General features: G+C 65.1%; 50 protein-coding genes, 1 tRNA gene and 2 riboswitches (1 of these 53 cut by a window edge). Of the genes, 28 read left to right on the top strand and 23 right to left on the bottom strand.

The genetic code is table 11. The annotated features are described in order from the left end of the window. Positions 1-92 precede the first annotated feature (92 nt). Positions 93-163: transfer RNA gene (locus tag QQM37_RS11205), tRNA-Gly, on the bottom strand. Positions 164-291: 128 nt separating this feature from the next. Here QQM37_RS11205 and QQM37_RS11210 point away from each other — a divergent pair. Continuing rightward, positions 292-1,077, top strand: a complete 786-nt coding sequence (locus QQM37_RS11210) for an alpha/beta fold hydrolase (protein ID WP_285727501.1) — start codon at positions 292-294, stop codon at positions 1,075-1,077. Between the two features lie 18 nt (positions 1,078-1,095). Then, entirely contained in the window at positions 1,096-1,671 is a 576-nt protein-coding gene (gene dcd / locus QQM37_RS11215; protein WP_285727650.1) for a dCTP deaminase, read from the top strand. 66 nt (positions 1,672-1,737) lie between these two features. Here dcd and QQM37_RS11220 read toward each other — a convergent pair whose 3' ends face one another. Further along, positions 1,738-3,099, bottom strand: a complete 1,362-nt coding sequence (locus QQM37_RS11220; RefSeq protein ID WP_285727504.1) for an MFS transporter — start codon at positions 3,097-3,099, stop codon at positions 1,738-1,740. 144 nt (positions 3,100-3,243) lie between these two features. Here QQM37_RS11220 and QQM37_RS11225 point away from each other — a divergent pair, with 144 nt between their 5' ends. The 8 genes from QQM37_RS11225 to QQM37_RS11260 all read left to right on the top strand — a co-directional run bounded on the left by QQM37_RS11225 (position 3,244) and on the right by QQM37_RS11260 (position 12,513). After that, a complete protein-coding gene (locus QQM37_RS11225; RefSeq protein ID WP_285727506.1) occupies positions 3,244-6,306 on the top strand; it encodes a Na+/H+ antiporter subunit A in 3,063 nt (1,020 codons plus the stop codon). Continuing rightward, a complete protein-coding gene (locus QQM37_RS11230; RefSeq protein ID WP_285727508.1) occupies positions 6,303-6,800 on the top strand; it encodes a Na(+)/H(+) antiporter subunit C in 498 nt (165 codons plus the stop codon). The genes QQM37_RS11225 and QQM37_RS11230 overlap by 4 nt, the downstream gene beginning before the upstream one ends. Then, positions 6,797-8,437 carry a Na+/H+ antiporter subunit D gene (locus tag QQM37_RS11235; protein ID WP_285727510.1) on the top strand — a complete coding sequence of 547 codons (1,641 nt, stop codon included), beginning with the start codon at positions 6,797-6,799 and terminating at the stop codon, positions 8,435-8,437. The genes QQM37_RS11230 and QQM37_RS11235 overlap by 4 nt, the downstream gene beginning before the upstream one ends. Continuing rightward, positions 8,434-9,018, top strand: a complete 585-nt coding sequence (locus tag QQM37_RS11240; RefSeq protein ID WP_285727512.1) for a Na+/H+ antiporter subunit E — start codon at positions 8,434-8,436, stop codon at positions 9,016-9,018. Before QQM37_RS11235 ends, QQM37_RS11240 begins: the two co-directional genes overlap by 4 nt. Next, positions 9,015-9,302, top strand: coding sequence for an MrpF/PhaF family protein (locus tag QQM37_RS11245; RefSeq protein WP_285727514.1), 288 nt, complete (start codon positions 9,015-9,017; stop codon positions 9,300-9,302). The genes QQM37_RS11240 and QQM37_RS11245 overlap by 4 nt, the downstream gene beginning before the upstream one ends. Next, positions 9,299-9,670, top strand: coding sequence for a monovalent cation/H(+) antiporter subunit G (gene mnhG, locus QQM37_RS11250; RefSeq protein WP_285727516.1), 372 nt, complete (start codon positions 9,299-9,301; stop codon positions 9,668-9,670). Before QQM37_RS11245 ends, mnhG begins: the two co-directional genes overlap by 4 nt. Positions 9,671-9,886: 216 nt before the next feature. Next, a complete protein-coding gene (locus QQM37_RS11255) occupies positions 9,887-12,226 on the top strand; it encodes a DUF7507 domain-containing protein (protein ID WP_285727518.1) in 2,340 nt (779 codons plus the stop codon). A gap of 26 nt (positions 12,227-12,252) precedes the next feature. After that, on the top strand, positions 12,253-12,513 hold the full coding sequence (locus QQM37_RS11260; RefSeq protein ID WP_285727520.1) for a DUF4235 domain-containing protein: 261 nt from the start codon (positions 12,253-12,255) through the stop codon (positions 12,511-12,513). A gap of 31 nt (positions 12,514-12,544) precedes the next feature. Here QQM37_RS11260 and QQM37_RS11265 read toward each other — a convergent pair whose 3' ends face one another. Continuing rightward, a complete protein-coding gene (locus tag QQM37_RS11265; protein ID WP_285727521.1) occupies positions 12,545-13,795 on the bottom strand; it encodes an MFS transporter in 1,251 nt (416 codons plus the stop codon). A gap of 98 nt (positions 13,796-13,893) precedes the next feature. Here QQM37_RS11265 and QQM37_RS11270 point away from each other — a divergent pair, with 98 nt between their 5' ends. From QQM37_RS11270 to QQM37_RS11285, 4 genes are all read left to right on the top strand, one after another. Continuing rightward, positions 13,894-14,220: an ArsR/SmtB family transcription factor gene (locus tag QQM37_RS11270; protein ID WP_285727523.1), complete on the top strand. Its 327-nt coding sequence runs from the start codon at positions 13,894-13,896 to the stop codon at positions 14,218-14,220. Between the two features lie 142 nt (positions 14,221-14,362). Next, a riboswitch (TPP riboswitch) is annotated at positions 14,363-14,480 on the top strand. Positions 14,481-14,529: 49 nt separating this feature from the next. Beyond that, on the top strand, positions 14,530-15,144 hold the full coding sequence (locus QQM37_RS11275) for an ECF transporter S component (protein WP_285727525.1): 615 nt from the start codon (positions 14,530-14,532) through the stop codon (positions 15,142-15,144). A 3-nt stretch (positions 15,145-15,147) separates the two neighbouring features. Then, complete coding sequence (locus tag QQM37_RS11280) at positions 15,148-16,725, top strand: ABC transporter ATP-binding protein (protein ID WP_285727527.1); 1,578 nt, start codon at positions 15,148-15,150, stop codon at positions 16,723-16,725. Further along, entirely contained in the window at positions 16,722-17,519 is a 798-nt protein-coding gene (locus QQM37_RS11285; RefSeq protein WP_285727529.1) for an energy-coupling factor transporter transmembrane component T family protein, read from the top strand. Before QQM37_RS11280 ends, QQM37_RS11285 begins: the two co-directional genes overlap by 4 nt. Positions 17,520-18,081: 562 nt before the next feature. Here the strand turns inward: QQM37_RS11285 and QQM37_RS11290 are convergent. Beyond that, positions 18,082-19,101: a LacI family DNA-binding transcriptional regulator gene (locus tag QQM37_RS11290; RefSeq protein WP_285727532.1), complete on the bottom strand. Its 1,020-nt coding sequence runs from the start codon at positions 19,099-19,101 to the stop codon at positions 18,082-18,084. A gap of 177 nt (positions 19,102-19,278) precedes the next feature. On the opposite strand from QQM37_RS11290, the gene QQM37_RS11295 reads away from it, so the two are divergent. The 7 genes from QQM37_RS11295 to QQM37_RS11325 all read left to right on the top strand — a co-directional run bounded on the left by QQM37_RS11295 (position 19,279) and on the right by QQM37_RS11325 (position 27,467). Next, a complete protein-coding gene (locus tag QQM37_RS11295; RefSeq protein ID WP_285727534.1) occupies positions 19,279-20,697 on the top strand; it encodes an ABC transporter substrate-binding protein in 1,419 nt (472 codons plus the stop codon). After that, complete coding sequence (locus QQM37_RS11300) at positions 20,697-21,668, top strand: carbohydrate ABC transporter permease (protein WP_285727536.1); 972 nt, start codon at positions 20,697-20,699, stop codon at positions 21,666-21,668. The genes QQM37_RS11295 and QQM37_RS11300 overlap by 1 nt, the downstream gene beginning before the upstream one ends. Further along, positions 21,665-22,555 carry a carbohydrate ABC transporter permease gene (locus QQM37_RS11305; protein WP_285727538.1) on the top strand — a complete coding sequence of 297 codons (891 nt, stop codon included), beginning with the start codon at positions 21,665-21,667 and terminating at the stop codon, positions 22,553-22,555. The genes QQM37_RS11300 and QQM37_RS11305 overlap by 4 nt, the downstream gene beginning before the upstream one ends. Beyond that, a complete protein-coding gene (locus QQM37_RS11310; protein ID WP_285727539.1) occupies positions 22,552-23,967 on the top strand; it encodes a glycoside hydrolase family 32 protein in 1,416 nt (471 codons plus the stop codon). The genes QQM37_RS11305 and QQM37_RS11310 overlap by 4 nt, the downstream gene beginning before the upstream one ends. 35 nt (positions 23,968-24,002) lie before the next feature. Next, positions 24,003-25,442, top strand: a complete 1,440-nt coding sequence (locus QQM37_RS11315) for a glycoside hydrolase family 32 protein (RefSeq protein WP_285727542.1) — start codon at positions 24,003-24,005, stop codon at positions 25,440-25,442. Next, on the top strand, positions 25,439-26,713 hold the full coding sequence (locus QQM37_RS11320; RefSeq protein WP_285727544.1) for a glycoside hydrolase family 32 protein: 1,275 nt from the start codon (positions 25,439-25,441) through the stop codon (positions 26,711-26,713). Before QQM37_RS11315 ends, QQM37_RS11320 begins: the two co-directional genes overlap by 4 nt. A gap of 82 nt (positions 26,714-26,795) precedes the next feature. Beyond that, positions 26,796-27,467 (top strand): cation diffusion facilitator family transporter, encoded by a 672-nt coding sequence (locus QQM37_RS11325; RefSeq protein ID WP_285727546.1) that lies wholly within the window; start codon positions 26,796-26,798, stop codon positions 27,465-27,467. A gap of 92 nt (positions 27,468-27,559) precedes the next feature. Here the strand turns inward: QQM37_RS11325 and QQM37_RS11330 are convergent, their stop codons facing one another. After that, positions 27,560-28,648 carry a LacI family DNA-binding transcriptional regulator gene (locus tag QQM37_RS11330; protein WP_285727548.1) on the bottom strand — a complete coding sequence of 363 codons (1,089 nt, stop codon included), beginning with the start codon at positions 28,646-28,648 and terminating at the stop codon, positions 27,560-27,562. Between the two features lie 200 nt (positions 28,649-28,848). Between QQM37_RS11330 and QQM37_RS11335 the strand changes: the two genes are divergently transcribed. After that, a complete protein-coding gene (locus QQM37_RS11335; RefSeq protein ID WP_285727549.1) occupies positions 28,849-30,390 on the top strand; it encodes a UDP-N-acetylglucosamine 1-carboxyvinyltransferase in 1,542 nt (513 codons plus the stop codon). A gap of 64 nt (positions 30,391-30,454) precedes the next feature. Here QQM37_RS11335 and QQM37_RS11340 read toward each other — a convergent pair whose 3' ends face one another. The 10 genes from QQM37_RS11340 to QQM37_RS11385 all read right to left on the bottom strand — a co-directional run bounded on the left by QQM37_RS11340 (position 30,455) and on the right by QQM37_RS11385 (position 41,484). Beyond that, positions 30,455-31,663: an O-succinylhomoserine sulfhydrylase gene (locus QQM37_RS11340; RefSeq protein WP_285727551.1), complete on the bottom strand. Its 1,209-nt coding sequence runs from the start codon at positions 31,661-31,663 to the stop codon at positions 30,455-30,457. After that, positions 31,660-32,124, bottom strand: a complete 465-nt coding sequence (locus QQM37_RS11345; RefSeq protein ID WP_285727553.1) for a rhodanese-like domain-containing protein — start codon at positions 32,122-32,124, stop codon at positions 31,660-31,662. The genes QQM37_RS11340 and QQM37_RS11345 overlap by 4 nt, the downstream gene beginning before the upstream one ends. Then, complete coding sequence (locus tag QQM37_RS11350; protein ID WP_285727555.1) at positions 32,121-32,357, bottom strand: DUF1737 domain-containing protein; 237 nt, start codon at positions 32,355-32,357, stop codon at positions 32,121-32,123. The genes QQM37_RS11345 and QQM37_RS11350 overlap by 4 nt, the downstream gene beginning before the upstream one ends. A 37-nt stretch (positions 32,358-32,394) precedes the next feature. After that, positions 32,395-32,504, bottom strand: a riboswitch (SAM riboswitch). 81 nt (positions 32,505-32,585) lie between these two features. Further along, positions 32,586-33,632 (bottom strand): LacI family DNA-binding transcriptional regulator, encoded by a 1,047-nt coding sequence (locus QQM37_RS11355; protein WP_285727556.1) that lies wholly within the window; start codon positions 33,630-33,632, stop codon positions 32,586-32,588. Between the two features lie 89 nt (positions 33,633-33,721). Continuing rightward, positions 33,722-34,723: a hydroxyacid dehydrogenase gene (locus QQM37_RS11360; protein ID WP_285727558.1), complete on the bottom strand. Its 1,002-nt coding sequence runs from the start codon at positions 34,721-34,723 to the stop codon at positions 33,722-33,724. Further along, a complete protein-coding gene (locus tag QQM37_RS11365) occupies positions 34,704-36,368 on the bottom strand; it encodes an extracellular solute-binding protein (protein WP_285727560.1) in 1,665 nt (554 codons plus the stop codon). Before QQM37_RS11365 ends, QQM37_RS11360 begins: the two co-directional genes overlap by 20 nt. A 55-nt stretch (positions 36,369-36,423) precedes the next feature. After that, a complete protein-coding gene (locus QQM37_RS11370) occupies positions 36,424-37,368 on the bottom strand; it encodes a carbohydrate ABC transporter permease (protein ID WP_285727561.1) in 945 nt (314 codons plus the stop codon). Next, a complete protein-coding gene (locus QQM37_RS11375; protein ID WP_285727563.1) occupies positions 37,365-38,315 on the bottom strand; it encodes an ABC transporter permease in 951 nt (316 codons plus the stop codon). The genes QQM37_RS11370 and QQM37_RS11375 overlap by 4 nt, the downstream gene beginning before the upstream one ends. 290 nt (positions 38,316-38,605) lie before the next feature. Beyond that, positions 38,606-39,490, bottom strand: coding sequence for a PhzF family phenazine biosynthesis protein (locus tag QQM37_RS11380; RefSeq protein ID WP_285727565.1), 885 nt, complete (start codon positions 39,488-39,490; stop codon positions 38,606-38,608). A 92-nt stretch (positions 39,491-39,582) separates the two neighbouring features. Then, positions 39,583-41,484: an ABC transporter ATP-binding protein gene (locus QQM37_RS11385; protein ID WP_420030162.1), complete on the bottom strand. Its 1,902-nt coding sequence runs from the start codon at positions 41,482-41,484 to the stop codon at positions 39,583-39,585. A gap of 187 nt (positions 41,485-41,671) precedes the next feature. Here QQM37_RS11385 and QQM37_RS11390 point away from each other — a divergent pair, with 187 nt between their 5' ends. The 5 genes from QQM37_RS11390 to QQM37_RS11410 are packed head-to-tail and all read left to right on the top strand — an operon-like array spanning position 41,672 to position 46,996. Further along, positions 41,672-42,697 carry a carbohydrate ABC transporter permease gene (locus tag QQM37_RS11390; protein ID WP_285727567.1) on the top strand — a complete coding sequence of 342 codons (1,026 nt, stop codon included), beginning with the start codon at positions 41,672-41,674 and terminating at the stop codon, positions 42,695-42,697. An 8-nt stretch (positions 42,698-42,705) separates the two neighbouring features. Continuing rightward, a complete protein-coding gene (locus QQM37_RS11395) occupies positions 42,706-44,049 on the top strand; it encodes an extracellular solute-binding protein (protein WP_285727569.1) in 1,344 nt (447 codons plus the stop codon). A 1-nt stretch (position 44,050) separates the two neighbouring features. Further along, the gene (locus QQM37_RS11400; protein ID WP_285727571.1) at positions 44,051-45,004 is read left to right on the top strand and encodes a carbohydrate ABC transporter permease; all 954 of its coding nucleotides are present in this window, start codon (positions 44,051-44,053) and stop codon (positions 45,002-45,004) included. Then, entirely contained in the window at positions 45,001-46,365 is a 1,365-nt protein-coding gene (locus QQM37_RS11405; RefSeq protein ID WP_285727573.1) for an MBL fold metallo-hydrolase, read from the top strand. The genes QQM37_RS11400 and QQM37_RS11405 overlap by 4 nt, the downstream gene beginning before the upstream one ends. 4 nt (positions 46,366-46,369) lie before the next feature. Beyond that, positions 46,370-46,996 carry a Pr6Pr family membrane protein gene (locus QQM37_RS11410; RefSeq protein ID WP_285727575.1) on the top strand — a complete coding sequence of 209 codons (627 nt, stop codon included), beginning with the start codon at positions 46,370-46,372 and terminating at the stop codon, positions 46,994-46,996. Positions 46,997-47,071: 75 nt separating this feature from the next. On the opposite strand, the gene QQM37_RS11415 is transcribed toward QQM37_RS11410, so the two are convergent. The 5 genes from QQM37_RS11415 to QQM37_RS11435 are packed head-to-tail and all read right to left on the bottom strand — an operon-like array spanning position 47,072 to position 52,036. Further along, a complete protein-coding gene (locus QQM37_RS11415) occupies positions 47,072-47,542 on the bottom strand; it encodes a ribose-5-phosphate isomerase (protein WP_285727577.1) in 471 nt (156 codons plus the stop codon). A gap of 28 nt (positions 47,543-47,570) precedes the next feature. After that, on the bottom strand, positions 47,571-49,094 hold the full coding sequence (locus QQM37_RS11420) for a xylulokinase (RefSeq protein WP_285727579.1): 1,524 nt from the start codon (positions 49,092-49,094) through the stop codon (positions 47,571-47,573). Positions 49,095-49,127: 33 nt separating this feature from the next. Beyond that, on the bottom strand, positions 49,128-50,177 hold the full coding sequence (locus tag QQM37_RS11425) for an NAD(P)H-dependent glycerol-3-phosphate dehydrogenase (protein WP_285727581.1): 1,050 nt from the start codon (positions 50,175-50,177) through the stop codon (positions 49,128-49,130). Beyond that, positions 50,177-51,211: a zinc-dependent alcohol dehydrogenase gene (locus QQM37_RS11430; protein ID WP_285727583.1), complete on the bottom strand. Its 1,035-nt coding sequence runs from the start codon at positions 51,209-51,211 to the stop codon at positions 50,177-50,179. Before QQM37_RS11430 ends, QQM37_RS11425 begins: the two co-directional genes overlap by 1 nt. Before the next feature lie 33 nt (positions 51,212-51,244). Beyond that, on the bottom strand, positions 51,245-52,036 hold the full coding sequence (locus QQM37_RS11435; protein WP_285727585.1) for a DeoR/GlpR family DNA-binding transcription regulator: 792 nt from the start codon (positions 52,034-52,036) through the stop codon (positions 51,245-51,247). A gap of 283 nt (positions 52,037-52,319) precedes the next feature. On the opposite strand from QQM37_RS11435, the gene QQM37_RS11440 reads away from it, so the two are divergent. Next, on the top strand, positions 52,320-54,326 hold the full coding sequence (locus tag QQM37_RS11440; protein ID WP_285727587.1) for a bifunctional aldolase/short-chain dehydrogenase: 2,007 nt from the start codon (positions 52,320-52,322) through the stop codon (positions 54,324-54,326). A 42-nt stretch (positions 54,327-54,368) separates the two neighbouring features. Here QQM37_RS11440 and QQM37_RS11445 read toward each other — a convergent pair whose 3' ends face one another. From QQM37_RS11445 to QQM37_RS11455, 3 genes are all read right to left on the bottom strand, one after another. Next, the gene (locus tag QQM37_RS11445; RefSeq protein WP_285727589.1) at positions 54,369-55,112 is read right to left on the bottom strand and encodes a GolD/DthD family dehydrogenase; all 744 of its coding nucleotides are present in this window, start codon (positions 55,110-55,112) and stop codon (positions 54,369-54,371) included. A 117-nt stretch (positions 55,113-55,229) separates the two neighbouring features. Further along, entirely contained in the window at positions 55,230-56,261 is a 1,032-nt protein-coding gene (locus tag QQM37_RS11450; protein ID WP_285727591.1) for a zinc-dependent alcohol dehydrogenase, read from the bottom strand. Position 56,262: 1 nt separating this feature from the next. Next, positions 56,263-56,956, bottom strand: the 3' portion of a protein-coding gene (locus tag QQM37_RS11455; RefSeq protein ID WP_285727593.1) for an SDR family NAD(P)-dependent oxidoreductase. 65 nt of this gene lie beyond the right edge of the window; 694 of the gene's 759 nt are visible here — the last part of the coding sequence; its start codon lies off the right edge, out of view; it ends in the stop codon at positions 56,263-56,265.

A 56,956-nucleotide genomic window follows, 5' to 3' on the forward strand; every position in this document is an offset into this window, starting at 1 on the left:
GGTCCAGGACACCTGCACCCAAAACCCCACATCCTGGGGCTGCCCGGCACCTAAGACCGGCACCTGGCGGTGGATATTACAAGGAAAAACGGAGCGGGCGACGGGAATCGAACCCGCGTATCGAGCTTGGGAAGCTAGCGCTCTGCCATTGAGCTACGCCCGCATGGACCACTGGAAACCTCCAATGTCCGGATTTGAGTGTAGCGGATTTTCCCGGCATCGTGCGCTCAGACGGCGCTAACGCCTACGCTTGACCCTGAGAAACAGCAAAGGTTAGCGAGGGGAGCACCGGTGGGCAGGCGACGTCAGGCGCTCCGGGAGAACCTCGGTCGTAACGGTCAGGGCGTGATCAAGGAATTCCGGAACGGCGACGACGTCCTGCGGTCCAGTCTCTGGGGTGGCGAACGTGCCCGGACGGTGGTCCTGGTGCACGGCATCGGCATGGGTCAGCAATACTTCGGCCTGCTCCGCGAGGAGTTGCTCACCTCGTTCAATGTGCTCGCCGTGGATCTGCCGGGCTTTGGCGATTCGCCGGAGCCCGCGCAGGCTCTGACCATGTCCCAGCTTGCCAGCCTGTTGGCACAGTGCCTGAGGGAGCAGTATCAGGGGCCGTTCGTCGTCGTGGGTCATTCCATGGGAACGCAGATTGTGACTGAGCTTGCCGTGGCGCACCCGGAGCTGGTCTCTCACCTGGTGTTGATCGCGCCGACGGTGAACGAGCGCGAACGCACCATGTGGCAGCAGTGTCTGCGGATGCTCCAGGACCTCTGGGGCGAGTCCGCCTGGGTGATGCTGGTGGGACTGATGATGTACGCCAAGGCGGGTCCCCGGTGGTTCCTGAAGAACTTCCGGGCCATGCTGGGCCACCGCATCGAGGCGACGGCTCCGAAGATCACGGTGCCCACTCTGGTGATCCGCGGCTCTGAGGATCGGGTCTGCCCGCGGGGCTGGGTGGAATTTGTCGCCGGGTTGATCCCCGGAGCCGTCATGCTGGAGGCGGAGGGGCGCGGGCACGAGGCCATGATGACGGCAGCGGAGCCGGTATCCGGGATGATCGGTGAATTTGTGCGCGGCTGAATGCGCTACTTTATGACTGTGCTCATCTCCGACCGCGATATCCGAACCCAGATCGATGCCGGGCGAATTGTCCTGGATCCCTTCGAGCCCTCGATGGTGCAGCCGTCCAGCGTGGATGTGCGCATCGATAAGCTGTTCCGGCTCTTCGACAACCACAAATACGCGCATATCGACCCGTCCGAGGAACAGCCTGAGCTGACCCGTCTGGTCGAGGTGGCGGAGGACGAGCCGTTCATCCTGCATCCCGGCGAGTTCGTCCTGGGCTCCACCTATGAGCAGGTCACGCTGCCTGACGACATCGCCGCCCGGCTGGAGGGCAAGTCCTCGCTGGGGCGGCTGGGTCTACTGACCCACTCCACCGCGGGATTTATCGATCCCGGGTTCTCCGGGCATGTGACGCTGGAGCTGTCCAATATGGCCACGCTGCCGATCAAGCTCTGGCCCGGGTCGAAGATCGGCCAGCTCTGCTTCTTCCAGCTGTCCTCGCCCGCGGAGCACCCGTACGGTACCGGCGAATACGGCAACCGTTATCAGGGCCAGCGTGGCCCGACGGCATCGCGCAGCTACCTCAACTTCCATCGCAGCAGGATCTGACCTGCCGAGTGGTGACGTATGGCCCCTAAACACGCAGTTTAGGGCCATACGTCACCACTCGGCAGGTCATCGTGCGGCCGGTGACTTCACCGGGATGAGCAGCGCCAGTCCGGCCAGCAGCACGATCATGATGCCGGCAATGCCCCAGCGCTGCGCCCCGAACCAGGCGATGAACAGGGTGAACAGGCCCGGTGCAATGAACGATGCCGCCCGCCCCGTCGTCGCGTACAGCCCGTACAGCTCACCCTCCGCGCCCGCCGGTGCCAGCCGCCCCACAAAGGTGCGCGCCGAGGACTGCGCCGGCCCCACGAACAGGCACAGCAGCAGTCCGAAAATCCAGAACACCGTGGTGCCGGAGCTGAACAGGAGGATCGTTCCGGAGACCAGCAGCCCGGCCAGCGAGATGATGATGACGGTCTTCGGCCCCAGCTTGTCATCGAAATACCCGGCGGAGAAGGCCCCGATGGCGGCCACCACGTTCCCGGCGATGGCGAAAATCAGTACCTGCCCCTTGCTGAAACCGAAGGTCCCGACGGCGATCACCGCGCCGAAGGTGAAGATGGCGGCCAGCCCGTCGCGGAAGACCGCACTGGAGATCAGGAAGTAGAGCGTATGGCGGCGGGTACGCCAGAGCCGGGCGATGGTGCGGCCCAGCTCCAGGTAGGAGGCCAGGAATCCCACCCTGGCAGACCCGGCACCGGAAGATCTAGCACCTGAGGAACCAGTACGGACCTCGGGAACGGCCCAGAGCACCGGCAGCGAGAATACCGCGATCCACAGTGCGGAGAACAGCGCTACCACCCGGTACTTGAGCGTCTCCTCGGTGATCCCGAAGAAGCCCATCTGGGGCGCGAGCAGGCCGTAGTACAGGATCAACAGGGCCACGATGCCGCCCAGGTACCCGCAGGCCCAGCCGATGCCGGAGATCCGGCCGATGGTTTTGGGTGTGGAGATCTGCAGCAACATAGCGTTGTAGTTGACCGAGGCCAGCTCAGAGAACACGTGACCGGCGGCGAGCAGCCCGCAGCCGAGCAACAGGTAGCCCGGTTCCGGCAGAACGAAGAAACAGCTGCCGGTGAGCAGCACCACGATGCCGGTGTTGATGCCCAGCCAGAGCCTGCGCCGCCCGCTGTGGTCGCTGCGTTGCCCCGCGACCGGGGCGAGGATCGCGATCAGGAAGCCGGCGATGCCCAGGGCCGCACCCAGGACCACGGAGGCGTGGTCCGCGCCGCCGAAAATATCGGAGGTCAGATAGAAGGCCGTGAAAATGAACGTCGTCATCACCGCGTTGAACCCGGCAGACCCCCAGTCCCAGGAAGCCCAGGCCAGCACCTGCCCGCGGCCCACATGGGAGGGGCGGGTGGGCCCATGACCCAGCGCGGAGCCCAGCGGTGGGTTCAGTGCCTCAGGGTGCGGAGGGTTGCTCATGACCGTGATGATACTGGTCCCAGGTGCACTGCAGGTGATCCACCGCACAGAGCCAGCATGGAACCGCAATCCTGAGCGAAGCCTGTGGAGGGCATTGATAGACTGGATAAGCCCCCCGACCGAATCCACCTGACGGAGCCGATCGTGCTGCCAGTTCTTGCCCTGCACTTCGTAGTGGCTTTGGCAGCGCCCGTATTCTTCCGGGGAATCGGCAGGCTGCCCGGCCTGGGCCGCAATGGCTTCTACGTTCTGGCCGCCGTGCCGCTAGGCTCCTTCTTCTGGCTGCTCACGCAGCGCGAGGCCGCCTTCAGCACCAGCCCGCCCAGCCAGGTCGTGGAGTGGATTCCTGATTTCGGCTTGCAACTTGCTGTCCGCATGACACCGCTCTCCTGGGTGATGTCATTGCTGGTGCTCGGCATCGGCGCCCTGGTACTGGCCTATTGTGCCCGCTACTTCAGGCCCGATGACGCCGCCTTCCTCAGCCAGGGAGCCGGCTTCGGTGCCCAGTTGCTGGCGTTCGCCGGGGTGATGTTTGGCCTGGTGGTGGCCGACGACCTGATTCTGCTCTTCATCTTCTGGGAGCTGACCACGGTGCTGTCTTACCTTCTGGTGGGCTACTCGCGCACCAGAATCGCGGCCCGGCGCGCGGCTCTGCAGGCCCTGATCGTGACCACCTTCGGCGGGCTGGTCATGCTCGTCGGGCTGCTTATGCTGGCCCAGCACGGCGGCAGTTACCGGATCTCGGAGCTGATGGCACACCCGCCCACCGGCACCGCCATCGACGTGGCCATGGTGCTGATTCTGATCGGCGCCTTCAGCAAATCCGCGCTGGTGCCGTTCCACTTCTGGCTTCCCGGGGCGATGGCGGCACCCACCCCGGTCAGCGCCTACCTGCACGCTGCGGCGATGGTCAAAGCGGGCATCTACCTGGTCGCCCTGTTTGCCCCGGCCTTCGCGCACACGGCGTTCTGGCTGCCCATGGTCACCACCCTCGGTCTGGTGACCATGCTGGTGGGCGGCTGGCGGGCGCTACGTCAGCACGATCTGAAACTGATTCTGGCCTACGGTACGGTCAGCCAGCTCGGCTTCATGACGCTGGTCCTGGGTCAGGGGACCGAGGCCCTTGCGCTGGCCGGCCTGGCGCTGGTATTGGCCCACGGACTGTTCAAGGCGACCCTGTTCCTGGTGGTCGGCATCATCGATCACCAGGCCGGCACCCGGGATATCCGCATTCTCTCCGGCGTCTTCCGCTCCGCGCCCGCGCTGGCGGTGGTGGCCGCCGTGGGCGTCGCCTCGATGTCCGCCGTGCCGTTCACCGGTGGTTTTGTGGCCAAGGAGTCGGTCTTCGAGGGGCTGATCCAGGCGCAGGAGGCCGCGCACGATGGCGGCACGGGATACCTCTGGCTACTCATCGGCGTGGTGGCCGGCTCGGTGCTCACGGTGGCGTACAGTGCCCGGTTCCTCTGGGGCGGCTTTGCCCGCAAACTCAAGCCGGTTCACGAAGCTCCGGTCAGGAGCCGCGGCGGCAAGCGCAGTGGCATCAAAAAATCCGTGGCCACCGGCAAGCCGCATTTCCTGGCGCCGACGCCTTTCCGCAAAGTGCCTGCCGAGTTTCTGGCCGCCCCCGCGGTGCTTGCGGTGCTGACCGTGCTGTACGGGCTCTGGCCCCTCCCGGTGCAGGACTGGGCCTTGCCCTATGCGCAGCTGTTTGCTGAGGGCCACGGAACGGTCGATGCCGGTCACAGCGCCCCCCATCTGGCGGTCCTCATGCTCGGCCCGGCGCTCGCGCTGAGCGTGCTCACCCTGGGCCTCGGCCTGCTCCTGTTCTGGGGTCGCGTGCTGGTAGCCCGACTGCAGAGCCGTCTCTACCCGCTGATCGATGCGGAAAAGATCTATCGCGCGCTGATCGGCGGCCTGGATAACACCGCCATCTGGATCACCGGTCGCACCCAGCGTGGTTCGCTGTTCTTCTACCTGGCCGTCATTCTCTCCACCGCCATCGTGGTGGATCTGGTGGCCGCACTGGGGCCCGGCCGCCCGATGCCCGGGCTGTACCTGCTGGACCCGAACACGCCCGCGCAGCCGGTGGCCGCCATCGTGATCGTGATCGGCGCCGTCGCCTCCGCCCGTGCCAATAAGCGCTTCCTGGCGGTGCTGATGGTCTCGGTCACCGGGTACGGCATCGCCTTGATTTTCGCTTTCCAGGGAGCCCCGGATCTGGCCCTGACCCAGATGTTCGTCGAATCGATCATCCTGGTCGCCTTCGTGCTGGCCATGCGTGCGCTGCCACCCGAGCTGCGCTCCCGCACCCAGGGATCTCACCGGGCCATCCGGATCGTGTTGGGCGTGGCTTTCGGCCTGACCATGATGGCCGTGGCGCTCGTCGCGCTCGGCAGTCGGGTGGATGCGCCTATTTCGTTGCAGTTCCCTCGGCTGGCCTACGAGATCGGCGGCGGGCTCAACGCGGTAAACGTGACTCTGGTGGACCTGCGCGCCTGGGATACCTTCGGCGAAATCTCGGTGCTCGCCATCGCCGCCACCGGAGTGGCGAGTCTGATCTTCGTCCGCGACCGTGGGGCAGCCCTGCCGCGGGCGGCCAGCCTGGAGGCCGGGAGCGTGGGGCGGCGGCCGGTGCGCGAGGGCGACGACCGGGGAGCGGCTGCGCTCGCCGTGGCGCAACGCTTTGCCCGCGCTGGCCGGGACCCCTGGCTGGTGGCCGGCCGGACCCTGGCGCCGGAGCGTCGCTCGATCATTGTGGAAGTGGTGACCCGGTTGCTGTTCCACTCGATGATTATTTTCTCGCTCTACCTGCTGCTGGCCGGGCACAACTCGGCGGGTGGTGGCTTTGCGGGAGGCCTGATGGCCGGGCTCGCGCTGACGTTGCGCTACCTGGCCGGTGGCCGGGCGGAGCTGGCGGAGGCCACGCCGCTCGGTGCCGGGACGCTGCTGGGCTCCGGCCTCGGGATAGCAGCCCTCTCCGGAGTGGCACCGCTGTTCTTCGGCGGAAGCGTCTTCCAGAGCGCCATGGTGAAGTGGCAGCTGCCCTTGCTGGGGGAGTTCAAATTCGTCACCTCCACGTTCTTCGATGTCGGGGTGTACCTCGTGGTGGTGGGCCTGGTATTGGACGTGTTGCGCAGCCTCGGAGCGGAAATCGATGAGCGCGAAGAGGTCCGCCGGGAGAGCGAGCTGGCAGGTGAGCGCGGATGAGCGTGAATCTGACTCTGCTGCTGGTGATGGGTGTGCTGTACGCCGTGGGCATCTATCTGCTGCTGGAACGTAGCCTGACCCGCGTCCTGATGGGCCTGACCCTGCTGGCGAATGCGACCAATATGCTCCTGCTGCTCACTGGGGGCTATGCCGGCCTGGCACCGCTGTTGGGTGTCAAGGTGCCCGCGGGGAGCTACAACGATCCGCTGCCACAGGCGCTCATTCTGACCTCGATCGTGATTTCTTTCGCGGTGAGCGCCTTCATGCTCGGCATCATTTACCGCAGCTGGATGCTGGCCCGTCAGGATGAGGTCCAGGATGATGCTGAAGACCGGAAGGTCGCGGCCCGGGATCATTTCGACCCGGAAGAGGACACCGAGATTCCTGTGGAGACCACCGAGTTCGAAGAACCTCCACGGAACCGCGCACGAGCGAACAATCCAGGCTCGAGCAGACCACGATCGAACCAGCCACGGGGAGGGAAGCGAGGATGACCATCTTCACTCCAGCCTTCCTGACCTCGCTCATTCCGCTGGCCATTGTGCTGCCGTTCCTCGGTGCTGCCCTGGCCTTCCTGCTGATCCATCACACCCGTGCTCAACGTTTGGTCAGCGTCGGAGTGCTCGCGCTGACCCTGGCCCTGGAGCTGGGCCTGCTCGGACAGGTCTGGGAGGGGGGAACGCTCGCCGTGCACCTGGGTGGCTGGGCTCCACCCTGGGGCATCGTGCTGGTTGCGGACCAGTTCTCCTCACTCATGCTGGTGGTCTCCTCGGTCGTCGGCCTGGCGGTGCTCATTTACGCGACCGGGCAGGGTGCCGCGGATGGCGATGCCGAAGGCCCGGTCTCGATCTTCCACCCCACCTATCTGATCCTGATGGCTGGCGTGTCCAATGCCTTCCTGGCCGGGGATCTGTTCAACCTGTACGTGGGCTTCGAGATTCTGCTGACGGCGTCCTATGTGCTGATGACCCTGGGCGGCACCGGACCCAGAATCCGCGCCGGGGTCACCTATGTGGTGGTGAGCGTGGTCTCCTCGCTGTTGTTCCTGATCGCCATCGCGATGATCTACGGCGCCACCGGGAGCATCAATATGGCGGATCTGGCTGTGAAGCTGGGCCATCTGGACCCGGGAACGCAGACCCTGCTGCATGCCATGCTGCTGCTGGCCTTCGGCATCAAAGCCGCAGTGTTCCCGCTGAGTTTCTGGCTCCCTGACTCCTACCCGACCGCGCCCGCGCCAGTCACCGCGGTGTTCGCCGGCCTGCTGACGAAGGTCGGCGTGTACGCCATGGTGCGCACCGAGACCCTGCTGTTCCCACACAACAACCTTGACGGGCCACTCATGGTGGTGGCGCTGCTGACCATGGTGGTCGGCATCCTGGGTGCGCTGGCGCAGACGGATATCAAGCGTCTGCTTTCCTTCACCCTGATCAGCCACATCGGCTACATGGTGTTCGGTCTGGCGTTGTCCTCGGACCTGGGGATCGGTGCAGCGGTGTTCTACGTGATGCACCACATCACTATCCAGACCAGCCTGTTCCTGGTCACCGGCCTGGTGGAGCGGCGTGGCGGCACGACGTCGATCAGCAAACTGGGCGGTCTGGCCACCCTGTCTCCGCTGCTGGGCGTGCTGTTCTTCATCCCCGCCATGAACCTGGCCGGCATCCCACCGTTCAGCGGTTTCCTGGGCAAACTGGGCCTGCTCCAGGCTGGCATCGCTCAGAATGCACCGATGGCCTGGATTCTGGTGGTCGGCTCGGTGCTGGTGAGTCTGCTGACCCTGCTCGCGATCGCCCGGGTCTGGAACCGTGCCTTCTGGCGCAGTCCCGCCGAGGCGGAGGACCCGGAGCCGCAACTGACCGAAACGCTGGATGCCGCCGGGCGCCGGGCCGCGATGCCGCCGATGATGGTTGGCCCGACGATCGGGCTGGTGGCCTTCGGCCTGCTGCTGACCGTGATCGCCGGACCGCTGGTGCAGGTCTCCGATCATGCCGCGACCGAAATGCTCAACCGGGCCTCCTATGTGCAGGCGGTGCTGGGGCCGGACAGCGCTCAGGCGTTGCAAAACGGCCCGGACCCCATGCCTCACTCCCAGGACAGCTCCCCTTCCCAGGGCGGTGACGGCCGATGACGAAAGCCAAGCACTCGCTCAAGCAGGAGCTGCCGCTGCTCATCTGGCTGGTGGTGGTCTGGGCAGCCCTCTGGCGGGACTTCAGTGTGGGTAATCTTCTGCTCGGTGCTCTGATCGCTGTTGGCGTGACCCGGATGTTCTATCTGCCGCCTGTGCAGCTCAGCGGCAGGTTCAACCTGGTCTACGCGCTCGCCTTCGCCGGGATCTTTCTCTGGAAGGTGGCGGTGGCCAGTGTGGTGGTGGCCTGGACCGCGATCACTCGGGGCCCTCACGTGGTCAATGCCGTGGTGGCCGTGCCGCTACGGAGCCATTCAGACCTGATGATCACCGCGGTGGGTCACGTCACCTCACTGATTCCCGGCTCCCTGGTGGTGGACGTGGACCGGATGAACTCCACGCTCTACCTTCACGCTCTGCAGGTGCGCACGGACGCCGAAGCGGAGGCGGTGCGCAGTGAGGTCCGCGGGGTGGAAGCCTGGTTGATCCGGGTGATGGGTACCCGGGAAGAACTGGCCCAGATCCGGGCCGAGGCCGCTCTGGCGGACCATGGACGGCCGATCTCCGGGGGAGTGAACTCATGACCGTGTTCGGCGTTCCGCTCAACGCCCTGGTGCTGGTGGTGGTAGGCGTCATCCTGAGTCTGGCGGCACTGGGGGCCATCTACCGGATTGCTGTGGGGCCCTCGCTGCTGGATCGGGTGCTGGCCGCTGACGTTCTGCTGATCATCTTCGCCTCGGCGTTGGCCACGGATATGGCGCTGAACCGGCATCTGGATAATCTGGCCCTGCTGGTCGGCCTGACGCTGATGGGGTTCATCGGCTCGGTGACGGTGGCCAGGTACGTGGCGGATCGGCGGAAACCATGAACTGGAACGATGCCGCTGACCTCGCGGCAGCCGGGTGCCTGGTGGCGGGTTCGCTGTTGTCCCTGGCGGCCGCCATCGGCCTTCTCCGCTTCCCGGACCTGCTGAGCCGGATGCACGCTGCCACCAAGCCGCAGGTGCTGGGACTTTTCCTCTTCCTGCTGGGCGTCGCGCTGCAGCTGCGCTCCTGGGCGCTGCTGCCGATCCTGTTGATCGCCTGGCTTTTCCAGCTGCTGACGGCACCGGTCTCTGCCCATATGGTGGGCCGCGCCGGCTACCGGACCCGGCATCTGCACAAGGAGACGCTCAGCCGGGACGACCTCGATGCCGTCGTGGAGGAGGCTGCCCGCTCCGAGGATGCGGCATCCTGACGCCCGTCCTGTTTCTTGTGGTAACGCTGTGTAATGCTACACTCGATTGCTGAAGTTCATTGTGGGGGATGAGTTTCTGGTGGCAGCCTGACCCAGGATTGGCTGGTCGTTACCAGGGGCGATGTCAGAGAGTCGGGGGACACTCTTTTGGTCACGGTATTGATGCGCCACCGGCGTACGCCAGTTGCTGTTCGTTTGCGTTCGGGCGTTGCCTTCTTGGCCGCGTCTCTGACTCTTGGTCTGGCGCTCGTCGTCCCGCCTGCCGCGGCGTCCTCGGCCGCCACACCTGCGGTTGCGCCCATGGCCTCGGTGCCCGCGACGCAGAACCCGGTCTCCTGCCCGCCCGCCATCTCCCTTGCGAATGGCGACTTTGAGCAGCCCGCGCTGACCACCAACTACACCCAAATTTCGCAGAGCCAGGTGCCGGGCTGGAAAACCACCGCCACTGACGGGCTGATTGAACTCTGGAAGAGTGGCTTCCAGGGTGTTTCCTCGAATACCGGCAACCAGTTTGCGGAGCTCAATGCGACCCAGGCTTCGGCGCTGTATCAGGACATCCCGACGGTGCCGGGTCAGACGGTCCAGTGGTCTCTGGCCCACCGCGGGCGGCAGAGCACTACAGTGCCCGATGTGATGGCCGTCAAGATCGGGGCGCCCGGTGGACCTCTGAGCGTGCAGGCCAGCCCCAGCGATACCAAGTCTGCCTGGGGGCTCTACTCCGGTCTGTACACGATTCCGGCCGGACAGACCGTGACTCGGTTCCAGTTCGAGGCGATCTCCTCCGCAGGTGGGGACAAGAGTATCGGCAACTTCCTGGACTCTATCCAGTTCGGCAACCCGGCCTGCGTAGTCGCCTCCAAGACGGTGACCAACCTGAGCGGCCACAGCCCGGCCCAGGTGGGCGACGTGCTGCAGTACTCGGTCAGCGCGAACAATGCCGGTGGGCTGAACGCCCCGCAGACGGTGCTCAGTGACGCGATCCCTGCCGGAACCACCTATCAGCCGGGCTCGCTCAGCATCACCTCCGGCCCCGGAACCGGAGCGCTGACCGATGCGACGGGCGACGACCGTGGTGAGTATCAGGCGGCAGGGAACAAGATCGTGGTGCGGTTGGGCGATGGCGCCACGGCGAGCAAGGGCGGAAGCCTGGCACCCGGAGCGAGCAGCACTGCCACCTTCCGGGTAGTGGTCACCACTGCTGCAGCCAACAATTCCGTGCAGAACGTTGCGACGGTGGACTACCGGGACACCATGAACGGCGTGAACAAAACGGCCACCTCGCAGACCACCGATACCCCGGTGGGCCCCGCGGCAGATGTTCAGGTGGTCAAAACGCTGGTGACTCAGACTCTGGTGGCAGGCAGCCCCGTCCAGTATTCGGTGGTGGTGACCAACAACGGGCCACAGCCTGCCACCGATGTCACGGCCAGCGACAATGTGCCCAGCGCCATCACCGGAGCAAGCGCCCGGATCGACGGTGGGAGCAGCTGCCCGTTGAACGGATCGACGCTGAACTGCGCCATCGGAACGCTGGCCGTCGGGGCGTCGGCCACCATCACCGTGAACGGAACTCTTGCGGCCAGCACCGCTCCGGGGAGCACCGTGACCAATACTGCGACGGTTTCTGCGAATGAATTCGACTTTGTGCCGGCCAACAACACGTCCTCGGTCAGCACGGTGATGTTGAACCCGCAGCTGGGCATCATCAAATCGGCGGGAGCCGTGCAGGATGCCAATGGTTCCGGGCGCGTCGACGCCGGGGATACCCAGCTCTACACCTTCCTGGTGACCAACACCGGCACCACCGTGATGAACTCTGTGACGGTGAACGATCCGAAGATCGGCACCGTCAGCTGCCCCTCAGCCTCACTTACCGTCGGCGCGAGCATGACCTGCACGGGCAGCTACACGCTGACGCAGGCCGATCTGAACACCGGGTCGGTCACGAACACCGCCACCGCCACCGGAACGCCGCCCGGCGGCACTCCGGTCACCTCGCCGCCCAGCCAGATCACCACGCCGCTGCCGCAGACCAGCACCTTTACCTTCGCCAAAGGCGCGGCCGCACCGGTGGACAGCAACGCCAGCGGCCACATCGATGCCGGTGACACCATCGGTTACACCTTCACCTTCACCAATACCGGTAACACGACGCTTTCTGCGCCGGGTGTCACCGATGCCGTGGTGGGGGCAGTGAGCTGCCCGAACGTTCCGCTTGCCCCGGGAGCGACGGTGACCTGCACCGCCGGCTACACGATCACTCAGGCGGATATGGACGCCGGGAAGCGGGACAACTCTGCCACCGGCACCGTGACCGTGCCCGGTGGCGGGACCAGCACCTCCACGCCATCGACCACCAGCACCCCTCTGGCCAGTGCATCCTCAGTGACGGTACAGCCACCGTCGGCCGTGGAGCCGCAGGATGCGCTCGCCTCCACAGGCGTGGCAGATCTGTGGCTCGGCTGGCTGGCCTCCGGGCTGATCGGGGCGGGAGCTTTGCTCCTGGCGGCTGGCTGGCGTCGTCGCATGGCCTTTGCGACGATGAGCAACCGATGACCGGGACCCTGAAGTAGGGTGGAGCCATGAGCCTTATTATCAAACTCCTGGCGGCAGCAATCAGCTTTGGTGCCGGATTTGCGGCCAATAAGCTCGTGGACACGGTGTGGACCAAGACCACCGGTAATGCCCCGCCCAAGGACAGCGAGAACCTGGAGCACAGCCTGCGCTCGGCGATCATCTTTGCCGTGGTTTCCGCCTCGGTGGCGGCGATCATCCAGACGCTGACCTCCCGGGGCACCCAGCGCGCCATCGCCAAATTCAAGAACACCCGCGATCTGACCTGAGCATTCTGTTGGCCGGCTTACGCCGTTTTGGTTAGGCAGCCCGGCGCAGCCGCAGCACGAGCGCGAACAGCGACAGCGTGATGACAACAGCACCGTAGCCCAGGCATACCGTTCCGAGCCCGAGTGGGGTCACCAGAAGACCTGCCACGACTGCCGGAATCCCGAAGGCGAGATAGGCGAGCAGGAAGATCGCCGCGAAGGTATCCGCGCGTGCGGTGGCGGGGATACGTGGAGCGAGGGTTCCGACCACGCCGAAGAACGCGGTGCCGAAGCCCATTCCGGTGACAGCGACCGCAATGAGATAGGCGGGCAGCGACGTCAGGGTGAGGGCGAACAGCGAGAGTGCTGTCCCCAGGGCAAGGGCCGCGGTGCCGAAAATCGTGATCGTCCGCGGCGAGCGGTGACGGATGATCAGCGCGGTGACTGCGCCGGTCCCTGCGAGCAGTGCAACCGACAGCCCCTGCCAGAAGTGAGCGGTACCGCCGAGCTCACCGCGCACGATACTGGCACCGAGGGACAGGAACAGGCCCCCGGTTGCCCAGCCGGCAACAATCGCCGGGGCTGAGCGCCAGAAATCGGTGCGGATGCCTGCTGGTAATGACAGGCGGAAGCTCAGTGAGGCCCAGGCGCCGGGAAGACGGGGCGCGGTCTCCGGGACGCTGAAGAACAGAACAGCAATGGCCAGGTAGGCCACGGTGAGCGGAGCGAACACTGCCACGAGGGCATCAGGTGCCGCGTCGAGCGCGATGCCGGAGAGGAAAGCTCCGAGGGAGAGGCCGATTCCGGGGCACAGCGCGTTCCAGATGGCCGCGATACCCGGCCGTGAGCGTGGAGCGAGATCAAGGACCGCTGCGGACAGGGCGGAGATCAGTAGCCCGCTCGCCAGACCCTGGACGAGGCGTGCGAGGATCAGGACCATCACGGACCCGGCATTCCAGAACAGGATCATGCTGACTGCCAGCAGGAGGAATCCCGCGATGATCACCGGGCGGCGCCCCAGGTGATCCGAGAGCGAACCGGCGGTCAGAAGAGCGAGCATGAGTGCGACGGCGTACACGGCAAACACTGTGGTGATCATTGTTGCGTCGAATCCGAGGCGTTGTGCGAGCGCCGGGTAGAAGGGCGAGGGGGCGCTTGCGCCGATCATCATCATGATCTGCGCCGCAATCGCGAGGATGAACCCGTATCGGGTCGGCGTCGCGGGCCCGGTGAGGCCCTGAGCTCTGGCTTGTGCCTTGACCCGAGACTTGATGGGGGAGAGCGTGGTGGGCTCGGTGCTCATGAGTTCTCCTGATGGTTCGATGCCGGCTTTGGTTCGAAAATCATCGAACAAAACGGAGCCTACTCGCTCACTTCTGATAGTTCAAGTATTATCGAACTATGCATGTGGTTGCCGATCTTCCCCATCCGGAGCGCTCCGACATCGAGCTCACCTCGGTCCTGTTTGCCCTGAGTGATCCGGAACGCCTGGCGATCGCCCGCCAACTCGTCGATGGGCCGATGGACATGGCGGCCTGTCATTCGACCAACCCCAACCTTCCCAAGTCGACCAAATCGCATCTGATGAAGGTTCTGCGTGAGGCTGGCGTGATCCGCAACGAGGCCAACGGCAGGCAGCGTCTGCTGAGTCTGCGTCGCGAGGATCTGGATGTCCGGTTCCCCGGCCTGCTGGACGCAGTGCTGGGTGCGGGCCCGTCAAAGTTTTGAGCACTTACCGGCGTTTCGCCGCCGCTGGACCCCGGAAATTCAGGGTTCTCTGGGCCCCAGAGGGTAGTAAGTGCTTAAAACTTTGACGGCCTCCGCGAGCGGGCATGGTGCCGGTACTCCCGAGGCCCTACAATCATTGAGTTACACACGACAGGGGAGCGTCAGTCCCATCCCGGGGCCGGACGCTGAGAGTGCGGTTTCCGCAGACCCTCGAACCTGCTCCGGTTAGTACCGGCGAAGGGAGTCGAGTTCTCTTCGGTGCCGCATACCTGCGCGGTGCCGCCCCTCCTTATTCAAGGAGGAAACCTCATGGCTGAATCAGCCGCAACACCCACCACTCAGCGGACCTCACGATGGCGCGTGGTCGACATCGTGGTCGCCTCAGTCCTCGCTGTGGCCGTCGGCGTTATCTTCTGGGCCTGGTCCGCAGGCTACGGCATCATCGCAGCGATCACCGCGGTGTTCCCCCCGGTTGGTGGCCTCTACGGTGGTGGTTGGCTCATCGCCGGCGTCATCGGCGGCCTGGTGATCCGCAAACCCGGCGCCGCAATCTACTGTGAACTCGTCGCCGCTCTGGTGGAGGCGCTGCTGGGCAGCAGCTTCGGCCTGGCCGTGCTGCTCTCCGGCCTGGTACAGGGCCTGGGCGCCGAGATCGGGTTTGCCGTCTTCCGCTACCGGAATTTCCGGTTGCCGGTTGCCTTGCTGGCGGGCGCGCTCTCCGGCGTGATGATGGGGCTCAACGACTCGATCGTCTCCTACCCGGAATGGGAGCTGGTCTGGAAGGTCGTCTATGTGATTTTCGGCGCCATCTCCGGAGCCGTGATTGCCGGACTGCTCTCCTGGCTGGCCACTCGCGGCCTGGCCCGGACCGGTGCGCTGAGCACGCTCGCCTCCCGGAACGCCGCCAGGGAACCGGTGATCTGAGCGATGGCGCTCGCAGCCGGGCGCGGTCCGGTTCCCGCACGGATCAGCGCCCGGGGCTGGGGATGGCAACATTCCACCCGGGCCGCTCAGGCCGTCGCGGATCTGGACCTGGACATTGCGCCCGGTGAGCGGGTGCTGCTCCTGGGGCCGTCCGGCGCCGGGAAATCCACGCTGCTGCATGCTCTGGCAGGGGTTCTTGGCACGGACGATGACGCCCAGGAGTCCGGCTCGCTGCTGATCGATGGGCTCCCGGTGGTGCAGGCGCGCGGCCGGGTGGGCCTGATGCAGCAAGACCCGGATTCCCAGGTGGTGCTCTCCCGCATCGGCGATGACGTGGCCTTCGGGGCGGAGAATCTGGCCGTGCCGCGGGAGGAGATCTGGCGGCGGGTTCCGGCGGCGCTGGATGCCGTGGGTCTGCAGCTTCCGCTGGATCATCCCAGCTCCATGCTCTCCGGCGGGCAGAAACAACGTCTGGGCCTGGCCGGCATGCTGGCCATGGAACCCGGACTTCTGCTGCTCGACGAGCCGACGGCGAATCTGGATCCTGCAGGCGTGGTGGAGGTGCGTGATGCCGTCCGGCGCAGTCTTGATGCCACCGGCGCCACCTTGCTGGTGGTGGAACACCGGGTTTCGGTGTGGCTGGAGGTGGTGGACCGGATCGTGGTGCTGGCACCACACGGGTCTATGGCTTCCACCGGGACGCCGGGCGGCGTACTGCTGGACGGGCCGCCGGAGCAGGTGCTGGCCCAGGGGCAGGCGCTGCTGAGCCGGGCTGGCGTCTGGGTTCCGGGATTCATGCCGCCGGTGCGGCAGCGGGTGACGGCCCGCAGTGCGGCTCCCGGGAGCTCGCTGCTGATGGAAGCCACCGAGCTAGCCGTCTCCCGGCAGAAAAGACGCCGCGGGCACCCGGTGGAGCCGGTCGCCATCGTGCCCTCGGTGAAGCTTTTCGCTGGGCAGGCGTTGAGCGTGACCGGGCCTAATGGGGCCGGGAAGTCGACGCTCGCTCTGACGCTGGCCGGGCTGCTGCCCCCGCTCAGTGGGCAGGTGCGGGCCACCGGCGAACTGGCCCGCGGCGCCGGGGCAAACCCGCTGCGCTGGCGTGGCCGGGACCTGGTCAGCAGGATTGGCACGGTGTTCCAGGAACCGGAGCATCAGTTCGTCACCGGCAGCGTCCGGGAAGAACTGGCTTTTGCGCCGCGGCTGCTGGCCCGGCATGGCCTGGTTTGGGCCACCGGAGCCGGGACCGAGCGCGGGGTCGATGAGCTGCTGAGTCGGCTGAGGCTGGACCATCTGGCGGAGGCGAACCCCTTTACGCTCTCCGGGGGCGAGAAACGCAGGCTCTCGGTCGCCACCGTGCTCAGCGCCAGCCCGCAGCTGCTGGTGCTGGATGAGCCGACCTTTGGCCAGGATGCCAACACCTGGGCCGAGCTGGCATCCATGCTGACCGAGTTGCTCGATGCCGGCGTCGCGGTGCTCAGCGTGACTCACGATGAGCAATTTTCCCGGGTGCTGGCAGGGGAGAACCTCAGGCTGGATTCTCAGGCGTCGCCCTCTGCGGACACTCAGGCGGTGCCACGATGATCGGTGAGATGGGGACCGCAGCCCGGAGCCCTGCCTGGTTCTCGCGGGTCAACCCGCTGGCCCAGCTGGCGGCCGGTCTGACCATCACGGTGGCCCTGCTGATCAGCGTTGACTGGGTCTCCGCCACGGCGGCGCTGCTGCTTGAAGCTGCGATGCTGCCGCTGACCGCGTTGAGTGTGGCAACCTTCCTACGGCGCGGCTGGCCTATTCTGGTCGCTGCAGCGGTTGGCGGCTATGGCACGGCGCTGCTCGCTCCTAAAACCGGCGATCTGGTGCTCAGTCTGGGCCCCGTAGTGCTGACCACCGGCTCGCTGACCGCCGGGCTGGCCATCGCCCTGCGCGGGCTGGCCATTGCGCTGCCGGGCGTCATCGTGCTCGCCAGCACCGACCCGACCGATCTGGCGGATGCGCTGGCACAGAAACTGCATCTTCCGTACCGTTTTGTGCTCGGGGCGCTCGCAGCTCTGCGCCTGGTGGGCCTGCTGGTGGCCGAATGGCAGGTGCTGGGTATGGCGCGCCGGGCACGCGGCATGGGTGGGCGGTCCGGGGTGCGGATTGGGCTGAAAGCTTCTGCTGGCCAGGCGATGGCGCTGCTGATTCAGGCCATTCGCAAGGCCACTCGGCTCGCGGTCACCATGGAGGCAAAGGGTTTCGGAGCCGGTCCGCGGACCTGGGCGCGGGAATCGGTGTACACCCCGCGAGACTTCTGGGTGGTGCTGGGCGGGGTGCTCATTGCGGCGGCGGCCGTGACGGCGTCCCTCATTACGGGCCACTGGAACCCGGTCTTCGCCTGAGGCCCCGCCCCTCGTACAACTCCCCGCCCAAACAACCCAACTGAGTGGCAGCACTTGTCGAAAAATGGCCGATTTTGTGCAAGTACTGCCACCCAGTTGGGGCGCTGGGCCTACTGCCTCGAGAGACCCGCACTGAACGTGCGAAGTGCAGGAGAGGCCGGGGAGGGACTTGGGGCACGACGACGTCGACACCGCGGGGGCGTAACGCAGGTTGGGATGGAACGGGCGAGGCGCGCCGGCCTCGGGGCGCGTCTGTAACCCAGCCGGTGGCCGCACCTGACGACGGCACCGTGGAGATCGTGCTTTCCGCCGCATCTGAGGACTTCGACGGCCAGTCGAAGATTGAGTGTGCACTTTTGCAGGGTTAACGCGGCAATCACCCTGCAAAAGTGCACACTCAATGAGCAGCCTCGGTCGCGAAACTGCCCGCGAGCAAGCCTCCCGTCCAACGTACGTTACGCCCAACTGAGTGGCAGCACTTGTCGAAAAATGGCCGATTTTGTGCAAGTACTGCCACTCAGTTGGGAGGAGGGGAGAGAGAAGAGGGGGGAGGGGTGTGGGGCTACCGGGGGAGGGTGCGCACCGACTCTCGATGAATGATCGGCATGGGCAGCAGCTCGTGCGCGAGTTCGCGGTTGCCGAGCAGCATCTCGACGCCCAGCCGCGCCATCTGCTCATAGGGCAGGCGTGCTGTGGTGAGTCCGGGGCGGACGAGCGAGGCGAGCTCCTCGTCATCGAAGGACGCCACTGACACGTCGTCGGGAACCCGCAAGCCGCGTTCCGCCAGGGCCTGGTAAACGCCGAATGCTACGCCGTCGGTACCGGCGAGGATCGCCGTGAGATCAGGATGGGCGTCCATCATGTGGTGTGCCTGTTCGAAGCCGAACGGGGTCCGCCAACCGCTCATCTCCGCCTCATAGGCGCGGACTCCGCGCTCGGCGAAGGCATCGCGGATTCCGGCAAGGCGACGTGCGATCGTCACAGACCGCCGCGGGTCCGCCGCGATATAAGGAACGTCGCCAATAAAGCCGATGCGCGTGTGCCCGGCGTCCAGCAGCAGGGACGCCATGGCGTGCCCCGCTGTGTATTCGTCGGGGAGCACGCTCGGCAGATCTTCCGGTGTGCGCCCATTGACGATGACGACGGGCACACCGCGCGGCGGGCTGGGAACGTCGACCATGCGGGCGGCCATCAGACCGACGATCACGCCGTCGACCCGCCGACCGATCATCTCGTCGAAAGCAGCGGACATCTGGGTCAGGTCGTCACCGGTTTCAGCGATCAGAACGGTATGGCCGAGTTCTTTGGCTGCCCGAAGGGTGCCCCGCACCATGGCCGACGCAAAACGGGTGATCGTGACCTGGTCAGAAATGAATCCGATGGAACGGGTCTTACCGGAACGCAGACTCTGCGCGGCGGGGTTCGGCTTGTAGTCCAGCTGCGCGGCGGCCGTGCGGACGCGCTCCACCGTTTCGGCGGAGAGCCGGGAGGGTCTGTCATTGAGAATCAGGCTGACCGCGGTCTTCGACAGGCCGGACAGGCGGGCGACATCGGCCAGCGTCGGTCTCCGGGTCGCAGGCATCGTCTCAGCCTCCTTTTCTCTCCACTACAGCCTAACGGATGAAGTCACGAAGGTGAATCAATTTATCCAAAGTACTTGCGCGCTCCGAGAGGCGGGTGTTAGTTTGTGTTAAATCGGTTTAACACCTGAACGCGCACACTCCGTGCGGACCGATTCGTTCTCAAGGAGGAGAAAGTAATGGCACCTGATTTCAGGCCTGTCATGGGTCGGCGTGATCTGCTGCGCTTCGGAGGCTACGGCCTCGCGACGGCGGCTTTGCTCGGCACAGGAGCGAGCCTCGCCGGCTGCGCACCGAACAGCGGAGGTGGCGGATCCAACACCGGCACACTGACCATGTTGTACTTCGGCGACCAGAAGGCCGCCACCACGCTGCAGGATGCACTGCAGCCCAATGTTAAGAAGATCGACAAGGACCTCACTCTGAAGGTCACAGCGATCAACGGCACCGACTGGAACGACTTCCTGGCGAAAGTCCTGACACTGATCGCCTCGGGGCAGGCCCCCGACATCGTGAGTGTCGCGACAGAAGGCCTGCAGCTTATGGCGGGCAAAGATCTCATTGTGCCGCTGGACGACTACGTCACCAAGGATATGTCCACCCTGAAGTCCAGCTACTTCAACGACATTCACCCGGCGCTGGTCGAAGCCATGATGGTCAACGGCCACCTGTACAACATGCCGGACAGCTTCAACGCGGGCAGCATGTTCTTCAACAACGACGTGTTGCAGAAGGCTGGCGCGAGTGCACCGGCAGCGGGCTGGACGATGAACGATTTCCACAACACTGCTGAGAAGGTCAAGGCCGTGGGTGGCGACATCCTGCCGTTCGACTGGGTAGTGCGCCTGTGGGGCAGCTGGACCTCGTTCCTCTACGCGAACGGTGGCAATCTGCTCGAAGAAGGCAAGTACGACGGCGGCGACTGGCTGTGGGGCAAGGCCTACGACGCCGGGAACCCGGCCATCGCTGGCCGCAAGGGCGGCTGGAAGTGGGGCGCGCCGACGGCGAACTCCGCGGCCTCCGTCGAAGCCTTGCAGTACGTCATCGACCTGCAGAAGGGCGGCTACTCGCCGTCCCCCGATGTCGGAGGCGGCTCAACCCTGCAGGGCCTGTTTGCCTCAGGCCGTGTCGGCATGACGATCGGTGGCGGTTTCTGGGCCGGCGGTCTGCACAACGCCGGCATGAAGGACGGCAGCTTCGACGTACAGGCCTTCCCGACCTGGAAGACCAAGAAGTCCTTGTTCGGTACGGGCGGTTACTCGATCTTTAAGTCTTCGCAGAAGAAGGACGCGGCCTGGGAGGTCGTCAAGATGATGATCAAGCCGGAGAGCTTCGACATCATGTTCCCGGGCAACGTCACCACCTCGGGGCGCAAATCGCTGATGACCGCGGACCGGTACAAGACCACGGGACCGAAGAACTGGTCGGTCTTCTATGACCAGCTCGACGGATCCGTGCCGATCTCGGCACCGTCGTACTACAACGCCCTCGCCACTTCGCTGAACCAGCGGACCACCGAGGCCATCTCCTCCGGAAACGCCAAGGCGGCTCTCGACTCCATGCAGAGTGACCTGGAGAAAGCCGCGAAAGGCAGCTGATGAGCACCGTAGCCAGCAATGAGCGCGCATCGAAGCGCGCGACATCGCGCGAGGCTAAGCTTCCCCGGCCCGTCCGTCGCCCTGGTGCGCGGCGGACGGCCCGGCGGGAGGCGGTGTTCGGTTTCGCGATGATCAGCCTCGCGATGCTCTTCGTGACGGTCTTCACCTTTGCCCCGATCCTGACCTCGCTCGGCCTCTCGTTCTTCGACTGGGACGTCATCTCGCCGCCCACCTGGGCGGGTCTGGGGAACTACCAGCGCTTCTTCTCTGACGGGCCCGTGCTGCAGTCGTTCGGCGTCACCATCGGCATGGCGATTGCGATCGTCGTGCTCCAGTTGGCACTCGGGCTGTTTCTCGCGGTGCTCGTCAACCAGCGCACCTCGAAATTCGGCCGTACCTTCTTCCGGACAGCGTTCTATCTGCCCCTGCTGGCCTCCACCGCCTCGGTGGCGATCTTCATGGGCTATCTGTTCGACAACAAGTTCGGTGCGATCAACTACTACCTGGGCCTGCTCGGCATCGGCAATGTTCCATGGCTGACCAGCCCGTTCGGAGCCCAGGTGGCGATCGTCCTGATCGTGGTCTGGCAGCAGGTGGGCTTCACCTTCGTGCTGTTCGTCTCGGCGCTGATGGCCGTTCCCACCGACGTCCTCGAGGCCTCCTCGATTGACGGTGCCGGCCCGCTACGGACGCTGTTCCGGATCAAGATCCCGCTGATCAGCCCGACGATCCTCTTCGCAGCGGTCATTGCCATGATCAACGCGATGCAGCTCTTCGACCAGCCCTACGTTATGACGAAGGGCGGCCCGGGGACCGCGACGACGACGGCGACGATCTCGATGTACCAGAACGGCTTCCAGAATCTGCAGTTCGGCTACTCCTCGGCGATCTCCATTGTCCTCCTGCTGCTGATCCTGGCGATCACCGGCTTCCAGTTCATCGCTTCCCGGAAGGTGGTGTTCTATCAATGAGCGCAGCCACAACCATCGATGTGGGCGGCAAGGGTTCAGCGGGGCTCACCTCCCGAAAGCGTCAACGAGTGTTCAGCATCGGCAAGATTGCGGGCCTCGTTACCCTGATCATCGCCGCGGTGTTCGCCCTGGGCCCGCTGCTGTGGGCCTTGACCACCTCGCTGCGCAGCCCTGCCGACGCTTTCACCAACCCACCGCAGTGGATTCCGTTCAATGCGGATTTCAGTAACTACGCGGCGGTGTTCGAACAGATCCCGATCGGCCAGTTCTTCCTCAACAGCGTGGTCGTGACCCTGCTGATCGTCGTCGGTCAAACGGTGACCTGCACGCTCTCCGGTTACGCCTTCGCCATGATCTCCTTCCCTGGTAAGAACTGGATCTTCGGGGCGTTCCTGGCCACCATGATGGTGCCGATGCAGACGATCATCATCCCGGTGTTCCTGATCATCAAAACCTTCGGACTCACCGACAGCCTGGGCGCTCTGGTGATCCCTGCGCTGGGCAGCGCCTTCGGCACCTTCCTGATGCGGCAGTACTTCATGCAGATGCCGCGTGAACTCGGTGAGGCAGCGCGCATCGACGGCGCCAGCCAGTGGGGTGTGTTCTCACACGTGTATGCACGAATGGCGGCACCGGCGATCTCGACCCTCGCGATCCTGAACTTCTCCGGATTCTGGGCTGAGTTCTACCGACCGCTGATCTTCCTGCAGTCGCAGAGCAACTTCACGCTACCGCTGGGACTGGTGGGGCTTCAGGGCAACCTCGGCACCGGATCAATCTCGGTGGTGCTTGCCGGTGTGGTGATCGCGATGATCCCCAGCGTGCTGTTGTTCATCGTCGCACAGCGCTACTTCATCGCCGGTGTTACAGCAGGCTCCTCGCGATGACCGAAGTACCGGTGTTCCATCGGCCCCCTTCGGGCTGGGTGGGCGACGTCATCCCCGCGCAATACGATGGCGTCATCCACCTCTGGTACCTGCATGACGAGCGCACCGTACCCGCACCGGGCATGCCGTGGCGGCTGGTGACGACGGAGGACTTCGTCACCTTCACCGACCACGGCGAGCAGATGCCCTCGGGTGGCGCGGAGGCCGAGGACTTCAATGTCTACACGGGCTCCGTCGTCCAGGGCCCAGACGGCCTGTGGCATCTTTTCTCCACCGCGCAGAACCCTCTGCGCACCGATGCGGATGGCCGCCCGCTCCAGCTGGTTGCTCACGCGACCAGTGCGGAGCCGGGCGGCCCCTGGCAGAAGCACCCCGAGCTCACCTTCGGAGCCACCGAGGGCTACGAGACGGGCGACTGGCGCGATCCCTTCGTGTTCCACGACGGCTCGACCTGGCGGATGGTGCTCGCAGCGCGGCACACTGACGGACCCGAGAGGCGTCGCGGCACGATCGCGCAGTTGGTCTCGGAGGACCTGCTCGCCTGGACTCCGGTGGCACCTCTCTGGGACCCGCGCCGGTTTGTCGCTCACGAGTGCCCGGACGTGTTCCAGTGGGGCGACTGGTGGTACCTGGTGTACTCCGAGTTCACCGACACCTTCTGCACCCGTTACCGGATGGCCAGCTCGCTGGACGAGCCGTGGACCGCACCGGATGACGACGTGATCGACACCCGCGCCTTCTATGCGGCCAAGACCGTGGAGCGGAACGGCCGGCGGTTCTTCGTCGGCTGGATCGCCACCCGGGAGGGTGCCACCGACGACGGCGCCTGGCAGTGGGCGGGCACGATGGCGGCGCTTGAGGCCGTGCAGCGCCCGGACGGGACACTCGCTTTCCGGCTGCCCCGGGAGTTCGTGGCGAGCTTCACCGAGCCGGTGGCGGCTGGTCTCCCTGAGCTGCCGCTGACGCTGGCCGCCCAGGATTCCTACCGTTGCGTCGTCGGCAGCACCGATCTTCCCGAGGCGTTCCACGCCCGGGCGGAGATCGACGTGGCCCCCGGCACCGCCACGGTGGGGCTGCTGCTGCGCGCGACGCCGGATGGTGACCAGGCCGGCATCGTGCAGCTTGAGCCGCGGCGCGATCGGGTGATCTTTGATCGCTGGCCCCGGACCCGCACGGGAACGGAGCAGTGGCAGATCTCCGGCGACGTTCCGTTCGAGTTTGAGCGGCCGGTCCGCCTGGCGGAAGGTCGGCACACCCTCGAGGTCGTCACGGACGGCGAGATCGTCATGGTCATCGTCGACGACGAGGTGGCACTGAGCACCCGCTTCTACGCGCGCGCTGGCCACCGGATCGGCTTCTTCGTCAGCGACGGAGAAGCCTCGCTCGCGTCCCTCATCATCACCCGGCGTTGACCGCCGCATTCCGGACCAAGGAGAGAGCAGATCAGATGATCGAGCGGCCCCTCATTCACTTCACTCCTGAGCGTCACTGGATGAACGACCCGAATGGGCTCGTCTTTCATGACGGCAGGTACCACCTGTTCTTCCAGTACAACCCCTACGGCTCAGATCACGGCCATATGAGCTGGGGCCATGCTTCGAGCGTGGATCTGGTGCATTGGGAGGAGCATCCCGTCGCGATTCTTGTCGATGAACGTGAGCAGATCTTCTCCGGATCTGCAGTCGTCGATACGGACAACACCAGCGGATTCGCCGGCGAGGGGGAGACTGCCCTGGTGGCGATCTACACCTCCGTGGATGCGGAGAGCCATATCCAGAGCCAGGCACTCGCATACAGCGTCGACGACGGCCTGAGCTGGGCCAAATATCCGGGCAATCCGGTGCTGGACCGCGGATCACTGGAATTCCGGGATCCGAAGGTCTTCCGCTACGACGGCGCCGCGGGCACGTACTGGGTCATGGTGGCCGTCGAGGCGGCCAACCGCCAGGTGGTGCTCTATCGCTCGGATGACCTGCGTTCCTGGTCGCTGCTGTCGACCTATGGTCCGGCTGGGGCGGTCGATGGCGTCTGGGAATGCCCGGACCTCTTCCCGCTAGCGCTCGATGGCGACCCCGCCGACCTCCGATGGGTGCTGGTGATCAGCCTCAACCCTGGTGGCATCGCCGGCGGATCGGGAACGCAATACGTCGTAGGAAACTTCGACGGCGTGACCTTTGTCCCGGAGCAGCCGGTGCCCGACGCTCTGGAGGACGTCGACTGGCTCGATTTCGGTAGCGACTGCTACGCGGGCGTGACCTTCAGTGGGCTGCCGGACCAGGAGCGGACCATCCTCGCCTGGATGAATAACTGGGACTACGCCGGGGACGTGCCGAGCTTGCCATGGCGCGGGGCCATGACCCTGGCCCGAAGGCTGAGCCTGGCTACGGTGGAAGGCCGCCCGCAACTGTGCGCCGCGCCGATCCTGCCCTCAGGGGTGCCGGTGGACCCAGAGGGCGTGCTTCCGACTGCGGCACGGATCGAGGCGCGCCTGCGACTCGGAGCAGAGCCCGGTGCCACCGTGCTGCTGGAGATCGCGGGGAGCGAGGGGCGCGTCTCCATCGGTGCTGCCGCCGGCCGGATTGCGGTTGATCGTACGGCGGCCGCGGATTTTGTCCCGGGAGACGGCGTCGAATCTGCCCCGCTGCCTGGCGGGTCTCTGCCTGGCGTGTCGCTACTGGGCGATGCGGAGGTTATCGATCTGACCATCGTGATCGACACCTGTTCGATCGAAGTGTTTGCTGCTGCAGGCTCCCGTTCGATCACCGATCTCGCAGTGCTGGGCGCAGGGCGTCGACTGCGGATTAGCACTGAAGGCGGCGCCACGGTGGAGGACCTTTCGGTGGCAGACATTGGCGTGGGCGGTCCGTCGTCTGGAGTGCGGCCGTGAACGCTCTTGATCCGGCGTTCCCGGCGCTCCACGGACGCCCCGCGCAGGGCTGGCTCAACGACCCCAATGGCTGTGCCTACGTGGATGGGGTGTATCACGTCTTCTTCCAGTACTACCCGGATCAGCCCACGCACCGGGATATCCACTGGGGCCATATGACCTCCACCGATCTGGTGCGCTGGCACCAGCGGCCCATCGCCCTCTTCCCGAGGCCGGGCGGCCCGGATGCCATCGGGGCCTGGTCAGGGGTCGTGGCGCTGGATGGCCGGGTACCTACGGCCTTCTATACCGGCATCGCCGAGCGGGCGGAGGAGTCTCAGGTGGTCACCGCCATCTCGGACCGGGACCTGCTGGTCTGGAAGCAGGCCGAGACCGGCATCGTCGGCATGCCTGATGAGCCAGATCTCTCCCAGGTGCGGGACCCCTTCCTGTTCACCTTCGAGGGGCAGCAGTATGCGATTCAGGGGGCGGGCCGGACGGATGGCACGCCACTGATTCTGCTCTACCGCTGCCGGACGATGACGGACTGGGAGTACCTGGGCCCGCTCGTCGAGGGTGGTTCCGGGCTGGCGGAGGAGTACGCCCCCTGCGATGTCTGGGAGTGCCCGCAGCTGTTCCAGGTGGATGGCCAGTGGGTGCTGATGGTGTCGCTGTGGCTCCAGCGCAACGGTGTTCACCGCCACGCTGGCGTGACGTATCTGAGCGGTGAGCTGCGTCCCGGCGGTGCTGGGTTGGTGTTTGAGCCGGTCGGCGGTGGTCGGGCAGACCTGGGCCCGGACTTCTACGCCCCGCAGGTGATGGCCGCCACGGCGGAGGAACCGCGGACCCTGCTCTGGGCCTGGAGCTGGGATGCTTCCCGGCCCGAGGCCGAGGTGGAGGCGGCGGGCTGGGCCGGTGTGCTGACCTATGCGCGCTCGCTGTCCTTCCGGGATGGTGTGTTGCGCAGTGAGCCGGTGGCTGAGGTGCTCACGCTTCGCGACGGGGTGCTGTTCGGTGGTACGGGGGTCTACGCTCTTCCGGCGGAGGAACGTGCCTTCGAGGTGGTTGCCGAAGGGCCGGTGGAGCTGGTGTTGGTGGACGGCGATGACGTCCGCAGCATGGTCGGCATCACGAGCGGCCGGATTCTGGTGGATGGCTCGCTAGTGGAATGCTTCGGCGCGGAGGTGGGTGTGAAGGATGTGTCGCGCACCGTGCGGACGTATCCGACCGGCACCTCGCACTTCGAGATCCGGGGCGAAGGCCCGTTCGCGGTGTATCGCCTGGGCCTTTGAAGGCTGGTTCCGCGTTTTCGCGAACTGGCCTCGCGGGTGGGCGGCGATGCCGGAATGAAACAAAAACGGAAGAATAGAGGATGTGAATTCTGACATTGCGCCCGGGAAGCTCGCGCCGGTTGAACCCCGATGGAGTCAACGTCGACGCGTGCTCATAGTGCTCTGTCTCAATGCAGCTCTGATCATCGCTCTCGTGGTGGTTGGCATCATGGCGAACTCCGTGAGCGTGCTCGCAGCAGCCGGTGACACGGTGGCAGACTGCCTGGGACTGATCCTCGGACTCATCGCGATCATCCTGCGTGATCGCAATCCGGACCATCCCCGCGCTCATCGACCCATCGCCGTCGCCGCCTTGATCAACGCGATCCTGTTGTTGGGCGTGATCACCACCGTGGTGGTCGAAGCGATCGGGCGGCTGCAGGAGGGCTCGCCCGCCATCGACGGTCTGCCCGTGGTGGTGGTCAGCCTGGCGACCCTCGTGATGATGCTCACGGGGGTCTTTGTCCTGGGACTGGGTTCCGCGGATGAGGATCTTCACATGCGCTCGGTGCTGTTGGATGCTCTGGCCGATGCCGCCATCGCCGCCGCGATCGTCATTGCCGGCATCATCATCCTGGCCACCAACGGCCTGTACTGGCTGGACCCGGTGCTCGCGCTGGTGGTTTCCGCGGTGATCGCTGTGGCCGCCGTGCGGCTGCTGGTCAAGGCCATCGCCGCCTTGCGTGGGGCCGACGTCGACTTCGACGACGACTAACCAGGGGCACACTCCTGCGAAAACGCGAATCGCGCCGCTTAAGGCGCCCGGGATCGCGGGTGCTTTTCCCGATAAAGTTCGCGAATTCAGGTTTAAAACAGCGGGGCGGCAACCGAGCCTCGGGTGACCACCGGGCAGGGCAGCAGAAGGGGTGCCACCTGGCTGGCATCGTCCACCGCAGCAGCGTGCCCGGCATCGGGCGTTTCCGGTGAACCTGCCGAGGCCCTGGCCAGGTCCTCCAGCAGCAGGGCCGCAGCCTGCTCGCCCATTTCGCGGTGCGGCAGTGCCACGGTGGTCAGGCCGGGTACCGTCGTGCGGGCCAGTGGTTCGTCATCGTCGTAACCGACCAGGCTCACGTCCCGAGGGACCCGCAGGCCCAGCTGGCCGCAGGCGAGCATGGCGCCCAACGCCACCCGGTCATTGGCGCAGACGATGCCGCTGGGGCGCTCCGGACGCACCTCGCCGTTGCTGGTCGACAGCAGGCGCAGGGTTGCGGCAAAACCGGCGTTGGTTTCCCATCCGGTGGGCACGATGGCGGTCGGCTCGATCCCAGCATCAGTCATGGCCGCCAGGAAGCCCTGGGTGCGTCGTTCGGTGGCCACCAGTTCATTGGTACCTGCAAGGTAGGCGATGCGCCGGTGGCCGGCATCGATCAGGATCTTCGCTGCTGCGCGGCCTCCGGACACTTCGTCGGGGATGATGGATCGCAGCTTTCCCTGGGGGTCGAAGCTGTTAGCCAGCACGACGGGAATCTCAGAATGCACCGGCGGCTGGGTGTGTTCGCGCAAGCTCATGGTGGCGAACATCAGGGCGTCGACCTGACGGTTGACCAGGGTGGACACCGCGCTGTCCGCGCGGGCGCTGTCCTGCTGGGTGTCGATGACCAGCAGTAGGTAGCCGGCCCGGAAGGCCGTGGTGCTGGCGCCCTGGAGCAGTTTCCCGGCGAAGGGGCCACCAGCGATGGAGTCGGTGACCACGCCAATCGTGTGGGTCCGCTGGCTCTGCAGGGAGCGTGCGACGGCGTTCGGTGTGTAGTTCAGCGCCTTGGCCGCGGCGAGGATGCGCTCCTGCTTGTCCTTGGCGATATTGCCGTCGGCGCGGCCATTCATCACGAAGCTGACGGCGCTGCGTGAGACCCCGGCGTGGCGGGCGACATCGTTCGAGGTGGCTTTGCGGGCCATGCGCGCCTCCCCCCGGATAAATGTGCGCGAAACTGCGTGGAACACTGACCAAAAGCGTGGAATAAGCCTATCCCACCACTCCGTGAGCTGTGGGGCGGGCGATCCACGGAATATCGCATGTGGTGACTATTTGAGACAAGAATTTGGGAGCGACTCGATGCCTTTTGATGAATTATGCATCTCATGATATTTTGGCTCCCATGACGACAGAGGTTCAAGAGACCAACGAGACCATAGCTCAGATCCTGCGTGACGCCCGGCTGGAAAAAGGCTGGACGCAGGGGCAACTTGCCGCAGAACTGGGAACCAGCCAGAGCGCCGTCGCCCGGATGGAACAGGGCAAACAGAACCTCTCGCTGAAGATGATTCAGCGGATGGAGGGAATCCTCGGCCACAGCATCGTCAACGTAGGCGGCTCCGTGAACACCAAAATGACCCATCTGCGCGTCACTGGCGGGCATGAACTCTCCGGCGAAGTGGACGTCAACACCTCCAAGAACGCCGGTGTCGCACTGCTGTGCGCCTCCCTGCTGAACCGGGGCACCACCACCCTGCGCAGCCTGGCCCGCATTGAAGAGGTCAACCGCATCGTCGAGGTGCTCACCAGCATCGGCGTCGAATGCACCTGGCTCGATGCCAATGACCTGCAGATCTGTCGTCCGGAGTCGCTGGATCTGGCCTCCGTCGACGTTGAGGCTGCCCGTCGCACCCGCAGCGTCATCATGCTTCTGGGGCCGCTGCTGGACCAGGCGGAGCGCTACCGCCTGCCGTACGCCGGCGGCTGTGACCTCGGCACGCGTACCGTGGAGCCGCATATGCAGGCGCTGCGTCAGTTTGGACTCTCGGTGGAAGCGCACCAGGGTTTCTACTCGATCGACACCCCGCCCGCGGACAGCCTGGACCGGACTTTCATCCTGACCGAGCGCGGCGACACCGTCACTGAGAATGCCATCATGGCTGCCGCGCATCGCGAGGGCACCACGGTGATCCGCAACGCCAGCCCCAATTACATGGTTCAGGATCTGTGCTTCTACCTGCAGGGGCTCGGCGTGAGCGTGGAAGGTATCGGCTCCACCACGCTGACCATCCGGGGCAAGGCGCATATCGATGTTGACATCGAATACGCGCCCAGCGAGGACCCGATCGAGGCGATGAGCCTGATCACTGCGGGCATTGTGACCAACTCCGAGGTGACGATCCGCCGGGTGCCGATCGAATTTATGGAGATCGAGTTGGCCGTCCTGGAGCACATGGGCTTCCGCTACCGCAAGAGTGACGAGTACTTTGCCCGCAACGGCCGGACGCGCCTGGTGGACATTACGACGCTGCCCTCGGTGCTTGTCGCGGCAGCGGACAAGATCCACCCGATGCCATTCCCCGGGCTGAACATCGACAATCTGCCGTTCTTTGCTGTCATCGCCTCCTGTGCAGAGGGCACCACGCTGATCCACGACTGGGTGTACGAGAACCGTGCGATCTACCTGACCGAGCTGAACAAGCTCGGTGCCCGCGTCCGACTGCTGGATCCGCACCGGATCGATGTCGAGGGCCCCACTCGCTGGCGTGCTGCAGAGATCGGTTGCCCCCCGGCGTTGCGCCCGGCGGCATGCATCCTGCTGGCCATGCTGGCCGCCCGCGGCACCTCGGAACTGCGGAATATCTACGTGATTGAGCGTGGCTACGAAGAACTCGCTGAGCGACTCAACGCACTCGGCGCGGAGATTGAATACTTCCAGGACTAGGTTTCGCCTCACCACCTGGGTCGCAGTAGGCCTACTGCGACCCAGGTGGTTAAACGAGGGCCGCTCAGAGCGCTTTCAGCGCCTGCTCCAGGTCGCCGCGCAGGTCCTCCAGGGACTCCAGCCCGACGGAGAGGCGCACAACGCCGTCCCCGAGCCCGATCGCGGCGCGCCCCTCTTCGCCCATCGCCCGGTGCGTGGTGGTGGCGGGGTGGGTGATGAGCGATTTGGAATCGCCCAGATTGTTCGAGATGTCGATGACCTTGAGCGCGTTGAGCAGCGCGAAGGCCTCCTCCTTACCGGAGGAACCGTGACGGCCGCGCAGCGCGAAGGTCAGCACCGTACCACCGGCGGACATCTGCGAGGCAGCCAGTTCATACTGTGGATGCGATGGCAGCAGTGGGTACTTGACCCATTCCACGGCCTCCTGCTGCTCCAGGAATTCGGCCAGGCTCAGCGCCAGCGCGGAGGAATGCTCTACGCGTAGCCGCATGGTCTCCAGGCCCTTGGTCAGCACCCAGGCATTGAATGAGGACAATGCTGGCCCGGTGTGTCGCATCAGGTTCTTCACCGGACCGTCAATGAACTCGTGGCTGCCCAGAATCGCCCCGCCCATGACGCGGCCCTGACCGTCAATGTGCTTGGTCCCCGAGTAGACCACGACGTCGGCACCCAGCTCGGTGCAGCGCTGCAACAGGGGGGTGGCGAACACGTTGTCCGCCACCACCGTGGCACCGGCGGCATGAGCCAACTCGCAGACCGCGCGGATGTCCACGATCTCCTGCATGGGGTTGGAGGGGGACTCGAAGAACACGGCCGCCGTCGGTACCGCGAGCGCCTCACGCCACTGATCCAGGTCCGGTCCGTCGACAAAAACGGTCTCGACGCCCCAGCGGGGCAGAATCTCGTTGAGGATCACGAAGCAGGAGCCGAAGAGTGAGCGCGAAGCGACCACGCGGTCCCCGGCGGCCAGCAGCGCACCCAGGGCCACGAAGACAGCGGACATGCCCGATGCCGTCGCGAAGCAGGCCTCGGTCCCCTCAAGCAGGCGCAACCGCTCCTGGAAGGTCGCGACCGTGGGGTTGCCATAGCGTGAGTAAACGAATCGCTCGTCCTCGCCAGTGAAGGCCCGTTCGGCGGCTTCCGCCGAGTCGTAGACAAAGCCGGAATTGGTGAAGATCGGTTCCGAGGTCTCGAAGAACCCGGTCCGGTCCAGACCGCCGCGCACCGCCTGGGTGTCGGAGGACCACTCTGAGGCCAGTGGATTGAAGCTCACGCGTTCTTCTCCCCAACCCCGGTGCCGGCCGTGGCTCCGGATGCGCTCCAGGAGGTGTTCCAGGGAAGCGAGCTGTTCTTCCACCCGTTCACGGTGCGGTCCCCGTAGCCGTTGGGCACTCCCTCGAAGCCCTCCAAGACGTTGTAGGAGGTGTAGCCGGCTGCCGTCGCCGCCTCCGCAGCGGCCACCGAGCGTGCGCCCGATCGGCACAGGAACACCAGCTCCGCTTCAGCGGGGACGGTGGCCTGCAGCTCCGCCAGGAACTGCGGGTTCTTCACGTTCCCCGCCAGATTCCACTGCAGAAAAACGGGTTCGACGGGCGCGTTCCCGGCGGAGAGCGAGGAGATGTCCGGCACGCCAATCACCTGCCATTCCGCCTCGGTGCGCACATCGACCAGCACGCCGCCGGCAGCCACTTTGTCCCAGGCCTGCTGAGGGGTCAGATCTCCCGCGTAGCTCATCGAGTACCCCCGGACGAGGCCATGGCCGATGCCGTCGCGGAGCCGAAGCCCACGCTGGAGAGGAAACCGGGCAGAACGACGGCCTGGGCCGCGATCACGGAGGTCCCGTTGAAGGTCACGGAGGGGCTGCCGTGCAGGACGTAGCCCTCCGCAAGTGCTGCGCTGACACGCTCACAGAAGGCGTGGTCGTCGGGTCCGGTCAGCAACCGGTAGGTCAGGGGCGCGTCCGCCATGAGGAACTCCTTGTGCCGGTGGTTGCCAGCAGGAGCTGCCTCGAGCTTGCAACCACACCATTGATTGCCGAGTAGTCACCTGAGGCACCCCGTCGGAAGGAGGGTTGCCGGCCGGTCAGTCAGGGCTTAACACCGGCGCTCGTTACTCACTTCGAACTTAGCACTTCATGCCGTCCTGCGCGCCCTCGCCCTCCCAACTGTGACGCAGTAGTTGGGACGGAGGTGATGTCAGGAGATGGACACTGTGGACTGGCGCACGGTCAGGGTGGGCAGTAACTGCACGTGGCGTGGAGGTGTCGTCAGCCCACTGGCGATCCGGTCGATCAGCAGCTCCGCGGCCATCCGGCCCACATGCTCTTTGGGTGGTGAGACCTCGGTGAGGGGGATGTCCGCCAGTGCCGCGACCTCGCCATCGTAGGCCACGATGCCGAGCTGCCCCGGGACCGCGAACCCCGCCTCCAGAATGCGCTGGGTCAGGATGAGTGCATCGCGATCATTGTGCACAATCAGTCCATCCAGAGACCCCTCGCTGAGTTTCTGGAGGATTGTCTCCACCAGTTCCTCGAACTGTTCCGGCGTGTCATCACTGCCATGCGGAAGCTGAATGGGTTCCAGCAGCTGGGGATCGAGTTCAGAGGCGCGTTGCCAGGCCACACCCAGTGCCGCAGCGGTCGGCGAGTCAGAGCGACCGGCCAGGGCGATTCGGTTTTTGCCAGTGCTTTGCAGATGGCGCAGGGCCAGGAAGAGCCCATCGATGTGCGCCGAGTTCACCCGGTCGAAATCCACCAGCCGGGAGCCCGGCGGCAGGAGCCGCTCGGCCAGCACCACCGGCACTTTGAGACTGTGCAGCCACTGCGCGTAGTCGTCCCGGCCCAGCTCCTCGAAGCTGGGCGTCATGATCAGCCCGTCGACGTCCCGGCTGAGCAGGCGCTCGATCTGCGCCCGGTCCCTGCCCGGGCCCTGGTAGCCGGTGACCGTCACGGTGAGATTCCCGTCCAGCGCAGAGATCGCTGCCCGGGCACCATCGATCACCTTCGGGAAGTAATAGCCCAGATCAGGGACCAGCATTCCGATGCTCAGGCCCGGTCCGGTGACCGATCCCGCAGTATCCAGAACAAAACCGTGTTCCCGCTTGACCAGACCCTTGGCGGCCAGCTCGGCAATATCCCGGCGCACGGTGGCGGGGGAGATACCGATCGCCTCGGCGGCAGCGCTGACCTTGAGCCGGTGTTCTGTGCGCAATAATGCCAGCAGCGCCTCATGACGGGCTTCCATCCGAATCCTTCCTGGAATGGCTCAACGGCGACTGATGAATGAGCGATGGGGAACAACGAGCGGCACTATCGACAGACTACTAGCAGCTACTAGGCGGAAAGTGCCGCCGATGCCGGGGTCACTTCATCCAGCCAGGGCTGCCCGGCGCAGAACCGCAGGAACTCATCTGCGGCAAACGCGCCCATAGCCGCCACCTCACTGCCGATACATCCCGCAATATGCGGACTGAACCGGACGTTGCTCAGCTGTCGGAGCGGATGGTCCAGCGGCAACGGCTCCGGCTCGGTGACGTCGAGCAGCGCCGTGATATCAGGCCGTCGGGTCAGGAAAGCCACTAGATCCGGGGTATCGATTACGCCGCCCCGGGCGGTATTGATCAAGGTGCTGTACGGCTGCATGAGGTCCAGCAGTGCGCCATCGAGCATCCCCCGCGTGCTGGGCAGCAGCGGAAGATGCACGGAGACCACCCGGGAGCGGCTGAACAACTCCGGCAACCCCACCAGGTGCACACCCTCCGGAACCCGACCCTCGCGGTGAGCGATCGGGTCGTAGGCCAGGATCTCCACGCCCAGAGGTTGGAGCAGGGCGGCCAGGCGGCGCGCAATGCGCCCCAGCCCGACCAGCCCCACCACGCCCCGGTCCACACCGAGGGTGTCCAGCCCCGCTGACTGGACACCCCCGGTGACCGGGACGCCGTATCGCCAATAGCCTTTGAGCGCCAGGATCACCTGCGCCAGGGTGAACGTTGCCACTCGGTCCGCATTGATCCCGGCCGCGGTGGACACCCGGATCCCGCGGTCCCAGAGCGCTTCCGAGACCAGCTCGCGCACCGAGCCCGCACCGTGGAAGACCGCCTGCAGTGCAGGGTAGCGACGGAGTTCTTCCGCGTTGAGCTGAGGCGCGCCCCAGCCGGTGAAGAGCACGGTCGCGTTCTCGGTCTGCCCGGGGGCAGCCACATCCGCACCCTGGCGGATCCGCTGGCGCACCCAGTCTGGGTACACCTGCTCGGCAAAGTAGTCGGCCAGGGCAAACTGTGCCACCTGGCCCCCCGAGTGGGAGCCAGGCAACTGCTCAGGCTTTGGCAAGTGCATCCTCGTATTCCTTGCGGATCGTATCGCCGCCCTGACTGCGCCATTTCTTGACGGCATCGGCGAAGTCGGTGAGCGGCTGGCGTCCTACAATGATGCCGGTTTTGGTATCCGTCATCATCTGGTCCAGCGAGGCAGACTTCTGTGCGGTTTCTGAGTACAGGCCCACCGTGGGGTTGGCCAACAGCATGGGGACCAGGGCCTTCTGGACCTCGTACTGGCGCTTGAATCCATCATCCATGGGTGCAGCGCTGAACTGGACCTGGGGCCCGGAGCCGATGCGGTTGACGTTGATTCCGCGTTCCAGAGTGCCCTTGTCGGTGCTGACCGCATTGCCCTTGGCGTCGGTGGTCCAGTCGACGCCCTCCACCCCGAACGTCATATCGAAGTATTCGCTGGAGCCGAAGGGGGCAGAGGCATAGTTGATCACCCGGAGCATCTCGTCGATGCGGTCCGAGGAGGCCTTCTTGAGCGCGACGAAGGAGAAGCAGCCCAACCCCTGATAGTTGCTCGGCTTGCCACCGTTGGCGGAGAAGGGGATGAGCGCGTCGATGGTGATCTTGGGGAACTTCGCCTGGTTGACCCACCAGGCCTGGCCATCCTCACGGAGCACCACATTGCCATTGGTGAAGGCATCCACCGCCTGCTGCTGCTTCATGCTCAGGGTGTCCGGGTGCCAGTACCCGGCATCCCAGAGTTCCTTGAGGTAGGTGATCATTTCGACGTACTGAGGGGTTTCGTAGGCGTGGGTGAGTTTGCCGCCATCGTTCTTCCAGGTGTTCGGCAGGCCGAACATGCAACCGAAGGTATTGTCATTCCACGCCACACCGGAGGCCGAGGAGAAGCCGCCCAGGGCGTAGCGGTTCTTGCTGCGATCGGTGACGGCCTTGCAGAGCGCCGTGAAATCGGCTTTGCTCTGCGGCTGGGAGTTGGCGCCGACGGAGTCGATGATGTCCTTGCGTGAATACATGATGTTGCCGAAGGGCGGCCGCTCGGACGGTACGCCGTAGATTTTGCCGTTGATCCGGGCGGTAACCCAGGCGTGCTCTGGAATGTTGGCAATATTGGGGTACTTCTTGACCGCATCGCCGGAGAGCTTGTCGGTGAGGTCCTGGAAGACCGTGCCCATCAGCTGGGGCAGCCGCGGAAGTCCCATGAAGACCGGAACCTGAACCATGTCCGGGATATCGCCGCCAGCCACGACCGTGGCGAACTTGGTGGGGAATTCGCCAGCCAGGGTGATCTCCGGCTTGAAATCGACGTTCATCTTCTTGTTCATCATCTGCCAGTAGGCATTGGAGCCCACCTCCGGCGGCGGCTGCCCGTAGGTCAGGATGAAGGCGCGTAGCGCACCACCGTTACCCACCTGCCCTTGGACCGAGGTGAAACGCTCCTTGGGGTAGCTGAAGAAGACCGGCTGGACGCCCTCGGCGGTGCCGGCCAGATCAGGCTTGGGGCCCTGGGTGATCGGGACATAGGTGGGGTAGGCAGCCTTCGCCCCGTTGTTCCCGGCGGCTGCTCCGGATCCGCCGGAGCCACAGGCCGCCAGCGCCGGGCCTGCGGCCAGGACGGCTGCGCTGAGCACCAGCCCCTTGAGGGCCGATCGTCGCGACATTCGGGTGGCGGGGTGGGCGAGAGGTGAATCCATGTGTGAACTCCTTTGTTGACGAGGATGCGTGCGGTAGATCTGGGGGATTGGAGCGTCAGCCCTTGACGGCGCCGGTCATCACGCCGGCACTCATATGCCGTTGGACGAAGGGGTAGGCGCAGAGCACAGGGACCATGGCGATCACGATGACGGCCATCTGGATAGCGGCGGTGGGCGTGTCTACGACCGTCCCGGTGTCGGTGAGCAGTGGCGCGCCCTGGAGGACGTAACTGCGCAGGACGAGCTGCAGGGTCCACTTGGAGGAGTCCTGCAAGTAGATGAGCGCGTTGAAGAAGGAATTCCAGTACCCGACGGCGTAGAACAGCCCGACCACGGCCACCACAGCCTTGGACAGCGGGAGCATGATGCTCCACAAGGTGCGCCATTCGCTGGCACCGTCGATCTTCGCGCTGTCGATGAGTTCCTGGGGGATGTTCTGGAAGAACCCGCGGACGATGACGATATTGAAGGCGCTGACCGCACCCGGCAGGATCAGCGACCAGTAGGTGTCCAGCAGGCCGAGCTGCTTGACCATCAGGTACACCGGGATGAGGCCCGGGGTAAAGAGGAAGGTCAGCAGCACCAGGCCGAGCAGAGGCTTCTGGAACAGCGAGCCTTTGCGGCTGAGAGCATAGGCGGCGAGCACAGTGCAGATCAGACTGATGGCCGTACCGACGATGGTCACGAGCAGGCTGATCACCACGGCGCGGGAGACCACGCCACCACTGAGCACCTGCCGGTAAGCCTCGATGCTGAAGGAGGTCGGGATGATCGCGAAGCCGCCGTTCTGCCTCAGTGACTCTGCCGTGGACAGGCTGGTGGAGACCACGATCAACAGGGGAAAGAGAATGACCAGGCACAGCACGATGACGGCGATCGCCTTGGAGACCCGGATCGGGATCGAGGGCGCTTTGGACCAGCTGGGCCGGGTCGAGGCGGCCGTTCTGCTCCTGAGTTTGCGGACTGTGGCGGCTGGCGCCTTCAGCTCTGTGGTGCTCATTTTGAATAGACTCCCTGTTCTCCGAGCAGGTGTGCGGCCTTATTAGCGCCCAGTACCAGCAGCAGACCGATCAGGCCCTTGAGCAGGCCGGCTGCGATGCCGATACCCCAGTCACCGTTGACGATGCCGTTGTAGTAGACGAAGGTGTCCAGCACCTCAGCTGCGGCCGGACCCACGGTGTCCCGTTGCAGGATCACCTGTTCGAAACCGACGGAGAGGGCGTCTCCGAGGCGGAGGATCAGCAGCAGGATGATGATCGGGCGCAGGCCGGGAAGCGTGACGTGCCAGAAACGGCCCCACCAGCCTGCACCGTCAATGGCGGCCGCCTCGTAGAGCGAATCGTCGATCGCCACCAGGGCGGCCAGGAAGATGATGGTGCCCCAGCCGGCGTCTTTCCAGATCACCTGGGAGGTGAGCAGGAGCTTGAAGGTATCCGCATTGGCCAGGATATTGACCGGGTCCAGGTGATTGGACTGGAGGAACTGGTTCAGCACGCCGCTGCCGCCGAGCGTCTGCTGGAAGAGGCCGACCACGATCACCCAGGACAGGAAGTGTGGCAGGTAGAGCACCGACTGGACGAAGGTGCGCAGGAACGGGCTGATCAGCGAATGCAGGAAAACCGCCAGCGCGATCGGCACCGGGAAGTACAGAGCCAGGTTGAGGAAAGTGATCTGGATGGTGTTGAAGAGCGCCTGCCAGAACCCGGTGTTGGAGAACAGCTTGGTGAAGTTATCCAGCCCTACCCAGTCATTGCTCCAGATCGGGATGAACGGAACGTAGTCCATGAAGGCGATGACGTTGCCCAGCAGCGGGATGTACACAAAGGTCAGTAGGAGCGCCACCGCCGGCAGCACCATGAGGAGCAGAGGGTAATCGCGGCGTAGCCGGATCAGGAAGGGCACTTTGCGGGTGCTGCCGCGCTCTGTCACCTTGGTTGCTAATGCCACACGTATCCTCCGGGTCGTCATCGGCCGTTTGTTCCCATGACACTAGAGTGACCGAAGTCACTTGTCAAGATTAAATGATCACATTATGAGTATTTGATCATAATTGGATCAGATGACACTGGCGCGAGGAGGTCGTGACGAGGATGTGGCGGGGTTCAGTGTGCAGTGTTGCAGGGTCGCGGCGACGCACACCCTGCAACACTGCACACTCGATGTATGTTCAGAGCAATGTGCGCTCAGGCCAATGCGCAACCGGCCGATGGCGGAGGGCTGGCGATGAGCGCGAGGACTCAGTCGATGCGGTGAGCGGTCCCAGTGACGGTGATTCCGCCAGCGGGCGGGACGGAGACCCGCAGCAGGCTGGGCCGCCCGATGTGGCGGCCCTGGTGAATGGTCAGCTCCGTCGGAGTGCTCAGAACGCCCAGCGCCCGCAAATACGCTCCGGTGGAGGCTGCGGCAGAGCCGGTGGCCGGGTCTTCCGAGAGGGTGCCGACGGGGAAGAGGTTGCGCGCTTCCCAGACCAGTGGCTGGTTGTCAGGGTCCTGCAGGGAATGCAGAACCGTAATGGTGCCGGTCCATCCGTTGCTGTCCATCAGCTGGCGCACCGCGTCGGGGTCAAAACTGAAACTGTCAAAAGTGTCCTGTCTACCCAGGACGATCATCGGGTGAGGATTGCCCGCGAAGGACACTCTGGAGGGGAATCTTGGGTCCAGCTCACTCTCGTCAAGGCCCAGTAGATCCAGGATGTCTGCCAGTTGAGCTTCAGGCAGAGCACTCACCTGGGGGTCTACAGAGGTGAAAGACGCGGTCACCACACCGTCTCGCTGCTCCGTTGTCAGTTCCACCGAACCGGCGCGGGTCTCGAAAACATAGCGGCCAGATCCGTAGATTTCGGTCAGGGCGACGGCGGTGGCCACGGTGGCATGACCACAGAACGGAACCTCCGCCACGGGCGAGAAATATCGAACCGTGGCCCGGAGAGCTTCTCCGGGAGCGGCGTCGGGCGGAGCCGTCACAAAGGCCGACTCTGCATAGCCGAGCTGAGCGGCGATGCCGAGCATCTGGGCGTCATCGAGCGCGCTGGCGTCAAGCACCACGCCCGCCGGATTGCCGCCCTCCGGGCCGGAACCCGGCGCGGGGAAAGCGCTCCAACGGGACAGGGACGGTTCGTTCATCGTTTGCTCGCCTTCTTCCGCGGGACGTCGGATGGCGTCCGGTTCTGGGAAAAGCAACCGGGCGCCCTGGGTATTCCCGCTCAGCCCTGTCCCTACCCCGGCACCCCGGCCTGTTCCGCGTAGAGCGCGGCGTAACGCCCCTCCGCTGCCAGCAGTTCCCGGTGGGTGCCCCGCTCCACGATCTTTCCGCGCTCGACGACGAAGATCACGTCCGCGCCAACAACAGTCGAGAGCCGGTGAGCGATCGCGACCGTGGTGCGGCCCTGCGATGCCGTTTCCAGTGCCGCCTGGACCACCCGCTCCGAAATGGAGTCGAGGGCACTGGTCGCTTCATCGAGCACCAGTACCACCGGGTCCTTCAGCAGCACCCGGGCAATGGCGATCCGTTGCTTTTCGCCACCGGAGAGCCGGTATCCGCGCTCGCCGACCAGGGTGTCAAAACCGTCCGGAAAACCCATGATCGTGTCGAGAATATTGGCCCGCCGGGCAGCATCCTCCAGCTCCTCCATCGTCGCGCCCGGCTTGGCGTAACGCAGATTGTCCGCGATGGAGGCATGAAAGAGATAGGTCTCCTGACTCACGATGCCGATATGCCCCATCAGGGACTCCTGCCGCAGCTGGCGCACATCGCACCCGGCAAACGTCACCCGGCCTGAACTCGCCTCATAGAGCCGCGGGATCAGGTACGAAATGGTGGTTTTCCCGGCCCCTGAGGAACCGACGAAGGCCGCGAACTGCCCGGGCTCAATGACGAAACTGACGTCATCGAGCGTGGGCCGTTCCTGAGGTTTAGCATCCGGGTAAGCGAAGCTGACCGAGTCGAAACTGATCCGGCCCAACTCCGCGCGGCTCTGCGGGGACTGGCTCAGCACGGATTCCAGATCCTGCGCGCCCGGCGCATCGGCGATGGCCGGGACGAGGTCAAGATATTCGAAGATCCGGGCAAAGAGAGCGCCAGAGGTCTGCAGATCCAGCACCACCCGCATCAGCGCGGTCAGCGGGAAGAGTAACCGCGCCTGGACGGTGGTGAACGCCACGATCGTGCCCGCCGTGATGCTGTGCGCGCCGCCATCGGCCGGGGAGCTGATCATCAGCAGCCCGGCCACCAGATACACGATGGCGGGAATGGAGGACAGGAAGATGGTTACGACAGCGAAGAACCACTGGCCGCTCATGGTCTGGCGAACCTGCAGCCCGATCTGGTGATGGTTCGCCGCATCGTAACGTTCAATTTCGGCCTGCTGCCGGCTGAAGCTCTTGGCCAGCAGGATCCCGGAAACACTGAGCGTCTCCTGCGTGATCGCGGACATCTCCGAGAGCGATTCCTGTGTCTGGGTGGCAATTCTGGCCCGCACCCGGCCCACCCGGCGCTGGGCGATCACCAGAACGGGCATCAGCACGACGGCGACGATGGTCAGCTGCCAGTTCAGCAGCAGCATGGCCACCAGGGCCGCGATGACCGTCACCGAATTCCCCAGCACGGAGGAGACCGTGTTGGTCAGCACCGAGGCGACGCCGCCAACGTCGTTCTGCAGCCGGGACTGGATGATGCCGGTTTTGGTCCGGGTGAAAAAGCTCAGATCCATTGCCTGCAGGTGGCTGAACAGCCGGACCCGCAGCGCTCCCATGACCCGGTTTCCCACCGAGGCGGTGAGATAGGTCTGCCAGACGCCCAGCAGCGCGGAGCCGAGGTAGACCAGGATCATCGCAGCGACGGTCAGCCCGAGCGCCCGCAGGTCCGGCCTTCCGCCGGGTGGGAAGAGTCCGTCATCGAACGCGCGCTGAGTGAGAAGCGGAGGGACTACGGTGAGCGCGGCGCCGAGCAGCACCAGAAGGGCAGTGAGAACCAGCGCCTTGCGATGCGGGGCGAACAATTCGTAGATCCGACGCAGAAGATGCTCGATGACGGGCGCTTTCGCAATGGCGTCCCGCTGCAGATCCTCGTCCCGTGGGCCCATTCCGCCGCGCATCGCCCCGGCGCGCATGGCGCCCATTCCACTCATGCGCCCAGCCTAGTTGTTGTTCTCCGCGTGGGGCCGGGAAAATTTCCCGGTTGTTAACCTCGGCGATACGCACCGGCCCTTGTGCGGCGCTGGCCGATGGCAGAGACTGAAATCTTGGTCGACCGCCAAGAGCCGTGGGTGAATCCCGGCATCCGGCACAACCACTGTGGAGAACTGCGTGGCCACTGCACGCACCAAAAGTGATCTGACCGTCCTCGGCCCCCGGCGCTCACGGGCGTCATCGGGCCTGCGCTCGCCCCTGGCCTATCTGTTTGTTTTCCCTGCGCTGGCCATTTTTACGGTGTTCACCATCGGGCCGACGATCTTCACTTTCGTGGTGAGCACCTTCAAATGGAACTGGCTCAACGCCTCGCAGAACAAGTTCATCGGTCTGCAGAACTACCAGGCCATGCTGGAGGGCTCAGCAGACCCGCCCTTTCTGCAAACCCTGGGTGTGAGTGCCTATTTTGTTCTCGCCATGGTGGTGGGCGGCACCGCGATTTCGCTGGCACTGGCGCTCCTGCTGCAGAGTGCAGCGGGAAGCTGGTCGCGCAGCTGGAGTAACAAGGTGCTTCTCGGAGCTCGCACCGCCATCTTTCTGGCCCATGTGACCCCGCTGGTCGCCACCTCGATCGTCTGGGTGTGGATTTTTAATCCTCGCTACGGCTTGGCGAACCTGGTGCTCAGCTGGTTCTCGCTACCCGGCATCGACTGGCTGGGGAACTCCAGCTACACCATGCCCGCCGTCATCATCTACTCGCTCTGGCATGAGATCGGCTTTGTCACGGTCATCTTTCTGGGCGGTCTGACCACCCTGTCGCCGGAGCTCTCCGAGGCCGCCAAACTCGACGGCTGCAACCGCTGGCAGGAATTCTGGAACATCACCTTCCCGCAGCTGCGACCGTTCATCATCTTCGTGGTGGTGATCACCTCGGTCGCGTCCCTGCAGGCCTTCACTCAGTTCTTTGTGATGACCAAAGGTGGCCCGGATGTGGCCACTCTGGGATTCCAGCTCTACCAGCAGGCCTTCGTGTTCCGGAAGACCGGCTACGCCGCGGCGCTCGCCGTCGTCCTCTTCGCCCTGACCGTCCTCTTGTCCATCCTTCAACTGCGCAGCTCCCGATCCGTTGACTCCCGGTCACTGCGCCGATCCATGCACCGCTCATCACACCGTGGCACCCCCGCTCGGTCCACCACCATCTGAGGAGAGAAATGTTCACCACCCGCAACCCGGGGCAGAAGAGCCCCCGGAACAGGCGTACCATCCGAACCACTGCCGGACTGCTGTCCATCCTGGCCGCCACCACCTTGATGGCCACGGCTTGCGGAGGCGGGGCGGCTGCGCCGTCATCGAACACTCCGCCGGCCGATTCCACCGACCCTGTGACCATCAGCTTCATGGAAGCCATGTCCTCCGGGGCGATCAAGGATTCGCTGGCCAAGATCACTAAGGACTTCACGGCAAAGTACCCAAATATCACGGTTGACCTGCAGGAACAGCCCGATTACAGCACCCTGCAGACCAAGATCAACGCCCAGACCGCAGCCGGGACCCCGCCCACCATTGCCCAGGTCTACGGCAACTGGGCAGACGAGTTTGCGGCGTCGAAGGTGATTGTTCCGTTGGACGATTACGTCTCGCAGAGCAAGGACTACCCGAACTTCTTTGACGGGATCAAGAAGGACCTCAAGCTCTCCGACGGCAAGACCTGGATGTGGCCCTTCAATAAATCCGTGGTGGTGCAGTACTACAACACGACCATGGTCCCTCAGGCGCCCAAGACCTGGAATGACTTCGCGACGGCCGCCAAAACCGCCTCCACCGGCAAAGTCATCGGCCTCTCGATCGACCCGGGCAGCACGAACGGGCCAGCCGGTGGCACAGCGCTGTTTGAGATCCTGGCCCAGGCCAATGGCGACACGGTCTTCGCCGATGACGGCACGCCCCAGTTCACCAAGGATGGGGTGGTCAAGGCCCTGGATTTCCTCAAGAAGATGAAGGCGGACGGATCCCTGGCCCTGGGCAGCAACTACCCCGGGCAGGTGGCTCTGGGCGGGCAGACCGGTGCCTTCGACATCTCCTCAGTAGCCAGCTTCCAGTTCAACAAGAAGGCAGTGGGAGACAAATTTGCGATGGGCGTCGCAGCCCTGCCGTCCGGCCCCTCCGGCACGGCGAACCAGCTGGCGGGCACCAATATCGCGCTCTTCGACAAATCGACCCCGGCACAGAAGGCTGCCGCCTGGAAGTTCATGCAGTTCCTGACCTCGCCGGAGGAGATGGCGTACTGGTCCTCCACCACGGGGTATCTGCCGGTCTCACGGACCGCCATGGATCAGCAGGCGTTCAAGGATTATGTGGCCAAGAACGCCTGGGTGGCGGATGCCACGAAGCAACTGGACTCGGCGACCTCCCTGCCGCCTAAGTCCTGGGTGACCAAGGCCTCCGGTGCGCTCAGCCAGGCGATCCTGGACGCGATCAACAATGGGACCGACTCCAAGACAGCGCTCCAGAAGGCGCAGGACGCCGCGGCCAAGGCACAGAAGGACGCTTCCTGACATGAGCACGCGCACGATGGCGACCGGCAGCGACGGGGGAGGTGAGGTGAGGGCTCGCCGCACGCTTCCTTCGACGGCGCGCAGCCTTCGCCCCGCTGCCCGGGGCCGTTCCGTGGGTCGCCGCCCCCGCCCGGCCGCGGTGCTGGGGCGCGGGGCACGCCTGCTGGTCGCCATCGTGGTCGGGTTGCTGTTCCTGCTGCCGATCGGCTGGATGGTGCTGACCAGCGTCTCCTCCGATGCGGATGTTTTCCAGTTCCCGCCGCGGCTCTGGCCGGCCTGGGATCTCTCGCACTATGTGAGTGCCTGGAAAGCAAGCCCCTGGCTGATGTACTTCGGCAACACGGTCTTCATTGCCGCCTGCGTCATCGTGCTAGTTCTGGTGACCTCACTGCTGGCCGGTTTCGCCTTCGCGGTGATGCGATTCCGGGGGCGCAGCGCATTGTTCCTGGTGGTCATGTCCGTGATGATGGTGCCGCAGACGGTGCTACTGATCCCGAACTTTCTGATCGCTCAGCAGATCGGCTGGTATGACACGTACCTGATTCAGATTGTGCCGTGGGGAGCCTCGGTATTCGGGATTTTTCTGATCCGTCAGTTCTTCAGCACGTTGCCTACGGAATTGTTTGAAGCGGCGGAGATCGACGGCGCAGGGCCGTTCCGGATGCTGTTCTCTGTGGCGGCACCGCTGGCCGCACCATCACTGGTTCTGGTGGGGTTGAACTCCTTCATGGGGACCTGGAACTCCTTCGTCTGGCCCTACATCATGACCAAATCGGATTCCGTGCGGCCCATCGAGGTGGGACTTCAGGCCTTCTACGGGGCGGACGGTACCGACTGGACCAGCCTGTGCGCTGCGGTCTCCTTCACCACGCTGCCGGTGATCGTGGTGTTTTTGTTCCTTCAGAAATACTTTGTCAACGGTGCCTATGGCACCCAGGGGAGTGTGCGCGGATGAATGAGTCCAGTCCGGCGGTCACCGTCGAGTTCTTCGGTGGTCTGCGGGTGATCGGTTCGTCCAAAATCATGGTGTCCACGGATTCCGCGCGGGTGCTGCTGGACATGGGGCTGGACATCCCCGGGGAGCAGGACCTCTTTCGGGATCCGGTGCAGGAACGGCCCGAGTACCGGCTCCGGGATCGGCTGGCGGTAGGCTTCGCCGCGGAACTTCCCGGCATCTACGACCCGGACCAGCTTCCGGAGGACTCGCCGCTGGCGGTGCCCGACCCGCGGCCGAGCGCCATCTTCCTCTCGCACGCCCATCTGGACCACGATGGCGCCCTGAGCTTTGTGCGGGCGGGAATCCCGGTCTATGCCCACCCGGAGACGGTGCGCCTGGAACAGTCCTTGGCCCTGGCCGGGCTGGGCGAGGCGGTGGAGCTGCGCCCGATGGATGGCGTGGTGGAGGTGGGCGATCTGCGCGTCGAGGCGATCCCCGTGGACCACGACATCCCCGGAGCCTGCGGATTTCTGGTGCACACCCCGGAAGGCACGCTGGCCTACACCGGGGACCTCAACTTCCATCGGGATGGTGCGCTGCGCTCGGAGGAATTCATCCGGCGCGCCACCGGCGTCGGGATGCTGGTGACCGAGACCACCATGCTGAGCTTCGACATCGAGCCGGGCCATCAGCCGCGTAGCGAGGACGCAATCCTGGAGTTGCTGGCGCAGACTCTCGCGGAGGCTCCGGGGCTGGCCCTGCTGAGCATGTATGAGCGCGATGCCGAGCGGGCCCAGCGCTTCATCGACCTGGCAGCCTCCCGGGGGCGCACCCTCGTCTGGCCCGGGCAGCAGGCGGCGATGCTGGCGCATTTCGGGGTGCATGGTGCGGTGACCTGGGACGCGTCCCGGCCACAGCGGCCCGTGCATCAGGCGGCGATCGAGCGGTTGCGGGGGGCCACCGGAACCGTGCTGCCGACGGTGAGTCTGCGCGAGGTGCGCGAGCGGCCATCGCGGTATTTGGTGCAGCCCGATGTGCGTGATGTGCCGGCGCTGCTCGATCTGCCCCGACGGTCCGGTGAGTTCCTGCCCTTTCTGCACTCGCAGGGTGAGCCGTTGGGGCCGTTCATGGCGAACTGGGCCACCTGGCTGGAATGGCTGGAGCGGCTGGGGATCAGTTTTGTCGCCGCAGGGTCTTCAGGCCACGCCACGGGGGAGGCTCTGCACAAGATGGTGATGGAGATCCATCCCGGGGTGGTGGTGCCGATCCATGGCTTCCGCCCGGAAGCGCTCGCGGTGGATGTTCCGACCTTACTGCCGACATACGGCGCTCGTTACCGCCTCGACGGAACGGAGATACCCTCATGGGTGCGAGGATGAGCCTATGAATCGGCGAATCGTGCTCTTTGTGGGCCGCCTGGGCTTCGGCTGTCTGTCGCTGGTGGCGATCAGCACGCAGTTGGTGATCCATATCCAGGATGGCTTTAATGTGGTGAATTTCTTCAGCTATTTCACCAATCTGTCCAATATTTTTGGTGCCCTGGTGCTGCTCGTTGCGGCGTTCTACCTCATCACAGGCCGGAAGAGCACGCCAGCCGGTGACATGGTACGGGGCTGTGCCGTGGTGTGTATGGCGCTGGTGGGCATCGTGTTCACGGCTCTGCTGCGGGAGGTTGATCTGGGCTCACTCCTGCCCTGGATCAATACGGTGCTGCACTATGTGATGCCGATCGTGGTGGTGCTCGACTGGCTGATCCAGCCGCCAGCCCGGCCGCTGGATCTGAAGAAGCTCTGGATCTGGACTCTTCCGCCCATCGTCTATCTGGCGTATTCGCTGATCCGCGGCGCCATCCTGAACTGGTACGCCTACCCGTTCCTCAACCCGGCCCTCTCCGGCGGCTACGGCATGGTCGCAGTGACCTGCGTGGGGATCACCGTGGTCTTCCTGGTGGTGAGTCTGCTGCTGGCTGTGGTCACCAACAAGTTGCGCCCCTGGGCCCCCGCTACATAGTCCGTGCCTCCCTCCCAACGGTCGTGACGCTCGCGTGGTGTCGACTCCGTCGGGAGCGGCGGAGAGGGGAGGGTGTCAGCAGCTTCCGGTGGTCTCGAACTGACCGATCAGGTCCACCTTGGCGGCGGAGGCGCTGCTCTCGTCGAAGTGGTACCCGAGCCATTCGCGGACCAGCCGACGTGCCAGCTCGATGCCGACCACCCGCTGACCCATGGTCAGAACCTGTGCGTTGTTGCTGAGCACGCCCCGTTCCACCGAGAAGCTGTCATGTGCGGTCACGGCCCGGATGCCCGGAACCTTGTTGGCGGCGATGGCGACGCCCAGGCCGGTGCCGCAGATCAGCAATGCACGGTCCGCCTCGCCGCGGGCCACGATCTCAGCCGCGGCGATGGCCACCGAGGGGTACGGCGTCTGGGATACGGCGTCCACCCCCACATCCTGCACGGAGGCCACCAGCCCACTGGCCTCCAGATCCGCCTTCAGGATCTCCTTGTAGTCAAAACCTGCATCATCTGAGCCGATGACGATGCTCCATGCTTTAGCCATGATGGCCTCCTTGGTCCTGTTAGTTCTGTTATTTCTGGATACATTCCTGTGTGAAACCGCCCAGCGCGCGTTCCACCTCGAATGACTGATCGAAAACGGGCTTGAGCGCCCCGTAAATGGTCCGATAGACGGAGAATCGTTGGGCGTAGGCCTCCATCTGCGCGTCCCTCGGGACGAAGACCTGCTCCGTGTGCGCCATCGCCGCCGCGGCAGCCTCCACCCCGCCGGGAACCAACCCGCAGTAAGCAGCAGCAAGAATCCCGGCGCCGAGGGCGGTGGCCTCCGTGGTGGTGGATACCCGCAGCGGCCGCCCGGTGACATCGGCAAGGATTTGCAACCACCGTCCGGAGGCGGCCCCACCGCCCATCACCACCACATCCGTGATGGGATCGGAGGCAGATTCCAGTTGCTCCAGCAGCAGCTGGGTTTCGAAGGCCAGCCCCTCCAGCACAGAACGGTAGAAATCCACCCAGTCGTGGCTCTCATTCACGCCCACAAAGGCGCCGCGGGACTTGTCATCCCAGTACGGCGTGGCCGAGCCGCTCAGGTACGGCAGGAAATACAGCCCACTGCCGTGGCAGGTCTCCAGCGCGGTGTCATACACATCGACGTCGCCCTCCACCGCGACCTGAGGGAAGGCTTTGCGGAACCAGGAGACGGACAGCGCCCCGGTGGCGATGAACGCCTCCGTTGTCACGCCGTGCCCGAGCGGGCTGGCCAGCACACGCCATCCCCGGGACACCGCCACGGAATCGGCGTAGCAGCCCAGGGTGATCGAGGTGCCCAGGCTGAGGTAGGCCTTTCCACTGCGCACGACGCCGGCCCCCAGACCTGCGCACTGGCCGTCGCCTCCGCCAGCCACCACCGGCAGCCCGGTGGGAAGGCCGGTCAGGCGGCTGGCGTCATCGTGCACGGTACCGATCAGTTGCCCCGGGGCCACAAGCCGGGGCAACTGATTGCGACTCACGCCCACCAGCGCCAGCAACTCCTCCGACCAGTCGCCGGTGCGGACATCCATCAGCCCCATCGGGTCTGCGGAGGCGGTGCTGGTGGCGAACTCGCCGGTCAGCCGGTAGGACAGGCAGGCGTGGACCTCGGCGATATGCGCCGTGGCGGCCATGACCTCCGGCTCGTACCGTGCCAGCCAGGCCAGCTTGTAAAAGCTGGGAGTGGTGGACGGCGGCTTCCCGGAGAGCTCGTGGACCCGCGGTGTACCCAGGCGACGGACTTCATCGCCAGAACGGGCATCCAGCCAGAGGATGGCCGGCCGTAGCGGCCGGTACTCGGCATCCAGACAGACAAAGCTCTCCCGCTGGTGCGTGATGCCGAGCGCCACCGGGGTGTGGCCCTGAGCCGCCAGCGTCTCGGTGACTTCCCGGATCGCTGCAGCGGTGGAGGCCCACCACTGAAGCGCGTCCTGCTCGTGCCAGGTGGCCTGGGGGGAGTCCCGGTCGATCGTTCTCCTGCCAATGGCCAGAACGTTGCCCTGAGCATCGAAGGCCACCGCCTTACTGCCTGTGGTGGAGGCGTCCACAGCAATGACTGCGTCCACGAAACACTCCTTTGTGTTGTAGTGCGAAAGGGATCAGTAGGTGAGCGCCCCGGTCAGAGCCGTAAGAGGGTCGGCCTCCGCGTAGAGCACCGCCGTGATCGCCGTGAGCAGCGGAAGGGTTTCCGCGCCCAGGCCGAGTTGACGGATCAGGCCCTGGGACAGCCTGCACGCATCCAGACCTTCCACGGTGAGCCCGGCCGCAGCCATGGCCTCCCGTGCTTCCGGGACGCTCTCTCCGGCACCCAGCCGGGAACCGAAGACCTTGTTGCGGCCGGAGAGCCCGGTCACTTCCAGGTCACCGACGCCGGCAAGGCCGTAAGCTGTCGCCTCCCGGCCGCCCATGGCCACCGAGAGGACTGACATCTCGCGGACCGCCTGTGCGAAGAAGGCGGACTTGAGATTGTGCCAGGGCTCGCCGGTGCGCTCGTGGAGTCCATCCGCAAAACCGAGCGCGATGGCGTAGACGTTCTTCAGGGGTGCGGCGATCTCCAGCCCGGTCTCGTCGTCAGAGCGCTGAATCCGATAGTCCGCGGTGGCCAGCAGGGCGGCTGCCTGGTCCAGGGCGGCGGCATCGTCCGAGGCGTACAGCGTCGCGGTGAACCGTCCCGCGGCCACCTCGTTGGCCTTGCAGGGTCCCCCGATGGACACCAGGGTCCGGCCCGGTTCGCCCAGCGCCTCCCGTGCAGCCTCGGGCATGAGCCCGATGCTGCCGTCGGGGCGGGTGTGGAAACCCTTGCTGGTGAGCATGAGCAGCTTCCCACCCCCGGGTGAGGAATCGAGGGACGAGGAAGCGAGGGACGGCGCTGCCAGCCGGGCGACGTCGTACACCCCCACCGAGGCGACCGAGATGATCACCGCATCTGCGCCATCGAGCGCTTCCGCCAGGGCTGCCGAGCGATAAAGCTTCAGGCCTTCGGGGGCGGGGACGTTTGTCCCGGGATGCGGCAGCCCGGCCTCGAGTGCATCGATCCGGAAATCATCCAGATGGGTTCCCCAGAGCCTGGTCTCGTGTCCGTTGGCGCGCAGGGGAGTGGCCAGGGCGGAGCCCATGGCGCCGGCGCCGAGAATGGTGACAGTGCTCATCACGGCACCAACGCATATTTGCTGCCACGGCCGGCGGCCATGTCTTCGAGGCTGTCCACCAGAGCCTCCAGAGGCCGGGTTTCGCTGATCAGGGACATTCCGTCCACCTTTCCGGAGGCCAGCAGATCCACTGCGGTCTTCACGTATTTGGGGGCGTGATGGAACACGCCCTTGAGGGTGTATTCCTGGTAATGCATGGCGGAGGAGTCCACGGAGAAGGGAGCGCCCTTCGGAGTTCCACCGAACAGCACGGCGGTGCCGCCGGGGCGAAGCGCGCGGACGGCCTGCTCCCAGACCACGGGCAGGCCCACGGCTTCGATGCTGACATCGGCACCGCGTCCACCGGGGGTGAGTTCACGGATGGCGGCATCGACCTGCGCGGCGTCCAATCCGCTGATATCCACGCTTTGCTCGGCGCCGGCCAGAAGGGCCTCGCTCAGACGGAAGGCCGACTGATCCACGCTGATCACATGAGCGCCACGGAGGGTGGCGAGGCGGACGAACATGAGGCCGATCGGACCCGCGCCGTGAACGACCACGGTGTCACCGAGTCCGATGCCGCTCTCATCCATCCCGTGCACCACGGTGGCGAGGGGCTCCAGCGGCGCAGCGGCCTCGAAAGCCAGCGTGTCCGGGATGCGGTAGGTGTTCCGCTCCACGAGGGCTCGGGGGATGACGATCTCCTCGGCAAAGGCGCCGTTGAGGAACTGAAGGTTCTCGCAGAGGCTCTCCCGGTTGATGGTGCAGGCCCAGCAGTGGCCACACGGGGCCGTGTTGGCGGCCACGACGCGCATGCCGACCTCGAACTCCGTGACGCCTTCGCCCACCTCTGAGACGATGCCGGCGAACTCGTGCCCGAAGCGGGCCGGGAGCACGGGGAAGAGCTTGGGGTGCCCGCGTCGGTAGGACTTCAGGTCGGTGCCACAGGTGGCGGCAGCCTTGACCGTGACCGCGATTTCACCGGGACCCGGCGCAACGCGGTCGACTTCTTCGATGGCCAAATGGCCCGGCCCGCGGAATATGGCGGCTCTCATGATGCCTCTCTAGGACTCAGCCGCTGCGTGGAGTTACTCTTGCAGCGGCGCGACGATAACGTGTTCCGCAGAATCTTCGAGCTGGGTCAGATGCCGGGCGCTGATCCCGGAGTCCACGATCACCACATCGAATTCGTCCAGTCCGGCCTGCCGGTGCATGGCCCGTCGGGTGAACTTCGAGTGGTCGATCAGGAGCGCCGAGCGTTCAGCCTGTTGCATCATGGCCCGCTTGGTCAGAAGTGGTCCCTGGTTGGGCTGGTAGACCGAGTCGTGCCATACCGATGCCACGGAGACGAAGGCGACGTCCATCCGTACGGATTTGACCGCCTCAATCGCCATGGCGCCGTTGAAGGACTGATATTCCGGTTCGAAGATGCCCCCGATGGCGATCAGCCGGAGCCCGTCGATCGCCACCACATGGTCCACCGCTCGATGGAAGTTTGTCACCACGGTCAGTCCGGAACCAGGCTCCAGGCCGTCCACTACTGCCAGACCGGTGGTGCTGTCATCGATGCCGATGACAGACGCTCCGCCGGTCGATTCAAGCCATTCCAGTGCCGCTGCGGCGATGGCGCGTTTCTCGTCGATCATGTGATGTTCACGGAACGCAACGTTACGTTCGATCTCTTCGAGCGGTGTCGCCTTGGCGCCTGAGCGGACTTTGGAGAGCAATCCTCGGTCATGAAGATCATCAAGGTCACGATGAATGGTCATCGGCGTAACCCCGAAGTGCCCTGCGAGTTCGTCGATCCGGACGAACCCGCGTTCCAGGACAAGATCTGCAATCTCCGACCGGCGTGTGGCGCCGGTAGAGTACTTGGCCACTTCTGCCCCCTTTGGTTCTGAGGTGACTCCACCATAACATCAAGAAATGTTAAAAGTCACCTGTTGACATGTGATTTGCTCTCAAATATCGTGTTTATAACGTTATTGGAGGGCTTTCGGCCCAACTGTGGACGCAGTTGTCGCAGTTGATGTTGATGCAGTCAGCGTTGGTGAGCCCGGCTGCACCTGCGCCCCTCTTAACCATCATCTTCCCTGATCCGGCGTCCGGATCACCGGGTTCAACGCTCGTTATCCCTGCCCCCTGTGAGAAAGGTCCTTCCGGATGAATGCCCACTTCACCACGGATTTTGCATCCCTGAGTCCTCTGGAGCAATGCGTCCAGGTGTCCCGAGCCCTGGGTGCGGACCCATCACTCGTGCTCCACGGCGGCGGCAACACCTCGGTGAAGGACACGGTGACGGATGTGACCGGGCAGCTGGTCGACGTCGTGCACGTCAAGGGCAGCGGCTGGGATCTGGCCACCATCGAGACCGCCGGTTTCGCGCCGCTGCGGCGTGGGCGTCTGCTGGAACTGTCCACGCTGGACAGCTTGGATGACACCACCATGGTCAACGAGCTGCGCCAGGCCTCGCTGAGCGCGGCCGCCCCCACCGCCTCGATCGAGGCCATTCTGCACGCGCTGATCCCCTTCCGTACCGTGCTGCACACCCATGCGGATGCCATTGTGGCGCTGGGCGATCAGCCGGATGCCCACGCTGCCGTGCGGGCCGCGCTGGGGGAGAACCTTCTGGTGATCGACTACGTCAAACCGGGCTTCGACCTGGCGCGGACGGTGGCGCGCAGCTGGGAGTCCGTGGCGGATCCGGGGTCGCTGGCGGGCATCGTCCTGCTCAAGCACGGCCTCTTCACCTTCTCCGATGACGCCCAGGAGGCCTACACCAGGCACCTGGAGCTGGTGGAGAAAGCGCGCGATGCCGTGCAGGCAGCCGCGCCCGAAACGACTGGAGTGCCCGAAACGACCCCGGACACGGCGCCCGACGCCACCCCGGTAGCTGACCCGCTGGCTCATGCCACGCTCCGCGCCGCCGTGAGCCGGGCCGCCGCCCGGCCCATGATCCTTCAGCGCCGCAACAGCGAAGCGGTCCGTGCCCTGCGGAACCACCCCGGATATCCCGGCATCGCGCTCCGTGGCACCATCACACCCGAGCACGTGATCCGGACCAAGCGCCTGCCCAGCGTGGACGGGGACATTGAGGCGTATACGGCAGAGTACCTGGACTATGTGCGCCGTAACGAGGAGGCGCTCGGGGAGACGGTCATCCCACTGGACCCGGCCCCGCGGGTCATTCTGGCCTCTGACGCCGGACTGGCCTCCGATGCTGGACTGGTTACGGCCGGGGAAACGGTGAAAGCGGCCAGCATTGCTGCAGACATCTACGAACACACCGCAGAGGTGATTCTCTGGGCCGAGGCCGGCAGTGGCTACCAGCCGATCGACGAGGCTGAGGCCTTCTCCATCGAATACTGGGAGCTCGAGCAGGCGAAACTCCGCAAGGCCTCCAGCGAACCGCCCTTCACCGGTGAGGTGGCCCTGGTCACCGGCGCTGCCTCCGGCATCGGCAAGGCCTGCGCCCTGCAGCTGATGGAGCTCGGTGCCGCCGTGATCGCGCTGGACCGCTCGCCCGCCGTCCGGGAGGTCTCCAGCGACCCCCGATGGCTCGGAGTGGTCTGTGACGTCACCGACCCGCAGAGCGTGGTCCAGGCGGTGGAGGAAGGTGTGCTCCACTTCGGTGGTCTGGACCTTCTGGTACCCGCGGCCGGCGTGTTTGCGGCGAGCGCGCCGATCACCGGCCTGGACCGGGGCGCCTGGGATGTGAGCATGGCGGTGAACGTGGATGGCCTGTTCACCCTGTTCCAGACCGCTCATCGCTTCCTGGCACTCGCTCCCCGCGGTGGCCGTGTGGTGCTGATCGCTTCGAAAAACGTGCCCGCACCAGGTCCCGGAGCGGCCGCCTACTCGGCCTCCAAGGCAGCGGCGACGCAGCTGGCCCGGGTCGCGGCACTGGAATGGGCACCGGACTCGATCACCGTGAATATGGTCAATCCCGATGCCGTCTTCGACACGGGCCTCTGGACGCCGGAGTTGTTGGCAGAACGTGCCGCGAAGTATGGCCTGAGCATCGACGACTACAAGCGTCGCAACCTGCTGCGCACGGAGGTGACCAGCCGTCAGGTGGCTGCCGTGGTATCCGATCTGTGCCGTGCCCAGTATTCAGCCACTACCGGGGCTCAGATCCCGGTGGATGGCGGCAGCGACCGGATCGTCTGAGCCTCGGTGTGGTCCGCCTCAGCCCGGTGCGGACCACACCGATCAGACGATGGTGAAACCGCCGTCGATCATCACATTTTCGCCGGTGATCATGGCTGCCGCATCGGTGCACAGGAACGCAATGAGCGCGGCCACCTCTTCCGAGGTGGCGAAGCGGCCCACCGGGATGGCGCTCCGGGCCTGCTCGCCCCGCTCTCCGGCCCAGACCTCGCGGCCCAGCGGCGTTTCCACGATGGTGGGTGAGACCGCATTGACCGTCACACCCCGGCGCGCCCACTCCATCGCCAGGACCCGGGTGAAGCCCAGAATCCCGGCCTTGCTGGCGCTGTAGGCCGCGTGCTGTTCCAGACCGACCACGGCGGCCTGGGAGGCGATGCTGACAATCCGCCCGTAGCCGGCCTCCAGCATGGCCCGGCCGGCTGCCTGCGCCATGTAGAAGCTCCCGGACAGGTTGACGTCGAGGGTCAGCTGCCAACGGGAGGCCGGGACGTCCGTCGCCGGGTCGATGAGCCCGATGCCGGCCGAGTTCACCAGGATCTGCGGCGTTCCGACCTCCTCCACCACCCGGGAGACGACCTCGCCGGCAGCCTGGGGATCGGTCAGATCCCTGGCCAGTCCCAGGTGGCCGGTGCCCGGGAGCACCGCCATCCGGGCCGGTACCTCCTGATTCAGGTCCACGCCCACCACGGTGGCTCCGCGCTCCGCGAAGTACTGTGCCACCGAGGCGCCGATTCCGCTGGCGGCGCCGGTGACGATGGCGACCTTCCCGTTCAGGTCAACGTCCATGTTCTTTTCCTTTCTTCTTAAGCCTGTTAAACCTGTGGGCGTCTTAAACCAACAGTCTTAAACCAACGGGGCGGTGGCACTCGTACCACCGCCCCGCGACTTCACCCTGCGCGAGCCTCAGGGCTCCACGGTCACCAGTACTTTGACCTGTTCAGGATCGTCCGATGCCTGGAAGGCCAGGGCGGCATCGGCGAGGCTGAACGTCCCGGTGACCAGTTCCTCGAAGGGGAAGGGCTTGGTGCTCAGTAGCTCGATCGAGGCCAGAACATCGCTGCGCACAAACATGAGGTTCCCCAGGATCTGCAGTTCCCGGTCCTGGACCAGGTCCAGATCGACGACCGTCCGCCCGGCAGGAACACCAATGGTCATCAGGCTGCCGCCTTTGCTGAGCACCTCAATGGCCAGGTGCACGGTCGACTCGCGGGAGACACAGTCGAACACCACATGTGCGTCGCCGCCGAGAGCGGCGCGGGCCTGCTGCGCTGCGTCATCGGCCGTGGGGTCGAAGGCACCGCACGCACCGAGACGTACCGCGCGCTCCCGCTTGGACTCCAACAGATCGGCGACGACGACGCGCTCCGCACCGGCGTGCAGCGCGGCGATCATCGTGAACAGGCCGATCGGTCCGGCCCCGATCACCACGACGCGCCTGCCCCGGAGGTCACCGGCTCGCCGGACGGCGTGCATCGGCGTCGAGAAGGGCTCGATCAGCGCCGCCCACTGGTCCTCCAGATCGTCCGGCAACGGCACCACACGGTCCGCGGCGATCGTGAAGACGTCCGCCATGCCGCCGGGGGTCTGGCAGCCGAAGACTTCCAGGGTGGAACAGATGTTGTATCTGCCCTCCTGACACTGTTCACAGTGGCCGCAGGGGAGATTGGGTTCCACAACGATGCGCTGGCCCAGCAGAGAGGAATCCACCTCCGGTCCCACCGCCTCGATCACGCCCACCACTTCGTGGCCCGGCCGGAACGGCAGGCTCATGAACGGGTGCCGACCATGAGCGGCATGCATATCCGAACCGCAGATGCCCACCACGGTGCTGCGGACCAGCACCTCTCCTTCGCCCGCCACGGGGCGCTCCACCTGCTCGATGACGACGTCGTCGGCCGCATTGACCACCACCCGCCGCACTGTTTCCGTTGACATCTCAGACCGCCGTGTATCCGCCATCGGCTACCAGGACCGAGCCGGTGATGAAGGAGGCACCGTCGCCGGCCAGGAACACAACCGAGGGTGCGATCTCCTCCGGCAGAGCGAAGCGCTGCAACGGGGCGTCCTCGATCCAGTAGCGCTGGAACTCCGGCCGGTCCACGGGCGCCATCTCCGTTTTGACGTAGCCGGGCGCGACGGCGTTGACCCGGATGTTGTACGGTGCCCATTCCACAGCCAGTGACTTGGTGAGGTGGTGCACAGCCGCCTTGGAGGCGTTGTAGGCGGGCTGCCACTGCGGCCGGTTGACGATCAGCGCGGACATGCTGCCGATGTTCACGATGGAACCGGAGCCGTTCTCCCGCATATGAGCGCCGACGGCGATGCTCGCCTTCCAGAGTGCCCGCACGTTGAGGTCAAAGACATTGGCCCATTCGTCATCGGTAACCTCGAAGGAGGGCCGGTGGTAGCAGGTGCCCGCGTTGTTGACCAGGATGTCGATGCGGCCCAGGCCATCGATGGCCTCCAGGGTCATCCGCTCCACCTGGGCGTCATCGGTGATGTCCGCCGTGATCGCCACGAAGTCGTAACCGGCCTCCTGGGCCTCGGCGAGCACACTGGCGTTGCGTTCGGCGCTGCGGCCCGCGATGGCCACACGGGCTCCCGCTTCCGCCAGACCAAAGGCGAAGGCC

The sequence above is a fragment of the Psychromicrobium xiongbiense genome (genome assembly GCF_030271165.1).
GTDB classification, from domain to species: Bacteria; Actinomycetota; Actinomycetes; order Actinomycetales; family Micrococcaceae; genus Renibacterium; species Renibacterium xiongbiense.

What these genes read in the sequence shown, in the direction of transcription:
- QQM37_RS11220 (WP_285727504.1), bottom strand. Translation starts at nt 3,099, where the DNA reads ATGAGCAACCCTCCGCACCCTGAGGCACTGAACCCACCGCTGGGCTCC.
- QQM37_RS11230 (WP_285727508.1), top strand. Translation starts at nt 6,303, where the DNA reads ATGAGCGTGAATCTGACTCTGCTGCTGGTGATGGGTGTGCTGTACGCC.
- QQM37_RS11235 (WP_285727510.1), top strand. Translation starts at nt 6,797, where the DNA reads ATGACCATCTTCACTCCAGCCTTCCTGACCTCGCTCATTCCGCTGGCC.
- QQM37_RS11240 (WP_285727512.1), top strand. Translation starts at nt 8,434, where the DNA reads ATGACGAAAGCCAAGCACTCGCTCAAGCAGGAGCTGCCGCTGCTCATC.
- QQM37_RS11245 (WP_285727514.1), top strand. Translation starts at nt 9,015, where the DNA reads ATGACCGTGTTCGGCGTTCCGCTCAACGCCCTGGTGCTGGTGGTGGTA.
- mnhG (WP_285727516.1), top strand. Translation starts at nt 9,299, where the DNA reads ATGAACTGGAACGATGCCGCTGACCTCGCGGCAGCCGGGTGCCTGGTG.
- QQM37_RS11260 (WP_285727520.1), top strand. Translation starts at nt 12,253, where the DNA reads ATGAGCCTTATTATCAAACTCCTGGCGGCAGCAATCAGCTTTGGTGCC.
- QQM37_RS11265 (WP_285727521.1), bottom strand. Translation starts at nt 13,795, where the DNA reads ATGAGCACCGAGCCCACCACGCTCTCCCCCATCAAGTCTCGGGTCAAG.
- QQM37_RS11270 (WP_285727523.1), top strand. Translation starts at nt 13,894, where the DNA reads ATGCATGTGGTTGCCGATCTTCCCCATCCGGAGCGCTCCGACATCGAG.
- QQM37_RS11275 (WP_285727525.1), top strand. Translation starts at nt 14,530, where the DNA reads ATGGCTGAATCAGCCGCAACACCCACCACTCAGCGGACCTCACGATGG.
- QQM37_RS11280 (WP_285727527.1), top strand. Translation starts at nt 15,148, where the DNA reads ATGGCGCTCGCAGCCGGGCGCGGTCCGGTTCCCGCACGGATCAGCGCC.
- QQM37_RS11285 (WP_285727529.1), top strand. Translation starts at nt 16,722, where the DNA reads ATGATCGGTGAGATGGGGACCGCAGCCCGGAGCCCTGCCTGGTTCTCG.
- QQM37_RS11290 (WP_285727532.1), bottom strand. Translation starts at nt 19,101, where the DNA reads ATGCCTGCGACCCGGAGACCGACGCTGGCCGATGTCGCCCGCCTGTCC.
- QQM37_RS11295 (WP_285727534.1), top strand. Translation starts at nt 19,279, where the DNA reads ATGGCACCTGATTTCAGGCCTGTCATGGGTCGGCGTGATCTGCTGCGC.
- QQM37_RS11300 (WP_285727536.1), top strand. Translation starts at nt 20,697, where the DNA reads ATGAGCACCGTAGCCAGCAATGAGCGCGCATCGAAGCGCGCGACATCG.
- QQM37_RS11305 (WP_285727538.1), top strand. Translation starts at nt 21,665, where the DNA reads ATGAGCGCAGCCACAACCATCGATGTGGGCGGCAAGGGTTCAGCGGGG.
- QQM37_RS11310 (WP_285727539.1), top strand. Translation starts at nt 22,552, where the DNA reads ATGACCGAAGTACCGGTGTTCCATCGGCCCCCTTCGGGCTGGGTGGGC.
- QQM37_RS11315 (WP_285727542.1), top strand. Translation starts at nt 24,003, where the DNA reads ATGATCGAGCGGCCCCTCATTCACTTCACTCCTGAGCGTCACTGGATG.
- QQM37_RS11330 (WP_285727548.1), bottom strand. Translation starts at nt 28,648, where the DNA reads ATGGCCCGCAAAGCCACCTCGAACGATGTCGCCCGCCACGCCGGGGTC.
- QQM37_RS11335 (WP_285727549.1), top strand. Translation starts at nt 28,849, where the DNA reads ATGACGACAGAGGTTCAAGAGACCAACGAGACCATAGCTCAGATCCTG.
- QQM37_RS11345 (WP_285727553.1), bottom strand. Translation starts at nt 32,124, where the DNA reads ATGAGCTACGCGGGAGATCTGACCCCTCAGCAGGCCTGGGACAAAGTG.
- QQM37_RS11350 (WP_285727555.1), bottom strand. Translation starts at nt 32,357, where the DNA reads ATGGCGGACGCGCCCCTGACCTACCGGTTGCTGACCGGACCCGACGAC.
- QQM37_RS11355 (WP_285727556.1), bottom strand. Translation starts at nt 33,632, where the DNA reads ATGGAAGCCCGTCATGAGGCGCTGCTGGCATTATTGCGCACAGAACAC.
- QQM37_RS11360 (WP_285727558.1), bottom strand. Translation starts at nt 34,723, where the DNA reads ATGCACTTGCCAAAGCCTGAGCAGTTGCCTGGCTCCCACTCGGGGGGC.
- QQM37_RS11365 (WP_285727560.1), bottom strand. Translation starts at nt 36,368, where the DNA reads ATGGATTCACCTCTCGCCCACCCCGCCACCCGAATGTCGCGACGATCG.
- QQM37_RS11370 (WP_285727561.1), bottom strand. Translation starts at nt 37,368, where the DNA reads ATGAGCACCACAGAGCTGAAGGCGCCAGCCGCCACAGTCCGCAAACTC.
- QQM37_RS11380 (WP_285727565.1), bottom strand. Translation starts at nt 39,490, where the DNA reads ATGAACGAACCGTCCCTGTCCCGTTGGAGCGCTTTCCCCGCGCCGGGT.
- QQM37_RS11385 (WP_420030162.1), bottom strand. Translation starts at nt 41,484, where the DNA reads ATGGGCGCCATGCGCGCCGGGGCGATGCGCGGCGGAATGGGCCCACGG.
- QQM37_RS11395 (WP_285727569.1), top strand. Translation starts at nt 42,706, where the DNA reads ATGTTCACCACCCGCAACCCGGGGCAGAAGAGCCCCCGGAACAGGCGT.
- QQM37_RS11400 (WP_285727571.1), top strand. Translation starts at nt 44,051, where the DNA reads ATGAGCACGCGCACGATGGCGACCGGCAGCGACGGGGGAGGTGAGGTG.
- QQM37_RS11405 (WP_285727573.1), top strand. Translation starts at nt 45,001, where the DNA reads ATGAATGAGTCCAGTCCGGCGGTCACCGTCGAGTTCTTCGGTGGTCTG.
- QQM37_RS11410 (WP_285727575.1), top strand. Translation starts at nt 46,370, where the DNA reads ATGAATCGGCGAATCGTGCTCTTTGTGGGCCGCCTGGGCTTCGGCTGT.
- QQM37_RS11415 (WP_285727577.1), bottom strand. Translation starts at nt 47,542, where the DNA reads ATGGCTAAAGCATGGAGCATCGTCATCGGCTCAGATGATGCAGGTTTT.
- QQM37_RS11425 (WP_285727581.1), bottom strand. Translation starts at nt 50,177, where the DNA reads ATGAGCACTGTCACCATTCTCGGCGCCGGCGCCATGGGCTCCGCCCTG.
- QQM37_RS11430 (WP_285727583.1), bottom strand. Translation starts at nt 51,211, where the DNA reads ATGAGAGCCGCCATATTCCGCGGGCCGGGCCATTTGGCCATCGAAGAA.
- QQM37_RS11440 (WP_285727587.1), top strand. Translation starts at nt 52,320, where the DNA reads ATGAATGCCCACTTCACCACGGATTTTGCATCCCTGAGTCCTCTGGAG.
- QQM37_RS11445 (WP_285727589.1), bottom strand. Translation starts at nt 55,112, where the DNA reads ATGGACGTTGACCTGAACGGGAAGGTCGCCATCGTCACCGGCGCCGCC.
- QQM37_RS11450 (WP_285727591.1), bottom strand. Translation starts at nt 56,261, where the DNA reads ATGTCAACGGAAACAGTGCGGCGGGTGGTGGTCAATGCGGCCGACGAC.